This is a genomic window from Enterobacter sp. UCD-UG_FMILLET, from assembly GCF_000762975.1.
In the GTDB taxonomy this organism is placed as follows: Bacteria; Pseudomonadota; Gammaproteobacteria; order Enterobacterales; family Enterobacteriaceae; genus Enterobacter; species Enterobacter dykesii.
The window spans coordinates 1-45,089 of sequence record NZ_JRJC01000013.1 but is presented as its reverse complement, the minus strand read 5'-3'; the positions used below and the strand labels follow the sequence as shown (position 1 = coordinate 45,089).

Here is a 45,089-nt window from a genome sequence, read left to right as displayed (position 1 = left end):
GGCCTTCCTGAGCCCAGCGCTGAAGCCACTTGTAGCCGGTGGCAGGTGAAATGCCGTAGTGACGGCAGAGGTAACGGATGTTCGCCCCGTCCTGCGAGGCGAACAAAACAAACTCAGTACGTAATGACATGGTATCTCTCGCATCCCAGGGCATAAGCGACTCCATAAACGGGTTCTTATGCCTTAGTTGTAAGTGTCTACCATGTCCCCGAACAAGTGTTCACTATGTCCCCGGACCGTACACCCACGGGGAGAGGGAGAAAACATTAAAAAAGGCAACTTACGTTGCCTTTTTGCTTTTATTTTGCGTCAGTCGCCGTGCCGTTAGCATGCCAGTCAAACACGCCGAACTCGAAGCCCTTCAGGTCGCCCTTCGCGTCCCAGGAGAGTGGCCCCATGACGGTCTGGACCGTGTTCGCTTTCAGCCAGGTGGCAATCTCAGCCGGATCGGCCGACTGGTTCAGGCCCGCCTGCAGAGACTGCAGCGCCGCGTAGGTGGTCCAGACGAACGCGCCGCTTGGATCCTGTTTCTTCGCCTTGATGGCATCTACGATAGGTTTGTTCGCAGGGACCTGATCGTAGTTCTTCGGTTTGGTCACCAGCAGGCCTTCGGCTGATTCACCCGCAATGTTAGACAGGGAAACGTTCGCCACGCCTTCCGGGCCCATAAACTGGGTTTTCAGGCCCGCGGCGCGCGCCTGGCGCAGGATCTGGCCCATTTCCGGGTGGTAGCCACCGTAGTAAACGAAATCAATATTCTCTTTCTTCAGACGCGCCACCAGGGTGGAGAAGTCTTTCTCACCGGCGGTGATCCCGTCGAAGAACACCACGTCGGCATTGGCTTTCTTGAGGTTATCCTGCACTGAACGCGCCAGACCTTCACCGTACTGCTGCTTGTCATGAACGATAGCAATGCGCTTCGGCTTCACTTTTTCAACGATGTATTTCGCCGCGGTTGGGCCCTGGTCAGAGTCCAGGCCGGTGGTGCGCAGGATGAGCTTATAACCCCGCGACGTCAGCTCCGGCGCGGTTGCAGCCGGGGTGATCATCAGAATACCTTCGTCTTCGTAGATGTCAGACGCAGGCTGAGTAGAGGAAGAGCACAGGTGACCGATAACGTATTTGATCCCGTCGTTCACCACTTTGTTCGCAACCGCGACCGCTTGTTTCGGGTCACAGGCATCATCATATTTTACGATCTGCAGTTTTTCGCCTTTGATACCGCCCTTAGCATTAATGTCTGCAACCGCCTGTTCAGCGCCGGTAAACTCCTGGTCGCCGTACTGTGCTACCGGACCGGACATTGCGCCAACCACAGCCACCTTGATGTCTGCCTGTGCCATGGTGCTGAATGCCAACGCGATACATCCTGCCAGTAACGCTTTACCCTTCATGTTCATCCTGAGATTCCCCATTATTATGGTTATTACGATTGTTGTGATGTTGTTGTGCAGCGCTTTATGTCATTTATAGGTGTGCTGCCCGCGCCTTTTCAGCATACTCTGCTAAAACATACCCGATTTTTATGATTTTGGAATAGCTAATTTGAAATGAATATATGATAGGCCCGGCAGGGATTTTCGCCGGGCATATGGCTTTAACGTGTCAGCGACGCGGAGATAATGTCCAGGGCTTTACGGAACTGCGCTTCGGGGATCGTCAGCGGATACAGGAAACGAATGACGTTGCCGTAGACGCCGCAGCTCAGAAGAAGCAGCCCTTCCTGCAGCGCGCGCTCCTGCACCTGGCGGGTAAATTCCGGCGAAGGCTGACCCGTTTGCGGGTCGTTAAACTCCACCGCCACCATCGAGCCCTGGGCGCGAATGTCAGCGATATACGGGCAGTGTTCCTTCGCTTTGTTCAGCACTTCCACCAGGTGATGGCCAAGATGCGCCGAGCGCGTGCAAAGATCCTCTTCATCAATCACGTCGAGTACGGCATGCGCCGCGGCAATCGCCAGCGGGTTTCCGGCGTAGGTACCGCCCAGCCCGCCTGGTGCAGGGGCGTCCATGACCTCCGCACGGCCCGACACCGCTGAGAGCGGCATCCCGCCCGCCAGGCTTTTCGCCATGGTGATCAGATCGGGTTTCACGCAGTGGTGTTCCATCGAGAACAGCTTGCCGGTACGGGCAAAGCCGCTTTGCACCTCGTCGGCAATCAGCAAAATACCGTGGGTGTCGCACAGGGCGCGCAGCGCCTGCATAAAATCAGCTGGCGCAATGTTGAAACCGCCCTCTCCCTGAACCGGTTCGAGAATAATGGCCGCGACCTGGTCAGGTGCGATATCCGCTTTAAAGATACGTTCCAGGCTTTTCAACGCTTCCGCCGTGCTGACGCCGTGCAGTTCATTCGGATACTGCGCGTGATAAACCGAACCGGGGAACGGGCCAAAGCCGAGCTTGTACGGCGCAACTTTGCCGGTCAGCGCCATGGTCATAAAGGTGCGGCCGTGGAACGCGCCGCCAAAGGTGATAAGGCCGGGACGTTTGGTGTACGCCCGGGCAATTTTGACCGCGTTTTCGACCGCCTCAGCTCCCGTGGAGAAGAACGCGGTTTTGGCCGGACCGTCAACGGGCACGCGCTGGTTGATGCGCTCGGCAAGCGCCACATAGCCTTCATACGGCACGATCTGGTACGCCGTATGGGTAAAGGCGTGGAGTTGTTTTTCGATGGCGGAAATGACTTTGGGATGGCGATGGCCGGTATTCAGCACCGCGATCCCGGCGGCGAAGTCGATGTACTCGTTGCCTTCCACGTCCCACACCGTGGCGTTTTCAGCTTTATCGGCATAGAAGTTACACATTACGCCGATGCCGCGCGGCGTCGCCTGTAAACGCCGGTCGTTCAGTTCGTTATTTTTCACCCTGTCCCCCTGAGAAAGTCGCCTGCTTAGCGCATCAGTAAGTGTTTGCCAGGGGGAGGGAATTCGCCAGAGCGGGCGCTAAAAAAACAAAACCCCCAGACTTTCATCCAGGGGTTCTCGGTGTACTTCGCGGAAATTACGCTTCGATAGCGGCGCGAAGTTTTTTCATGGCGTTCTTTTCAAGCTGACGGACACGTTCCGCAGAAACGCCGTAGCGGTCGGCCAGCTCCTGCAGCGTGGACTTGTTGTCTTCGTCCAGCCAGCGGGCGCGGATAATATCCTGGCTACGTTCGTCGAGGCCTTCCATCGCATGGGTCAGCTTGTTCGCGGCCTGATCTTCCCAGTTATCCTCTTCGATGCCGTCAGCAAAGTTAGAGGTTTTATCCTGCAGATACAGAACCGGGGCCATCGGCTGGCTGTCAGATGCGTCGTCGTCGGAGGACATATCAAAGGTCATGTCCTGCGCGGCCATACGGGATTCCATCTCACGCACGTCTTTGCTGGTTACGCCCAGCTCGCGCGCCACCATTTCCACTTCATCCTGGTTGAACCAGCCCAGACGCTGCTTGGTTTTACGCAGGTTAAAGAACAGTTTACGCTGCGCTTTTGTCGTGGCGACCTTCACGATACGCCAGTTGCGCAGCACGTATTCGTGAATTTCTGCTTTGATCCAGTGTACGGCGAAGGAGACCAGTCGCACACCCACTTCCGGGTTGAAGCGACGTACAGCCTTCATCAGACCGATGTTACCTTCCTGAATCAAGTCCGCCTGCGGCAGGCCGTAGCCCGCATAATTACGAGCAACGTGAACAACAAAGCGCAGGTGAGACAGGATCAGCGTCTTAGCTGCTTCCAGATCGCCCTGGTAATGCAGCTTTTCAGCAAGCTCCTTTTCTTCCTCGGCCGTTAACATCGGCCAGGTGTTCGCAGCCCGGATATAAGATTCCAGGTTACCAACAGGGGCTAAAGCTAAAGTTTGCATTTCTTTGGTCATTCATTCCTCTCAATGTTTCTTCTGGTCCAGGTTGTCCCCGTCAGGCAACAACCATGCCAAAGCGTTTGAGCAACGAGATTAGCATTCACTCTTTTATCAGACAGTGATTTTATCCACAAGTTCCAGGTGCAACGGTGAATAAATTACGCACAAATTGTGACATGGAGATGATAACAGGGGAAGCGACAACAGGGACGCTTTCCCTGCAGAGCGAACTTATCGGTGCAGGGAAAGATTATATCACGCTTTTATTAGTCGGGAGTAAAGTGACGTAAATGTTGAACGGTTGCCAGCCAGGCTGCCACCCACCCAATCATCGAGCAAACCAGCAGCAGCAACAGGCACTCATCCAAACCTAAGCCACTGATATCAAACTTCGTTCCGAAAACCTGCGCCACTTCAGTGACGGCAGACGAGAGCCGCAGCACCAAAATTTCTGACAATATCAGTGAAAGAAATGCACCGGAAAAACCGAGCAGTGCGCCGCCGTAAAGGAACGGTCGAAGGATGAAGCCATCCGTCGCACCAATCAGTTTCTGCACGTTGATGGTATCGCGACGGGCAAAGATGCTCAGGCGCACGCTGTTGCCGATGACGAGGAAGACCGCCGCCACCATCAGCACGCCAATCATCGCCGCGACGCGTCCTACCAGCCCGGTCAGGGCTGAGAGACGCGCAAACCAGCTGTCGTCCATGCGCACTTCATCAATGCCCTTAATGCGCGTGATGCGATCGCGCAGGGTGTTAAGCGAATCGGTCCCCTGGAAATCCAGCTTCGGGATCACCACCGCCACGGCGGGCAGCGGGTTCTCTTCAAGCATATCCAGCGCGCCGCCAAAACCAGACCAGTTACGGAACTCGCCCAGGGCGTCTTCACGCGAGAGATAGTTGACCTTCTCCACGCCCTGCTCGGCCTGGATTTGCCCAACCACCTGCGCGGCGGCGTTATCGTCGAGGGCTTTATCCAGATAGACCGTGATTTGCGGAGATGGATAATACTGTGAGGCCGCCTGGTTGACGTTTTTATAGACCATATAGCAGACGCTTGGCAGCGTCAGGGAGATGGCGATCACCATCACCGTCAGGAACGTCGCCAGCGGTTTGCTTTTCAGGTCCTGCAGCGCGCCGTGGAAAGCGTAGCGCACCTGCTCGTTGAACACGTTGGTTTTACGGGAGGCCGGTTTTGGCGCGGCCTTCTGGCGCTTCGGCGCATTACGATTGCCATCACCACCGCCCTGCGGCTTACGGAAACGGTCAAACCGGTTTCCGAACTGCCGAATCTGGTTTATTGCATCACGCTTATTCACCGTGGCCTCCGTGCAAATGACCGTCGCTCAGGGACAGCATGCGGTACGAACGGCGGGAAATGAGCCCGATGTCGTGCGTCGCCATCAATACCGTGACCCCTACGCGGTTGAATTCCTCAAACAGACGCAAAATCCCTTCGGACAGAGCATCGTCCAGGTTACCGGTCGGTTCATCCGCCAGCAGTACGGCAGGCTTGTTCACCACCGCGCGGGCGATGCCCACGCGCTGCTGTTCACCGCCGGAGAGCTGGATCGGGAAGTTCTTCGCTTTGTCCAGCAGCCCGACCTTATCCAGCGCCGCAGAGACGCGACGGCGGATATCGTCATAGCTGGCGCCGGCAATAATCAGCGGAATGGCCACGTTATCGAAAACGGTGCGATCCATCAGCAGGTGGTGATCCTGGAAAATCATGCCGATCTGACGACGCAGGAACGGCACTTCGCGGTTTTTCAGGCGGCTGATCTCATGGCCGCCGAAAAAGATTTTCCCGGCGCTTGGCCGCTCGATCCCACAGATAAGCTTGAGCAGGGTACTTTTCCCCGCGCCGGAATGGCCGGTCAGGAATGCCATCTCGCCCGGCTGCAGGTGGAATGTCACCCCCTGCAGCGCTTGTCTCCCACCGAGATAGGCCTTGCTGACGTGTTCAAAGCGAATCATTGTTAGTCCTCTCGGGCAAATAATGCCTCAATAAAGTCGTCCGCCTTAAACGGACGCAAATCCTCAATACGCTCGCCCACACCGATGTAACGGATAGGAATGCCGAACTGGTCGGCCACGGAGAAGATCACCCCGCCTTTCGCGGTGCCGTCCAGCTTGGTCAGCGCGATCCCCGTCAGTCCTACCGCTTCAGTGAACAGCTTCGCCTGACTGATGGCGTTCTGTCCGGTGCTGGCATCAATGGTCAGCATAATTTCATGCGGTGCGTCTTCGTCCAGCTTCTTCATGACGCGAACGATTTTCTTCAACTCTTCCATCAGGTGCGATTTGTTCTGCAAACGCCCTGCGGTATCGGCAATCAGCACGTCCACGTTGCGCGCCTTCGCCGCCTGGATGGCGTCAAAGATCACGGATGCGGAATCCGCGCCGGTATGCTGGGCAATCACCGGGATGTTGTTGCGCTGGCCCCAGACCTGCAGCTGCTCAACCGCCGCCGCACGGAAGGTGTCGCCCGCCGCCAGCATCACCGATTTACCCTGCTGCTCGAACTGACGCGCCAGCTTGCCGATGGTGGTGGTTTTACCCACGCCGTTCACGCCGACCATCAGAATAACAAATGGCGTTTTGCCTTCAATATTAAGCGGTTCGTCAACTTTTGCGAGAATTTCGCCCATCTCGTCTTTCAGCAGACCGTACAGCGCTTCGGCGTCGCGCAGCTGTTTGCGGCTCGCCCCTTCGGTCAGGTTGGCGATGATTTTACGGGTGGTTTCCACGCCGACGTCCGCAATCAGCAGCTGTTCTTCCAGCTCTTCAAAGAGATCGTCGTCGATCTTCTTGCCGCGGAACAGACTGATAAATCCGGAACCTAAGTTTTCTTTGGTTTTGAGCAGGCTGCGCTTCAGGCGCGCGAAGAAACCTTCTTTGGTCGGTTTTTCCTGCTCCTGGACGATCTCTTCTTCGGCCTGCTCTTCCACCGGCACGACGATGACCGCTTCTTCCGCGGCTTCTGCCGCCAGCGCCTGGGCTTCCAGCTCTTCGTCGGTCAGCTCTGGCTCGAGTGCCGCTTCTTCTTCCACCGCCTCAACAATTTCAACGGTTTCCGCTTCCGCCTGCCACTCTTCGGCAGAGACCTCTTCCGCTTTCACCTCTTCCGGTAGCGGCAGCTCTTCGTGCTCGATAACGGCCTGTGGCGCTTCGGTAATGTCCTCAACGATAATCGGTTCTGGCTTCTCGCTCTCCTGAACCTGTTCCGTGACCTCAACCACCTCTTGTGCAAAGGTTTCAATCTCTTCTTTGCTGTGCGCCGTCTCTTCCGCGTCGACAACCGCGGCGGTTTCTACAGGCGTTTCAGGCTGTGACTGCTCTTCAACGGCTTGTTGCTCTTCGGTTTTCTGTTCTGTTTCTTGCTCTTTTTCACCGAAGCCCAGCCAGGAAAAGAAGCCACGTTTTTTTTGTTTTGCCATCTGCGACTACACTCCTCGCGGCGCTATATACATGGAAGCTAAAAAAATGATGAAATAGTCTAACACTTTACTTAATTGACATCACCGCCCGCAATCGCAGGCCAATTGTTAACAGAGCTTTCCTGAGATGAAGAAACCCAACCGCGCCCCGGCCGGTCAAATTCGTATTATCGGCGGTCAGTGGCGAGGCCGGAAATTACCGGTGCCGGACAGCCCCGGTTTACGCCCTACCACCGACCGCGTGCGCGAGACGCTATTTAACTGGCTGGCCCCGTCAATGGTAGACGCCCACTGCCTGGACTGCTTCGCCGGAAGCGGCGCATTAGGCCTGGAAGCGCTGTCGCGCTATGCCGCCAGCGCCACGCTGCTGGAGATGGAGCGCGGCGTTGCGCAGACGCTGCAGCAAAATCTGTCGACGCTGAAAGCGAGCAACGCCAAAGTCGTGAACACCAACACGCTGAGTTTTCTTGCGCAGAAAGGCACGCCGCACACCGTGGTGTTTGTCGACCCGCCGTTCCGCAAGGGGCTGCTGGAAGAGACGTTATCCCTGCTGGAGCAAAACGGCTGGCTGGCGGATGACGCGCTAATTTACGTCGAAAGCGAAGTGGAAAACGGTTTACCACCTGTTCCCGCCCACTGGGATTTGCACCGCGAAAAGGTCGCTGGTCAGGTGGCCTATCGTCTTTATCACCGTCAGGCACAAGGAGGCTCCGATGCCGGTACTGATTAACCTGGGACGTTTGCTGATGCTGGGCGTCTGGGCGTTCCTGATTCTGAATCTGGTGCACCCGTTCCCGCGCCCGATGAACATTTTCGTTAACGTGGCGCTGATTTTCACGTCGTTTATGCACGCCCTGCAGATGGTGATGCTGAAAAACGGCCTGCCGAAAGACGGCCCGCAGATGACGGGCTGGCAGCAGCTTCGCGTATTTATTTTCGGCGTGTTTGAGCTGCTGGTGTGGATGAAGAAGTTTAAGGCGCAGGTGAAGAAGTAAGGTGCGGCCTGATGGCCTCACTCTAACCCTCTCCCACAGGGAGAGGGGACCGTTCGTGCATTATTCCGTCCTGAACCCTTCAAACCGCGTCCCTTTGTAGCTCAGCGTTCCTTTCTCCCCCACCGTCAGCTGATGGTACTGCTGCGCCTCCAGGCGGAAGGTCATCTCCAGGCCGCCCGTTTCCGGCCTAAAGCTCGCTTCATAGCGCATTGCTGTGCCCGCAGGCGTCACCTGCTGCTGGCGCGAGCGGCGATCGTTGAGCGGTTTCTCGCGTTTGTTGGTCACCACCACGCGCTTTTGCATCAGCGGTGCGGCATCGTTATCCGCCTTCTCGCGGCGCTGCTGCACGAAACGGAACGAGGCGGCAATGACGATAATCGCCACCACGATAATGAAAAAAAGCGGCATCTTGCTCATTCGACAATCCCATCAGATTTTGCGGAATTCAGGATACCTTGCCTCCCCCGCCATTGCCAAACGCCCGCCCGCGTCACTACACTGGATCAGAAACTGATTATTCAGACTTAACAGATACAGGGAGTTAATATGCTTTGGTCATTTATCGCTGTCTGTTTTTCCGCATGGCTTTATGTCGATGCGTCGTACCGCGGTCCCACATGGCAGCGCTGGTTGTTTAAACCGGTCACGCTGTTGCTCCTGCTGCTGCTGGCCTGGCAAGCGCCGATGTTTAACGCCGTCAGCTATCTGGTGCTAGCCGGGCTGTGTGCATCCCTGATAGGCGATGCCTTAACCCTGCTGCCGCGCCAGCGTCTGCTCTATGCTGTGGGCGCGTTCTTCCTGTCGCATCTGCTCTATACCATCTACTTTGCCAGCCAGATGACGCTCTCCTTCTTCTGGCCGCTGCCGCTGGTGCTGCTGGTGATTGGCGCCCTGCTGATTGCGGTGATCTGGTCACGACTGGAAGAGATGCGTTTGCCGGTCTGTACGTTTATCGCCATGACGCTGGTGATGGTGTGGCTGGCAGGCGAGCTGTGGTTCTTCCGTCCGACCGCTCCGGCGATGTCCGCTTTCTTCGGCGCCGCGCTGCTGCTGATCGGGAATGTCGTCTGGCTGGGCAGCCACTATCGCCGCCGCTTCCGGGCGGATAACGCGATTGCCGCCGCGTGTTACTTTGCCGGGCATTTCCTGATTGTGCGTTCGCTGTATATCTAAATAGCGCTTGACTCTGGAGTCGACTCCAGAGTGTATGCTGCGGTTAATGAGAAAATTATCATTGCCGGAGACTGCCATGTCGACTCCAGAAATACCTAAAAAAGTACCTCAATTCTCGGCACTTAAGCTCAGCCCGGTGCCGTCGAAAGACGACTGCTGCTGCGAAGGCGCGTGCGAAACGCCAACTCAAACGCTTCCTGAAAGCGGCAACCGCTACAGCTGGGTCGTCAACGGCATGGACTGCGCGGCCTGCGCCCGCAAGGTGGAAAACGCCGTCAAACAGGTGCCGGGCGTGAGTCACGTTCAGGTGCTGTTCGCCACCGAAAAGCTGCTGGTTAGCGCCGATACCGACGTCAGCAAACAGGTTGAAGCCGCCGTCAGCCAGGCGGGCTATACCCTGCGCAGCGAAACGACGCCCGTTGAAAAAGCCTCCACCCTGAAAGAAAACCTGCCGCTCATTACCCTCATCATCATGATGGCCCTGAGCTGGGGGCTGGAGCAGATTAACCATCCGTTCGGCAATCTGGCGTTTATCGCCACCACGCTGGTCGGCCTGTTCCCGATTGCCCGTCAGGCGCTGCGCCTGATGAAAAGCGGCAGCTGGTTTGCCATCGAAACGCTGATGAGCGTGGCGGCGATCGGCGCGCTGTTCATTGGCGCGACGGCAGAAGCGGCGATGGTACTGCTGCTGTTCTTAATCGGCGAACGCCTTGAGGGCTGGGCGGCGAGCCGGGCGCGTAAAGGGGTCAGCGCGCTGATGGCGCTGAAGCCGGAAACCGCCACTCGCGTGGTAAACGGCACGCGTGAAACGGTCGCCATTAACACGCTACGCCCGGGCGACGTGATTGAGGTGGCCGCAGGGGGGCGTCTGCCTGCAGACGGCGCTCTGCTTACCGCCACCGCGAGCTTTGATGAAAGCGCCCTGACCGGGGAATCCATTCCGGTAGAGCGCGCCGCGGGGGAAAAAGTGCCTGCTGGCGCCACCAGCGTCGACCGTCTGGTGCAGCTCGCCGTGCTCTCCGAGCCGGGCGACAGCGCCATTGACCGTATCCTGAAGCTGATTGAAGAGGCAGAGGAGCGCCGCGCGCCGGTCGAACGCTTTATCGATCGCTTCAGCCGAATTTATACCCCTGCCATCATGCTGGTTGCCCTGCTGGTCACCGTCGTTCCGCCGCTGTTCTTTGGCGCGCCGTGGGAGGGCTGGATTTATAAAGGGCTGACGTTGCTGCTGATCGGCTGCCCGTGCGCGCTGGTGATTTCCACCCCGGCGGCGATTACCTCAGGTCTGGCGGCAGCGGCACGTCGCGGCGCGCTGATTAAGGGCGGCGCGGCGCTGGAACAGCTGAGCCAGGTTCAGCATATCGCCTTCGATAAAACCGGTACGTTAACCGTGGGTAAGCCGCAGGTGACCGGCGTATATCCGCAGGAAATCACTGAAAATGAGCTGCTTGCATTGGCCGCCGCCGTTGAGCAGGGGTCCACTCACCCGCTGGCGCAGGCGATTGTGCGAGAAGCGCAGTCGCGCGGGCTGGACATCCCTCCGGCAACCGCCCAGCGGGCGCTGGTGGGGTCAGGGATTGAGGCCACCGTTGACGGTAAAAAGGTGCTGATTGTCGCGGCAGGCAAGTCTTCCAGTCCAGAGGTTGAGGCGTTAGAACAGACCGGACAAACCGTCGTGACCGTTATGCAGGACGGCGTCGCGAAGGGGATACTGGCACTGCGCGATACCCTACGCGATGACGCCAAAGAAGCCGTGGCGGCGCTGCACAAGCTGGGCGTGCAGGGCGTTATACTCACCGGTGATAACCCTCGCGCGGCGGCAGCGATTGCCGGTGAGCTGGGGCTGGAGTTTAAAGCTGGACTATTGCCTGCGGATAAGGTCAGCGCGGTAACGGAGCTAAACGCTCGCGCGCCGCTGGCGATGGTCGGTGACGGGATTAACGATGCCCCAGCGATGAAAGCCTCCACCATCGGTATTGCGATGGGAAGCGGTACCGACGTGGCGCTGGAAACGGCCGACGCGGCATTGACGCACAACCGCCTGACCGGGCTGGCGCAGACCATAGCCCTGGCGCGCGCGACGCGGGCCAACATTCGTCAGAACATCGGCATTGCGCTCGGGCTGAAGGGGATTTTCCTGGTGACGACCCTGCTCGGCATGACCGGATTGTGGCTGGCGGTGCTGGCGGATACCGGAGCAACGGTGCTGGTGACGGCGAACGCGCTTCGGCTGCTGCGTCGCCGGTAAAAAAAGCCCGGTGGCGCTAACGCTTACCGGGCCTACATGTCCTGCTAACTCGTAGGTCGGGTAAGGCGAAGCCGCCACCCGACTTTTTTATAAGAAATAGCTCATCGCCAGGCCTAAAAACAGCACCAGACCGACGTAATTATTGTTCATAAACGCTTTAAAACAGGCGTCACGTTCACGCTTAGCAATCAGCTTTTGCTGGTACGCAAACAGCAGTCCCGCCACCAGCACGGACCAGTAAAACTCCCAGTTCAGCCCGTTCAGGCGACCGATCGCGACCATCAGCGCCAGTACCGCGACCTGCAGGATACCGATAATCAGCTTATCCTGACGACCAAAGAGGATGGCGGTTGATTTGATGCCAATTTTCAGGTCATCGTCGCGGTCGACCATCGCGTATTGCGTGTCATACGCCACCGCCCAGAGAATGTTCGCCAGGAACATCAGCCAGCAGCTGAGCGGTAAGGACTCACTAACCGCCGCAAACGCCATCGGAATCGACCAGCCAAACGCCGCACCCAGCACCACCTGAGGCAGGTGGGTATAGCGCTTCATAAACGGATACACCCAGGCCAACGCCAGCGCAGCAACGGAAAGCAGAATGGTCATGGTGTTTAGGGTCAACACCAGCAGGAAAGAGAGCAGCACCAGCACAATGAACAGCACGCGGGCTTCTTTCCCGGTGACCTGCCCGCTGGGTAACGGACGACCGGCAGTACGCTTAACATGACCGTCGAATTTACGATCGGCATAGTCGTTGACCACGCAGCCCGCCGCGCGCATCAGCCAGACGCCGGCAACGAACACGCCAAGGATCCACAGCGGCGGCACGCCCGGCGTGGCGAGCCACAGCGCCCACAGGGTCGGCCACAGCAGCAGTAGCGCGCCAATGGGTTTATCGGTACGCATTAAGCGGTGATACGCCAACAGCTTATTCTGCGTCAGGCTCCACTCCATTTTTTCTTCCTCTTAGTACAACGGTGATGCCGGTAAAAAAAGCTCCGTCAGAATTAACGGTTTACCGCTCAGGCGAAGGCGGGAACGACGCCCCCAGAGTTCGGCATCACGACCAATCTCAATAAAATCCCGGGTAAGCTCAGACGAGGTGAAAAGGTAACGCCCCAGCGGCGTTTTCCCCAGACGTTGCAGCGCCAGCTCTGGCCCGGAAAGGGTGGACTCGGGCACCACCGTCCGTCCGGCAAGCCACGGCTCACCATCAGCACAGAGTAAAATTTCGCGCAGCCAGTAGCGTGGCTCTTGCGGCAGCAGCGGCAGCTCGCTGGCGATCTCATCGCCAGAGACAAACCCTTCCTGAATCAGGGTTACCGTGACCGTTTTACCCTGTTGCTCAAAACGTTTCGTCATGGAATCTTCCAGCAACAGCCAGTCCAGTTGCTGCGGATCAAGCGCAGGTATTTGGTCGAAATAGCGCAGCGCACGCAGTTGCGTTAGCGCAGGGTGTGACATGCCAGACTCTCCGATACATAACGTAATGGCATTGTATCGCAGAAACACGGATTGAGGGGGGCCAAACGTTATTTAACGATCACGATCGCAACATGGGCGCAACAGCCTGGCGGCTACGAAAAAAAGTGCGCCCACTCAGGCGCACCAAACTACTAACAAATCAGCACTGTGGGGAAACGGTTACCCCTTGCCTTTTACACTGCTGATAAAGGTGGAACGGGCAGTGGTTGAACCTAAACGTTCGGCTTCATCAAGCAGTTTCAGCGCTTTATCGACATCGCCGCGCTTCACCGCCTGCTTAATGGCGTTGTTGAAGTACTCTTCGGTGTCGTTCAGTACAGGCTCAGCCTTCTTCGCCGGGGCAGGCGCTGCGGCCGCTACCGGTGCGGCTGCCGTGGCCGCTGGCGCGGTATAGGCAGGAGCAGCTGTGTTACCTACAGTGACAGGGCCGGAACCGGAAGAGCCAAACAGCGGGCCGACCAGCACGCTGGAACCGCTGTTCGTTTTCACCTTCAGCTTTAACGTTCCGTCGGTCACGTGACGAGCAATTGGGTCTGGAATATCAGGAATCGCGTTACCGGTGCCTTTTGCGTAGGCTTTAGCCGGATCGAGCAACGTGGTGGTCTTCTGAAGATCCTGCTCAGTGGTAAAGACCAGCACGTAGAGTTTTTGCTGGCCGAGCGCTGGCGTAAGGCGCATGACGCCTTCCAGACGGTCGGCGCTCATCACGCCGGGTTCCTGATATGTAAAGTATTCACTAGGGAAAAAGGCAGATGGCGTCATATTCTGATCGAGAATTAACACGTTTGGTGCAAATACGCTCGTCTGTTTATTAACTTCACTGGTCAAGGTAATGGCCAGTTCACCAATATTGGCGGGTACGCTATACGCAGCGACAGGGCCGGTAATACCCGGAACATTAAGTGACTGACCAGCCGTTGAAAGCTGGGTGGTCTGGGTTTTAGACTGATCGACAGGGGTCCAGACCAGCTGTTGCAATGCCGCTGTCGGAATGGCTGGCGCGGATGTTGTGTTTTGTGGAACGAAATTGACGTTAGCGAGCGTTACAGCAGGCGCGCTCGCCAGCAGCCCTGCGGTTAAACAAAGGGCAAGGAGAGTTTTGTTCATTTTCATTGTTATCACCTCAAAATGCACAGGTTCAGCGGTAGCCAGGCAATAGCGCGCCGTCCCAAGGATTGAGGGGCTTGCGCCCCTCAGTTTGGTCATTACGTCAGGTTAAGACGGGATTACCACCAGATTTCCATCTGGGCGCCGAAGGACCACTCGTCGTTGTCGCCGCGGCTGAAGCTTTTCGCAGTGGTATCGCTATAGGCCATGCCTGGGGTGTAACCCGCAACGGAGTTTTTACCTGAAGGCGCATAACCCCATTTCTCATCCCACTTGGCATAGGTGGCGAAGACGCGGATTGCTGGACGTGACCAGATGCTGTCGCCAGCCTGCCACTGTTGTGCCAGGGTGATTTTATACTGGTTGTTGGTTTCGCCAGTTTCCTGAGATTTGACGTTGTCGTAGCCCACTTCAAGCAGAGTGCTCATGATAGGCGTCCATTTGTACATAGGACGAACGCCTACGGTCCACCATTTCGTACCGTTGTTGTTATCCCAGTTGATATCCTGGTACATACCGACGTACATCAGGTCCCAGCTATCGCCCAGGGAGATAGCACCGTGGTCAAGTACGCGCCACAGGTGCCCGTTGTTGTTGATGCCGTAGTTGATATCGTCAGTGGTGCCAATGTTCGAACCTTGCGACAGACCTTTACCCTGAGAGGTCATAGAGTCAGTTGCATATTGCAGAACAAATTTGTTGTAGCCTTTCAGCATGCTCTGCGTGTGTTCAGCAGTGAACATCCAGCCATCTTTAGATGCGCCGTCGATCAGGTGATAATCATCACGTGGGTTTGCACGGCCGTAATCAGCCCCCAGCTCCAGGGTACCGCCCGGGTTAATTTCCATCTGGGCTAAACGCACGTCAAAGACATCGTTCGCCGTACGAGTGGTGTAGTCATAAACGCTGTTGCTGGCGAAGGATGAAGAACCGCCGGCTTCTGAAGAACGGGTTGCAGCCAGAGAGAGCTTACCAAAACCTACGTCGATGTTTTCCAGACCCGCACCAGGACCTGAAATATCCCAGTAGTAGAAGTCGATCATGTGGACGTCATGACGCTGATAGAAGCGCTTACCGGCCCAGATAGTCGAACCTGGCAGCCACTCAATCAGGTTTTTACCCTGCACGTTGGCTTCACGGAACGCCGGGTCAGTGGCCTCCCAGTCGTTCTGTTGCGCCACGGAATACGCGACGTTGGTGTCGAAGTAGAAGCTCTTATCGCCTTCTTGCCACACTTCCTGGCCCAGTTTCAGTTCCGCATAGGTTTCACATTCGTTACCCAGACGGTATTTACTTTGAGCACCGGTTGCCTGGAAGCACTGTTGTTCGCCGCCACTACCCGTCCAGCCGATACCGGAACGAGCATAACCATGGAAATCCACGGCCAGTGCCTGAGCAGACATTACGCCCGCTGCGACGGCAACTGCCAGAGGAAGTTTGCGCAGAGTAATCATCATTCTATCTCCTGAGATCATTGCTTTTCTTTGAACACTTCACCTGTCGGTTTCGTGTCTTCTTTTGGGATTGCTTAAACGCCTGGCTCTTTGTGCAACCGACGACATGCAGTGCCATCCTCACGGAACAGATGGCAACGCTCTGGCGGCAAGCCGATAGCGAATGTGGCACCCTCTTCTACCAACACCACGTCGTTCTGGCGGTAGACCAGGTTCTGACGGATGGCGGGGATCTGGATATGAATCTGTGTTTCGTGACCAAGCTGTTCGACGACCTGAACGTCACCTTCCAGGGTCACATCAGCGATGTGGCTCGGCAGCAGATGCTCAGGACGAATACCGAGGGACATGTTTGCCCCGACCTGTACGTTGGCGCTGTCGACCGGCAGCCAGACCTGCTGGCGGTTTGGCAGCTCCACCTGTACCTGTTCAATGGCTGTCGCGGTCACTTTGACGGGCAGGAAGTTCATCTTTGGCGAGCCAATAAAGCCCGCAACAAAGCGGTCTGCCGGGTAGTGGTACAGCTCCAGCGGTTTACCCACCTGCGCCACGCGACCGGCATCCAGCACCACGATTTTGTCGGCGAGGGTCATCGCTTCCACCTGATCGTGGGTGACGTAAATCATCGTGCGGCCAAGACGCTTATGCAGACGGGAGATTTCAATACGCATCTGGACGCGCAGGGCGGCATCCAGGTTAGAGAGAGGTTCATCGAGCAGGAACACGCGCGGTTCGGCCACCAGCGTACGGCCAATCGCCACACGCTGACGCTGCCCGCCGGAAAGCGCTTTCGGTTTACGCTCCAGCAGATGCGCCAGCTGTAACACTTCCGCCACCTGCGTCACGCGCCGGTTAATCACCTCTTTCTTCGCGCCGGCCAGCTTCAGGCCAAAGGACATATTTTCGGCAACGGAAAGGTGGGGATAGAGTGCATAAGACTGGAACACCATGCCTACGCCACGTTCGGCAGGCGGGATGTCGTTCATTCGGGTATCACCAATCAGCAGGTCGCCGCTGGTAATCGTTTCAAGACCGGCAATCATACGCAGCAGAGTAGATTTACCACAGCCTGATGGGCCAACAAACACCACGAATTCGCCTTCGTTGATGTCCAGATTGATGTCTTTCGACACCACAACGTCACCCCAGGCTTTCGTTACATTACGCAGCTGTACGCTCGCCATGCCCTTCTCCCTTCGTTACAACCTGTCACCGACAGAAACATTCAAGATAAGTTCACTATGGGGTATCCATTACTTTCCCGAATCCTCCACCCCCCGCCTTTTTTATGGGGGAGGAGGCGGGAGGATGAGAGAGCAGGCTCTGCGACCGCCGTAGGCGGGCTGAGGCAAAATTCGTGAAGCCGCCTGCAAAATTCGGTGGGTTTTTATGTGCGCCAGCACTCATAACTTAAATTTATGCAACGGAGATCACACAAACGGGGGGTGGGGCGTAGGGGTTGGGAGGATGGAAAGAGGATGTCAAATAAGGAGACTGAGTCACGTTGAACCACTGAAGTCATACCACGAGACATCACCAAAAAGGATGGCAGCTATGAATATCAAGACTGGCGCACGCGTTTTCGCATTGTCCGCCCTCGCAGCAATGATGGTTTCCGCACCGGCGCTCGCCAAAATTGAAGAAGGCAAACTGGTTATCTGGATTAACGGCGACAAAGGCTATAACGGCCTGGCCGAAGTGGGCAAAAAATTCGAGAAAGATACCGGCATCAAAGTGACCGTAGAACACCCGGACAAACTGGAAGAGAAGTTCCCGCAGGTTGCAGCAACCGGCGACGGCCCGGACATCATCTTCTGGGCGCATGACCGTTTCGGGGGTTACGCGCAGTCTGGCCTGCTGGCTGAAGTGACGCCGGACAAAGCTTTCCAGGACAAACTGTTCCCGTTCACCTGGGACGCCGTTCGCTATAACGGCAAGCTGATCGCATACCCTATCGCGGTTGAAGCCCTGTCTCTGATTTACAACAAAGACCTGGTACCAAACCCACCGAAAACCTGGGAAGAGATCCCGAAACTGGATAAAGAGCTGAAGGCGAAAGGTAAATCCGCGCTGATGTTCAACCTGCAAGAGCCGTACTTCACCTGGCCGCTGATTGCTGCCGACGGCGGTTACGCGTTCAAGTTTGAAAACGGCAAATATGACGTTAAAGACGTGGGCGTGGACAATGCTGGCGCGAAAGCGGGTCTGACCTTCCTGGTGGATCTGATCAAGAACAAACACATGAACGCGGATACCGACTACTCCATCGCGGAAGCGGCGTTCAACAAAGGCGAAACCGCGATGACCATCAACGGTCCGTGGGCCTGGACCAACATCGACAAGAGCAAAGTCAACTACGGCGTGACGCTGCTGCCAACCTTCAAAGGCAAGCCGTCTAAACCGTTCGTTGGCGTGCTGAGCGCGGGCATCAACGCCGCCAGCCCGAACAAAGAGCTGGCGAAAGAGTTCCTGGAAAACTACCTGCTGACCGATCAGGGTCTGGATGAAGTGAACAAGGACAAACCGCTGGGCGCCGTCGCGCTGAAATCCTTCCAGGATCAGCTGGCGAAAGACCCACGTATCGCGGCCACCATGGATAACGCCCAGAAAGGCGAAATCATGCCGAACATCCCACAGATGGCTGCGTTCTGGTACGCCACGCGCACCGCGGTTATCAACGCTGCAAGCGGTCGTCAGACTGTCGATGCCGCGCTGAAAGATGCGCAGGGTCGTATTACTAAGTAATGCCGTAGTCCCCTCTCCCTCTCCCCCAGGAGAGGGAGAAAAGATCAAACGTTGTAGAGGAAAAACCCCATGGATGTCATTAAAAAGAAACGCTGGTGGCAAAGCGACGCGCTGAAGTGGTCAGCGATAGGTCTGCTGTGTCTGCTGGTGGGTTACCTTGTTGTTTTAATGTACGTACAAGGGGAATATCTGTTTGCCATCATGACGCTGATTTTAAGCTCTGCTGGCCTGTATATTTTCGCTAATCGTAAAGCCTATGCCTGGCGCTATGTTTATCCCGGCGTGGCCGGGATGGGGCTGTTTGTCCTGTTCCCGCTGATTTGTACCATCGCCATTGCGTTTACCAACTACAGCAGCACCAACCAGCTTGCGCAGGAACGCGCGCAGCAGGTCCTGCTGGATCGCTCATATCAGGCAGGCAAGACCTTTAACTTCGGCCTGTATCCTGCCGGGAACGAGTGGAGGTTAGCGCTTACTGACGAAGCAAGCAGCAAATACTATGTCTCCGACGCGTTCAAATTTGGCGGCGAGCAGAAGCTGGCCTTAAAAGAGGCACAGGCCCTGCCAGAGGGTGAACGTGCCAACCTGCGCGTCATTACCCAGAACCGTCAGGCGCTGACCCAGCTCACCGCCGTCCTGCCAGACGAAAGCAAAGTGACCATGAGCTCGCTGCGCCAGTTCTCCGGCACGCAGCCGCTCTATACCCTGGCGGACGACGGCACGCTGACCAACAACCAGAGCGGCGTGAAATACCGTCCGAATAACGACATTGGTTTCTATCAGTCCGTTACTGCCGACGGCAAATGGGGTGATGACAAGCTCAGCCCGGGCTATACCGTCACCATCGGCTGGGACAACTTTACCCGCGTGTTTACCGACGAAGGCATTCAGAAACCGTTCTTCGCCATCTTCGTCTGGACGGTGGTCTTCTCGGTGCTGACGGTGATCCTGACCGTTGCCGTGGGCATGGTGCTGGCCTGTCTGGTCCAGTGGGAATCCCTGAAAGGTAAAGCGATTTACCGCGTGCTGCTGATCCTGCCGTATGCCGTACCGTCGTTTATCTCGATTCTGATTTTCAAAGGGCTGTTTAACCAGAGCTTCGGTGAAATCAACATGATGCTGAGCGCCCTGTTCGGCATCAAACCGGCCTGGTTCAGCGACCCGACCACCGCTCGCTCGATGATTATCATCGTAAACACCTGGCTCGGTTATCCGTACATGATGATCCTGTGCATGGGCCTGCTGAAGGCTATCCCGGACGATCTGTACGAAGCCTCGGCGATGGACGGCGCGGGCCCGTTCCAGAACTTCTTTAAAATTACGCTGCCGCTGCTCATTAAGCCGCTGACGCCGTTGATGATTGCCAGCTTCGCCTTTAACTTTAACAACTTCGTGCTGATTCAGCTGTTGACCAACGGCGGCCCGGACCGCCTTGGCACCACGACGCCAGCAGGCTATACCGACCTGCTCGTGAGCTACACCTACCGTATCGCCTTCGAAGGCGGCGGCGGCCAGGACTTCGGTCTGGCGGCAGCGATTGCCACCCTGATCTTCCTGCTGGTAGGCGCCCTAGCGATTGTGAACCTGAAAGCCACACGTATGAAATTTGACTAAGGAGGGCATCAATCATGGCAATGGTACAACCCAAATCTCAGAAGTTGCGCCTCCTGGCGACGCACTTAGGCCTGCTGATTTTCATCGCGGCGATCATGTTCCCGCTGCTGATGGTTATCGCCATCTCCCTGCGTTCGGGTAACTTCGCCACCGGGAGCCTGATCCCGGACGAAATCTCCTGGGAACACTGGAAGCTCGCGCTGGGCTTCAGCGTGGAACACGCGGATGGCCGCGTCACGCCGCCGCCGTTCCCGGTGCTGCTGTGGCTGTGGAACTCGGTGAAAATCGCAGGCATTACCGCCATTGGTATCGTGACGCTTTCCACGACCTGTGCGTACGCTTTCGCCCGTATGAAGTTCCCGGGCAAAGCCTCACTGCTGAAAGGGATGCTGATTTTCCAGATGTTCCCGGCCGTGCTGTCACTGGTGGCGCTGTATGCCCTGTTTGACCGTCTGGGCCAGTACATACCGTTTATAGGTCTGAACACCCACGGCGGCGTGATCTTCGCCTATCTTGGCGGTATCGCACTGCATGTGTGGACCATCAAAGGCTATTTCGAAACCATCGACGGCTCGCTGGAAGAAGCGGCCGCGCTGGATGGCGCAACCCCGTGGCAGGCGTTCCGCCTGGTGCTGCTGCCGCTGTCGGTGCCTATCCTGGCGGTGGTGTTTATTCTGTCGTTTATCGCTGCGATCACCGAAGTACCGGTTGCCTCACTGTTACTGCGTGATGTGAACAGCTACACCCTGGCCGTAGGTATGCAGCAATACCTCAACCCGCAAAACTACCTGTGGGGCGACTTTGCCGCGGCGGCCGTACTCTCTGCCATCCCGATTACCGTGGTGTTCCTGCTGGCACAGCGCTGGCTGGTCAACGGCCTGACGGCGGGCGGTGTGAAAGGTTAAGTTTCATTTTGTTATGCCACTGCAACCCTCAACTTTAGACGTATTGTATTGACCCAACTTGTGACTGTTGTTAGGCGGCCTCCGGGCCGCCATTTTTTTATTCGCGTTTCAGCCGCTTCGAATTACACAGCCAGAGGGTGATCACCAGCAGCAGGATCGCCGCCGAATAGATCAGCACGTCGAGCGGGGATTTATGATCGACGATGATCAGCCGCACTATCGCAGTGATCCCAATGTAGACAAAATAACGCAGCGGGAAGTGAAAGCCGGACTGAAAGTACTTCACAATCAGGGCGATAAATTCAAAGTAGAGAAAGTAGACCACCAGGCCTTCCACCAGCGCATATTTGCTGGTTTGTTCAGGGGCAAACAGCACATCCGCAAGATGCACCGTCTCTTTACCCAAAAAGACGACCAGTATCAGGCCAAGGCTCAACAGACCGAGGTTCAGCACGGTCTGGAGGATAGTTGAGATAAACTCAACGCGCGGGCGAGTCAGGGATGTCATACAGCACCTCATTCTCCAGGGCGAAGTTCCTGTATAACGCAAAAATGTGACGGGGATCTATATTTTTTGTTTATGTTTGACGCAATGGAGAGGATTCCCCTCTCCCCTTAGGGGAGAGGGTGAGAGGCATCAGCGGAAGTTAATGTTCTTATCGCTCGTCATGTCATACAGCTGGAACTTACGTCCAAGCTGTTGACCCCCGTCACGCGTCAGCGGCGTCCAGCCTACTGCCGCACGGCTGCGGGTTGGGCCTGACGAGAACAGATCCAGCGGAATCGACACGTAGACCCCTTTGGTGAAGTCCCCTTCCCCGTATTCGTCCGGCGAAACGTTGGTGATGGTGGCATAGCCGCCCACCACGACGCCGCTGTCGAAGTGTTTAGAGATATCCAGCGTACCGCCCTTATCGCCCGCCAGGTACTGACCAACGCTGGCTTTCACCAGCACGTCAGGCGCGAACGACGGCGTCCAGTAGGCGGTCAGATGGCCCGTTTTGACGCTGTAGTCGGTGAACTTCATCATGTCCTGCGCGCTGCGCCAGTCACGCTGCTTGACGTAGTTGGCATCAACCCCGAACGCCCAGTTGCTGTCGACAGGACGATAAAGCACTTCCGCCCCCGCGCCGCCGTACATGGTTTCCAGATACCCGCCGTACACCTGGCCGTAGAAGCCATTGCCGAAGTACTGGAAATAGTTGGCCTGCAGGTTATTCACGTAAGCATCGTTCTGCACGTATTCACGCACGCGAGTACGCACGCGCGGCAGCTGTGAGTCTTTTGGCGGGTTGGTGTAGTTGAACTTGTCGTAGTTATTAGCGATGTTGCCGAACAGGCTACCGGTGGTCAGCAGGTGGTCGGTAAGCCACAGATCCGCCGTCGCCATGACGCCCAGCTGATACATGTAGAAGTTTTCCGGCCCGCCGACGGACTGGTTCAGCACCGGATCGATATGGAAATCGAAGCGCGATTTGTCGATATACCAGCCCTGCTCGGTGGTCTCCGGCACGATCGGTTCTACGCGTTTTTGCACCAGCTCGGTTTCATGCCCGAGCGGTTCACCTTCCAGATGGCGCTTGAGGCTGGCAACGTCCGTTTCCGTCGTCACCTGCGGCAGGTTAAGGCGGTTTTCCGTCACGCGGATCGTGCGGATCCCCTCCGGCAGATCGTTCATTACGATCCGGTTAGCGCGTTCGATCCCTTCGCGCGAGTCGCGGTATTTCACCTGCTCGCCGGTCACGTACAGCGTATCGCCTTTCACCTGAATTTTCGGATCCGCCAGGCCGGCATTGTATTTCAGCAGCGTCAGCTGGTTTGCCACCACGGAGTGCTGCAGAATCGCATCCTGCGGCTCCGGCTGGTATGCAGGGCGCGCGTTATCATTGTAGTGTGGCCGCATATCGTTAAAGTTGGTGCGCAGCGTGAAGCCAAACATCACGGTGTTGCCGCGCTCGTAGCTGAGGTTAACGTCGGCCCAGTCGGTGACGCGATAAATGGCGCCGACGTTAAACTTGCTCTTCTGCTCAATCTTCCCGGCGAAGTCCTGCGAGTAGTCATTCCCTTCATATTCCAGCTTCAGGCGTAATGGCTGCCAGGGCGTTTGATACTCCACGCCGCCAAACAGCGATGCCGGACCGTGGAACATCTGGTCACCGTTGATGGAACCCGCTTTCTTATAGCTGTTATCGCGGTAGCAGTATTTATCGCTGTAGGAGCAAAACGGATTTTTCACGTTACCGCCAGTGCCCAGGTAGCCCCATCCCAGGCCGAGCGAGAAGTCGAACGGCCCCCAGGCTTTACTGGCCACGATGTATTCAGCATCAAACAGACCGGTACCACCGATATCTTTGGCGCCCACGGACACCTGCGGCATCCAGTAGCTCTCTTCCCACAGGCGCAGCTTGACGTCGAAGGCTTTATCTTTGTAGGTCTGGTCGCCGGAGAACGCATCAACGCTGCTGTACTGTTTCGTACGCACGTCGGTGTAGCGCAGCGTGGTTTCAAGCCACGGGAACAGCTGCACCGACGCCGAGTAGTAACGATACTGATCGTTATCACGGTAGTTAAGGCTAATTTCCCCTTCGCGCGCCATCCGCGCGGTGGGCGTTTGCAGCAAACCGACGCCGCCGAAGTCTGACTGAGACGGGCCAATGGGTGCCGGATACGTTTCTGCATGGCACGCGGCACTCACGCAGAGCGCCAGCATGCTGTAGAGATAGGTTCTTTTCATTATTCCGGTATCCGCTGAATCAGGGAGTGAAGGATATCGGCGTTAAGCCCGTCATACGCCTTCGTCCAGAAATGGTCGGCAAAACCGACAAAAATGATGCTGCCCGGCATAGGTTCGATATGCCGTTTATTCCAGTAAGCGACGGGGGCTTTTTGCGTGTGTCCGTCAGGGTAAACCACCCAGGCGTAGCTGTTATCGGCACCGCTCAGCAGGCTCTGCTCGTCGAGGTAGCTCGCCACGTCGCGACCGGGCGTAAAGGGCTTTTTACCCGGGCTGCTGATAAGCCCCATCACGGTCACCGTCGTCGGCTTCTCCGGCAGCCAGAGCGTATACTCCCCTTCAAGCGTGGGATTGCCCTTTTCCGTGACGCGCACTTCATCGGGATCAAGGTTCACGTTCTGACGGCCCGTCACCTTCAGCGCCTGCAGCTGCTGGCGAACGCTGTTAATGGCCGCCGCGTCGTCGCCATCCTCCTGCTCCGCTAACCCCGTCAGCCTGGCAAGGAGCGCCTTGTGCTGTTGTTCCGCTTCAGCGGTCTTCTGCCGTTCAGCGATCACTGCCCCCGGCCACCAGCTGTTGGCGAGCCTTGGCTGTCCGACGAGATCGAGCAGATGCTCAGCGTGGGTTAAGGTTTTGGGTTTTTCACTGTCCGGCGTGTAGACCTTCACAGTCCCTGCGGACCATGCCAGCGGCGCGGCAAGGCTGGCGATAAGCGCAACGTGGATGAGCGTTTTCATGATTTCGCCGCCTTGATCAGGGTGGTTTTCACCGGGAAGAATCCGGCACCGAGATACTGCAGGGACTGGCGGATCTGCCCTTCCTCGTCGATCCAGAAGCGGTTGTGCCAGGTGGCCTGGTCGGTGGTGACTTCTTCATCCAGCACGCGAACCTGCGTTTCGTCGCTGCCAACTTTCACGCTGTCCGTGCCGTCCCAGCGGAAGGTCGAGCGTGCCGTGGCGTAACGCACCTGCTTGTGCTCGGTCCAGCCCATCGTGCGCGTCCAGCCCGCGCCGTCGACGATCTGGTTCGGCTTGATCAGCGGATCGGCAGCAATATTATTCACCTCCAGCAGGTTGTCGCCGCCCAGCAGGGTTTTCACGATACGACCATGCTGCGTCACGATGGTGGCCTGATCCTGCGTCACCCATTTCTGCTGCCCGTTTTCATCGAAAGCGAGCACCACAAACAGCTGCGGGCCATCATTAAGCTGTATGTACTGACTAGCATAGGGCATGTTTTGAAGTTCGTCATCGGTCAGATGCACGCCCGGCGTGCCGAACATGCTTTCCCACAGTGAGTTTCCCAGCCCTTTGGTGGTGGCCGAGCACGCCTGCAGCAGCAGGCAAATCAGAATGATTGCAGGTCGCTTCACGACTCTTCTCCGAAGGGGCGAAATAACCACACCGAAGTGTGGTTATGATTAAAACACCCGCTATTACTGGGTGCTGGTTGTCGTGGTGGTCGTGGTTCCGGTATTGGAGCCATCACCGCCACCGGTTGCCGCCAGCGCGACACCCACGGCTGAACTTACGGTGCTGGTGCTGGCTGCGGTAGAACTACCCGCAGACGCAGACGTCGCAGCCGAACCTGCCGCTTCCCCGACCTGAACCGGAGCTGCATAGACAGATGTCGCCGCAAGCGCAGATATGGCAAAAATGCCATACAGTACTTTCTTCATAACAATTTCCCTTCAATGAATGAATGGAGATTTGCCCGAAAAGAATTTCAGGCGGAATCGAGTATACACAACTACTGCCGTGGGTTTGCCGTAAGGGGAAATAGGGAGAGGGTTTTCGGACTAATGGTTAAAATGGAAATGAAAGGCAAATAACATAAATATATAATAGATAAAAATCAATAATTTATAATATATCCATATTAATGGACCACTACGTATTTTCTTAAAATAAACCGCAGCAATTAACGGGTTAAGCGTCTTTTTCGGATTAAACTCAGATTCAGAATTTGAGTTAACTAACAGACATCAGGAATTATCCGATAAAAAAATGCCGGCATTAAGCCGGCACGTTTTCATGACGTTTTAATTACGCACGCCATGCTTTATAACGGTTGATCAAACCATTTGTCGAGCTGTCATGGCTGGCAATCGCTTTATCGTCACCCAGCTCTGGCAGAATACGGTTTGCCAGCTGTTTGCCCAGCTCAACGCCCCACTGGTCAAAGGTGAAGATGTTCAGGATGGCGCCCTGCGTGAAGATTTTGTGCTCGTACAGAGCGATCAGCGCACCCAGGCTGAACGGCGTGATTTCGCGCAGCAGGATGGAGTTGGTTGGGCGGTTGCCTTCGAACACTTTGAACGGCACCACGTGGTCCAGCGTGGCCGGGTCTTTACCCTGGTCACGGTATTCCTGCTCAACCACTTCGCGGGATTTACCGAACGCCAGCGCTTCGGTCTGCGCAAAGAAGTTCGACAGCAGCTTCGGATGGTGATCGGACAGCGGGTTATGGGTGATAGCCGGGGCGATGAAATCGCACGGTACCATTTTGGTGCCCTGGTGGATCAGCTGGTAGAAGGCATGCTGGCCGTTGGTGCCCGGCTCGCCCCAGATGATTGGGCCAGTCTGGTAATCCACCGCGTTGCCGTTACGGTCAACATACTTACCGTTGGATTCCATGTTGCCCTGCTGGAAGTAGGCTGCGAAGCGGTGCATGTACTGATCGTACGGCAGGATCGCTTCGGTTTCAGCGCCGAAGAAGTTGTTGTACCAGATACCGATCAGCGCCAGCAGCACCGGCAGGTTTTTCTCTGGTGCGGTCGTGGAGAAGTGTTTATCCATCGCGTGCGCGCCGGAGAGCAGCTCAACGAAGTTGTCGAAGCCCACGGACAGGATGATGGACAGGCCAATCGCAGACCACAGGGAGTAGCGGCCGCCAACCCAGTCCCAGAACTCGAACATGTTCGCGGTATCAATGCCAAACTCGCTGACCGCTTTACCGTTGGTAGACAGCGCCGCGAAGTGTTTCGCCACGTGCTTATTGTCGCCCGCGGTTTTCAGGAACCAGTCGCGCGCGCTGTGGGCGTTTGTCATGGTTTCCTGAGTGGTGAAGGTTTTGGACGCAACCAGGAACAGGGTGGTTTCCGGGTTCACGTTCTTCAGCACTTCGGCGATGTGGGTACCATCGACGTTAGACACAAAGTGCATATTGAGGTGATTTTTGTACGGGCGCAGCGCTTCGGTCACCATGAACGGACCGAGATCAGAACCGCCGATACCGATGTTCACCACGTCGGTGATTGCTTTGCCGGTGTAGCCTTTCCAGCTACCGGAGATGATCGCTTCGGAGAAGCTTTTCATCTTTTCCAGCACCGCGTTCACTTCCGGCATGACGTCTTTGCCGTCAACGATGATTGGCGTATTGCTACGGTTACGCAGGGCCACGTGCAGCACGGCACGGTCTTCGGTACGGTTGATCTTCTCGCCGGAGAACATGGATTTGATGGCGTCGGCAAGCTCGGTTTCTTTCGCCAGATCCTGCAGTTTTGCCAGCGTCTCTTCGGTAATGCGGTTTTTAGAGAAATCCACTAGCATCAGGTCGTCGAAGGTCGCGGAGAACTTAGAGAAACGATCGGCATCTTTCGCGAACAGATCCGCGATGGTGACGTCTTTCATTTCATCAAAATGTTTCTGGAGTGCCTGCCAGGCAGCGGTCTGCGTTGGGTTGATGTTTTTCATTAGCAATACTCTTCTGATTTGAGAATTGTGACTGCGGTCGATTGTAGCGCCTGCAAATAAAAATTGTGATGGTTTTTATGCCATTGCCCTGGCCTGCATCAAACACAGGTGAAAAGACCCGAAAAGTATAGCTGCTGAAGCGCCCTCCCGGGGCGGCGAAATGTCGGTCAAAAAGCCCTAAAACGGAGCATAAAATCTGGCGCTGTTATAAGTCCTGTTTCTCAGGGGTACCCCCCCATAAAAAATCCGCATAATCCCAGCATTGACAGGACCTCCCCCGCATTTTATTTATAGGGCCGTATTTTGCGCCTGCACCTGTTTTCGTTTCACTCTTGTGCCATGGTCGCTTATTCATTCCCTGACACGAGGTTGTTATGACGAGTTTTGTGGTCGCCAAATTTGGCGGCACCAGTGTGGCCGATTACGATGCCATGAACCGCAGCGCCGATGTGGTGCTGGCCGATCCGAATACCCGCCTGGTGGTGCTGTCTGCATCCGCCGGCGTGACGAACCTGCTGGTTTCTCTGTCTGAAGGACTGGAAGCGACAGAACGTTTCGTGAAGCTGGATGCACTGCGCAAAATTCAGTTCGACATCCTTGAACGTCTGCAGAACCCGAACGTCATCCGCGAGGAAGTGGAACGTCTGCTGGAAAATATTACCACTCTGGCAGAAGCGGCCTCTCTGGCCACCTCCACCGCCCTGACCGACGAACTGGTCAGCCACGGCGAGCTGATGTCCACCCTGCTGTTTGTTGAAATCATGCGCGAGCGTAACGTTCAGGCGCAGTGGTTTGACGTGCGTAAAGTAATGCGTACCAGCGATCGCTTTGGCCGCGCCGAGCCGGACGTCGAGGCGCTGGCGGAGCTGACCAATCAGCAGCTGGCACCGCGCCTGGCAGACGGCATCGTGGTCACCCAGGGCTTTATCGGCAGTGAAGCGAAAGGCCGCACCACCACGCTTGGTCGTGGCGGCAGCGACTACACCGCCGCGCTGCTGGGCGAAGCCCTGCATGCAACGCGCGTGGATATCTGGACTGACGTTCCGGGTATTTACACCACCGACCCGCGCGTCGTTTCTGCGGCTAAACGTATTGATGTGATCGCCTTTGAAGAAGCGGCTGAAATGGCCACCTTCGGCGCGAAAGTGCTGCACCCGGCAACGCTGCTGCCGGCCGTACGCAGCGATATTCCGGTCTTCGTGGGTTCGAGTAAAGATCCGAAAGCGGGCGGGACGCTGGTCTGCAAGAAAACCGAAAACCCACCGCTTTTCCGCGCCCTGGCCCTCCGCCGTCGCCAGACGCTGGTGACGCTCCACAGCCACAATATGCTGCATTCACGCGGTTTCCTGGCGGAAGTGTTTGGCATTCTGGCGCGCCACAATATCTCGGTGGATCTGATCACCACCTCTGAAGTGAGCATTGCGCTAACGCTGGACACAACCGGCTCGACCTCCACCGGCGACACGCTGCTGACGCAGTCGCTGCTGATTGAGCTGTCTGAGCTGTGCCGCGTGGAAGTGGAAGAAGACCTGGCGCTGGTTGCCATCATCGGCAACAAGCTGTCGCGCGCCTGCGGCGTGGGTAAAGAGGTGTTCGGCGTGCTCGACCCGTTCAGCATCCGCATGATCTGCTACGGGGCATCCAGCTATAACCTCTGCTTCCTGGTGCCTGCCGATCAGGCCGAGCAGGTCGTGCAGAAACTTCATCAGAATTTGTTTGAATAAAATTCGTTAGCACGATAAACAATACCTATAAGCCGGGCACAGACCCGGCTTTTTCATAACTAAACAACACGACAATACTGCAAGGAATCCACTATGTTATCCGCCGTTACTCGGCTGCTCCCGTTATGGGCGCTGCTGCTCTCCGTACTCGCGTATTACACCCCCGCCACGTTCACAGGCATTGGTCCGTGGGTCGCCACGCTGCTGATGCTGATCATGTTCGGTATGGGCGTGCATTTGAAAATCGACGATTTCAAGCGCGTGCTGTCTCGCCCTGCGCCCGTCGCAGCAGGGATTTTCCTGCATTACCTGGTGATGCCGCTTGCGGCGTGGCTGCTGGCGATGGCCTTTAAGATGCCGCCCGATCTCTCCGCCGGGATGGTGCTGGTGGGCAGCGTGGCCAGCGGTACGGCGTCCAACGTGATGATCTACCTGGCGAAAGGGGATGTGGCGCTCTCCGTCACCATCTCCTCCGTTTCCACGCTGGTGGGCGTGATTGCCACACCGCTGTTAACCCGTCTGTACGTGGACGCGCATATTCAGGTGGACGTGACGGGCATGCTGCTCAGCATTCTGCAGATTGTGGTGATCCCAATTGCGCTGGGGCTGGTCATTCACCATCTTTTCCCGCGCGTGGTGAAGGCCGTTGAGCCGTACCTGCCTGCGTTTTCGATGGTCTGTATTCTGGCGATCATCAGCGCCGTGGTGGCGGGTTCCGCATCGCACATCGCCTCCGTGGGCTTTGTGGTGATCGTCGCGGTGGTGCTGCATAACACTATTGGCCTGCTGGGCGGCTACTGGGGCGGGAAGCTGTTTGGTTTTGACGAATCTACCTGTCGCACGCTGGCAATCGAGGTGGGCATGCAGAACTCCGGCCTGGCGGCGGCGCTCGGTAAAATTTACTTCTCCCCGCTGGCGGCCCTGCCTGGCGCGCTGTTCTCCGTCTGGCATAACCTCTCCGGCTCGCTGCTGGCGGGCTACTGGTCCGACAAACCGATTGATGAACAAACGAAAAAAGATGCGGTGAAGCAGGGTTAATTTACGCGGCTTGCTTTACACTGAAGCCTCTCTATCAGGAGGCTTCAGCAATGGCTACACCACGTTTGACCCAGAAAGACATGACGGAAGCCGAGCAGCGTGAACTGAAAACGCTTCTCGACCGCGCCCGTATCGCACATGGCCGCACGCTGACCAACGCCGAAACCAATCAGGTGAAAAAAGAGTACATCGATAAGCTGATGGCGCAGCGTGACGCCGCGGCGAAAAAAGCCCGCAAGCTGAAAAAAGAGCAGGCTTATAAACCCGATGCAGAGGCGACCTTTTCCTGGTCCGCCGCAACGTCTACCCGTGGAAGGCGCTAATCAGCGCCCTTTCTTTTTGCGCCCCGGCTGGGTAAAGCGTTTTCCGTTACCCGGCTTGCCTCGCCCCTTATCTTCCGCCTGAGGTGCCTTCACCACCGGGCGCTTAATCGCCTGGGTTTTCGGTTTTGCTTTGGCCTTCGGCTTCGCTTCGGACGAAGAGTTCTCGATAAGCTTGAAGAGTTCAATCAGCTCGTCATCCGTTAAATCGCGCCACTCGCCCAGCGGGATGCCGGACAGGCTGACGTTCATGATGCGCGTGCGTTCCAGCTTCGTCACTTCATAACCGAAGTGCTCGCACATGCGGCGGATCTGGCGGTTTAAGCCCTGCACCAGCGTAATGCGGAACGCGAACGGCGCTTCTTTCTTCACCTTACACTTTTTCGTGACGGTACCGAGGATCGGCACCCCGGCGCCCATGCCGCGAATAAATTCGTCCGTAACCGGCTTATTCACCGTCACAATGTACTCTTTCTCGTGATCGTTACCGGCACGCAGAATTTTATTAACCAGATCGCCGTGGTTGGTGAGGAAAATCAGCCCCTGAGAGTCTTTATCCAGACGGCCAATCGGGAAGATACGGCTGCTGTGGTTCACGAAATCAACGATGTTGTCCCGCTCGCCGTCTTCCGTGGTGCTGACAATCCCAACCGGTTTGTTCAACGCGATAAACACCAGGTCTTCAGCATCGCGCGGTTCGATGACCTGACCATTCACTTTAACCACATCGCCAGGGACCACCTGGTCGCCGATGGTGGCGCGTTTGCCGTTAAGAAACACGTTACCTTGCTCAATATAACGGTCAGCTTCGCGACGTGAGCAGATCCCGCTCTCGCTAATGTATTTGTTTAATCGGGTTGATTGAGTTGGCAGCATAGTTTCTCCTGTGAAGGGCGAAATATACCTTAGGTTTGGGCCGAAAAAAAAGATTAGCCGACGGTAACTGAGACGGGTTTTCCAAGTTTACACAGCATCATGATCAGCGTATCAAGGGTAAACTTACTGGTTTTGAGGTTCACGACATCCGACACGCGGGGACGAGAGACGTTTAGCCTGGCGGCAGCGTCAGCCTGACGCAGTTTATTCTCCGCAATCCACGAGGAAATTTCCTGCATCAGTTGCCGCTTGATGGCAAGCAGCTGCTCAACCTCTTTCTCGGCGCAGTCGTGTAGCTGTTTAGCTTCACTTTCTTCAAAACCCAGTTCAGCAAAGATGTTCGTTTCTGAAGCCGTCACATGCCGAATTTTTGTATCAATACGTCTTCCCATTTTCATCCTCTCCGAGCATCAAGCACCGCCTGAAAACGTGCCTTTGCTATGTATTTATCATGGCCTGATGTCCGCTGCGTTTTCTTCTTAAAGCAATGCAGTACGTAAACAGCATCCTCGTAACGAGCCAAAAAGATAATTCGGTATGCACCCGTGTCACCGCGCAACCGTATTTCTGCAACGCCTTTGCCGATCTCTGAGATGGGCTTCCAGTCCGCTGCCTCTAATCCAGCCTGTAATCGGTGTAGCTGATATCCCGCATCCCGTCGGATTTCCTCCGGGAAGCCGAGCAAATCATCGAAGGCACTCCCCATCCATGCAATGGGCCTCATTGCTGGTCTTTCTGAAAGCATACCACATCCCTGTATAAAATTTTATACATTAAAGATCACATTGTCTTACTCCACAGGTCTGCATATGACCTGTGGAGTGACGTTACGTTTTCAGTGGAGTATGGTCACGCCTCAAGGAGAGGATCTGCGAGGCGCTTTCAGAGATTAATACTCATCCCGCTCGTCGTCTTCATCCGGCTGTTCCATCACGCTGTACGCCACCGCGCAGAACAACGAGTTGAGACGCTTCATATCCCCCAGCAGCCCCAGATGCAGGGAGCTGGTTTCGATGCTCTGCACGTTCTGCTGGTGCAGACGCTCAACGTGCGCGTGCGAGTAGCGGCGGTTCAGAATGCGGAAACGATGCTTGTTGCGACGCAGGCGACGCGCGCTCGGCACGTCGCTGGAGAAGAAGACCAGCATCGCCAGCTTGAGGTTGTTGACCAGCTGTTCGTGCAGCGCTTCCAGCTCCTTCAGGCCTTCAACGGAGAACGCACGACGCGCGGCCAGGGATTTGTCGGCGATCTCGCTGCCCATACGCTCAACGATATCCGAGGCCTGCTCAAGGTTAAGCGACATCTCGATAATTTCCGCCCAGCGGCGGGACTCCTCTTCCGCTAGCTCGTCCTGCGGCATACGCGCCAGATAAAGCTTGATGGCGGTATAGAGCACGTTGATATCGTCCGCCAGTCTGCGCAGTTCTTTCTCTTCACGCGGCTCGCCGTGCATCACCTTTTGCAGTCCTTCGAGCATGGTTTCCATTGCGTCACCCATGCGCAGCGTCTCGCGCGCGGCATTCGCCAGCGCCAGCGCCGGGGTATCCAGCGCGGACGTATCCAGGTGCTTCGGCTTCAGGCGCGCATCCAGCTCAGGTTCGTCCTGAATGAGACGTTCGCAGAAGCGGGCCATCGGCCCGGCAAAAGGCACCATCGCCAGGCAGCGCACCAGGTTGTAGAACACGTGGAAGTAGATCACCAGCTCCGCCTTCGGCAGCGGGAGATTGTCCATCAGGTTCGCCAGCGGGTGAACGAACGGCAGAATAATCAGGCTGCCCACCAGCTTAAACAGCAGGCTGCCGAGGGCCACGCGGCGGGCTGCGGCGTTGGCCGCGCTGTTATTGAGCATCGCCAGCAGGCCGGAGCCGAGGTTGGCCCCGATCACCAGACACAGCGCCACCGGGAAGGAGATCGCCCCTGTGGCGGTTAAGGTCGCCGTCAGAAGAACCGCCGCCAGGCTGGAGTAGCTGACGATGGCAAACACCGCGCCAATCAGAGCATCCAGCATAATGTCCCCGGTCAGGGAAGCGAAGATGACCTGCACGCCGTTGGCCTCGGTGATTGGCGTGACCGCCTGCACAATCAGCTCCAGCGCCAGCAGGATCAGCCCCAGGCCTATCCCTACGCGCCCGAGCTGTCCGGCGCGCGTCTGCTTGCGGCCGAGGAAGAAGATAACGCCGATAAAAATCAGCAGCGGCGACAGCCAGGAGAGATCGAAGGTCAGGACACGCGCCATCAGCGCGGTACCCACATCAGCTCCCAGCACAATGACCAGCGCCGGGGCCAGCGCCACCAGATCCTGCGCCACAAAGGAGGTGACAAGCAGGGTCGTGGCGTTACTGCTCTGAACCAGTGCCGTTACGCCAATGCCCGCGCAGAAGGCGAGCGGCTTCTTCTCAACGCTGCTGCTGAGAACGGTACGCAAGCGCGCGCCAAATACGCGCATCACGCCGGTACGGACGATATGGGTGCCCCATACGAGCAGGGCCACTGCAGAGAGCAGGTGTAACAGTGTCAGCACGGAAGGTTTTCCTCCTTATCGTTATTCATTTTCCTTAGATTCAGTATAAGGGTTTAAACGTAAGAAAGAGACAGGGCACCCAATGAGCGCCCTGTTTGTTGTAAGGAAAAGTGATTTTAGTCGGCGTCGTAGCCGAGATTTGGCGCCAGCCAGCGCTCCACTTCAGACACGCTCATGCCTTTGCGCAGGGCGTAATCTTCAATCTGATCCCGCTGCAGCTGCGCCACGGCGAAATACTTGCTGTCCGGATGGCTGAAGTACCAGCCGGAAACGGACGCCCCTGGCCACATGGCGAACGACTCGGTGAGCTTCATGCCGGTATGGGCTTCCACGTCCAGCAGCTTCCAGATGGTGCCTTTTTCGGTGTGCTCCGGGCAGGCCGGATAGCCCGGCGCCGGGCGAATGCCCTGGTAGTTTTCGCGGATCAGATCCTCATTGCTGAGGTTTTCATTCGCCGCGTAGCCCCAGTGCACCTTGCGCACGCGCTCGTGCAGGTACTCGGCGAAGGCTTCCGCGAGGCGGTCGGCAATCGCTTTCACCATGATTTTATTGTAATCATCGTGCTGCGCTTCGAACGCGTCCGCCAGCGCGTCTTCTTCCAGACCGCCCGTCACGGCAAAAGCGCCGATATAATCGGCCTTACCGCTTAACTTAGGTGCGACGAAATCGGCCAGGCAGTAGTTGGCAAAGCCTACTTTCTCGGTTTGCTGGCGCAGATGGCGGCTGACTGCCAGCACGTGGGTGCGGGTTTCATCGCGGTAAATTTCAACGTCGTCGCCCACGCGGTTGGCCGGAAACAGGCCCACCACGCCGCGCGGGTTAAGGGTTTTCTCCGCGCTCAGCGTGTCGAGCATGTCGTTGGCGTCTTTAAACAGGCGCTTCGCCTCCTCGCCAACCACCTCATCCTCCAGGATACGAGGATATTTGCCCGCCAGCGACCAGGTCATAAAGAACGGCGTCCAGTCGATGTAGTTGCGCAGCGTTTCGATGCTGGCGCTGACCTCCTGAACGCCCAGGCGATGCGCGACCGGTGGCGTGTAGCTCGACCAGTCAAACGCCAGATCGTTGTCGCGCGCCGCCTGAAGCGAAACTGGCGGCGTGCGCGGTTTCTTGCGCCCGTGCTGGATGCGAACGGTTTCGTACTCTTTGCGGGTGCGCTCAACAAACTCGTCGCGCTGTGTGTCGGAGAGCAGCGCGGAGACCACGCCCACCGTGCGCGAGGCGTTCTGCACGTAGACCGTCGGCCCGCTGTAGTTCTGCTCGATTTTCACCGCCGTGTGCGCTTTCGAGGTGGTCGCCCCGCCAATCAGCAGTGGAATGGTGAAGCCCTGTCGCTCCATCTCTTTTGCCACGTTGACCATTTCGTCCAGCGACGGCGTAATAAGCCCGGAGAGGCCAATCAGGTCAGCATTCACTTCGCGCGCGGTCTTGAGGATTTTGTCCGCCGGGACCATCACGCCAAGGTCGATAATTTCGTAGTTATTACACTGCAGCACTACGCCGACGATATTCTTGCCGATGTCGTGCACGTCGCCCTTCACGGTGGCGATAACCATCTTGCCGTTGCTGGAGCCTTTCTCTTTGCTGGCTTCGATGTAGGGCTCAAGATACGCTACCGCCTGCTTCATCACGCGGGCGGATTTCACCACCTGCGGCAGGAACATTTTGCCCTCGCCGAACAGATCGCCGACCACGTTCATGCCGTCCATCAGCGGACCTTCGATCACCTCAATCGGGCGGGCTGCCTGCTGGCGCGCCTCTTCGGTATCAAGCTCGATAAATTCGGTGATGCCTTTGACCAGCGAGTATTCCAGACGCTTTTTTACGTCCCAGGAACGCCACTCGGCCTGCTGAACATTTGCCGCCTCATCCGATTTGCTGCCGCGGTATTTCTCCGCCAGGTCCAGCATGCGCTCGGTGGCGTCGTCGCGACGGTTAAGGATCACGTCCTCTACGGCATCGCGCAGCTCTGCGGGCAGGTCGTCGTAAATCGCCAGTTGGCCGGCGTTAACGATCCCCATGTCCATGCCGTTGCGGATGGCGTAGTAGAGGAACACGGCGTGGATCGCCTCACGCACCGGGTCGTTACCGCGGAACGAGAACGACACGTTTGATACGCCGCCGGAGATCAGCGCGTGCGGCAGCTCGCGCTTGATGTCCTCACATGCCCCGATAAAGTCCTGAGCGTAGTTGTTGTGCTCTTCAATCCCGGTCGCGACGGCGAAGATATTCGGGTCAAAGATAATGTCTTCCGGCGGGAAGCCCACCTCTTCGGTCAAAATCTTGTACGCGCGGCGGCATATCTCAATTTTGCGCTCGCGGGTATCCGCCTGGCCCACTTCGTCGAAGGCCATGACCACCACGGCGGCACCGTAGCGGCGGACCATCTTCGCGTGGTGGATAAAGATATCAACGCCCTCTTTCATCGAGATAGAGTTGACGATGCCTTTACCCTGGATGCACTTCAGCCCTTTTTCGATGACTCCCCATTTGGACGAGTCGATCATGATCGGCACGCGGGCGATGTCCGGCTCACCGGCAATCAGGTTGAGGAAACGCACCATCGCCGCTTCGGCGTCGAGCATCCCCTCATCCATGTTGATATCGATAATCTGCGCGCCGCTTTCCACCTGCTGGCGGGCAACGTCCAGCGCTTCACTGTATTTCTCTTCTTTAATCAGGCGCTTGAACTTTGCCGAACCGGTGACGTTAGTACGCTCACCCACGTTCACAAACAGGCTGTCGTCGCCGATGGTCAACGGCTCCAGGCCGGAAAGGCGACAGGCAACCGGAAGCTCGGGCAGCTTGCGCGGCGGCAGACCGGCGACGGCGTTGCTCATGGCCGCGATGTGCTCCGGCGTGGTGCCGCAGCAGCCGCCAACGATGTTCAGGAAGCCAGACTCGGCCCACTCGCGGATTTGCGCCGCCATGGTGTCGGCATCGAGATCGTATTCACCGAACGCGTTCGGCAGACCGGCGTTCGGGTGGGCGGTGACGTAGCATTCCGCGATGCGGGAAAGTTCCTGCACGTACTGGCGCAGCTCATCAGGCCCCAGCGCGCAGTTCAGGCCAAAGGAGAGCGCTTCGGCGTGGCGCAGGGAGTTATAAAACGCTTCGGTGGTCTGACCGGACAGGGTACGGCCGGAGGCGTCGGTGATGGTGCCGGAAATCATGATCGGCAGGTCAACGCCCAGCGCCTCGAACTCCTCTTTCACCGCGTAAATCGCGGCCTTGGCGTTGAGGGTGTCGAATACGGTTTCAATCAGGATCAGATCGGAACCGCCTTCCACCAGCGCTCTGGTCGATTCCCGGTAGGCCGCAACCAGCTGATCGAATGTGATATTACGAAACGCCGGGTCGTTGACGTCCGGTGAAATCGACGCGGTGCGGTTCGTCGGGCCAAGCACCCCCGCAACGTAGCGAGGCTTGTCCGGCGTGCGGGCCGTCCACTCGTCGGCGCAGGCGCGCGCCAGCTTCGCGGCTTCCAGGTTGATTTCCGCCGACAGGGATTCCATCTGGTAATCCGCCATGGCGATGGTTGTCGAGTTGAAGGTGTTGGTTTCAACGATATCCGCACCCGCTTCGAAGTAGGCGTTGTGGATATCCTTAATGACGGACGGCTTGCTGAGCACCAGCAGGTCGTTGTTCCCTTTCAGGTCGCAGGGCCAGTCGGCAAAGCGTTCGCCGCGGAAATCGTCTTCACTCAGACGATACCCCTGGATCATGGTGCCCATGCCGCCGTCCAGCACCAGAATTCGTTCATTTAACTGCGCACGCAGTTGCTCTACTTTGCTGCTCACACTTGCTCCCGACAACGCTCAACAAGGCCAAAAGGCTGCGTTCCATACTGGCACAATCTCGTAGGGTGGAAAAGCCGCACAGCGGTAACATGAGACATGTTCACCATCACTCCTCCGATCAGTCAGGATAACGGTTGCAAATTCACCAAATAAAACGAAAATGATTTCCACGATACAGAAAAAGGAGATCGTCATGGTCGCGACCGTTCCCGCTAAACGCGGCAGAAAACCTGCTGCCACCACCGCCGCCACACAACAGGGCGGACAGGTTCAATCGCTCACGCGCGGTTTGAAGCTGCTGGAGTGGATAGCCGAGTCGCACGGCAGCGTGGCCCTGACGGAGCTGGCCCAGCAGGCTGGCCTGCCGAACTCCACGACGCATCGCCTGCTGACCACCATGCAGCAGCTGGGCTTTGTCCGCCAGGTCGGCGAGCTGGGACACTGGGCGGTGGGCGCGCATGCGTTTATCGTCGGCAGCAGCTTCCTGCAGAGCCGCAACCTGCTGGCGATTGTGCACCCGATTCTGCGCAAGCTTATGGAGGAGTCCGGCGAGACCGTAAACCTGGCGGTGCTGGACCAGAGCGACCACCAGGCGATTATCATCGACCAGGTGCAGTGCACGCAGCTGATGCGCATGTCCGCACCGATTGGCGGCAAGCTGCCGATGCATGCCTCCGGGGCGGGGAAAGCGTTTCTCTCGCAGCTAAGCGAAGAGCAGGTGACGGGGCTGCTGCACCGTAAAGGGCTGCACGCCTATACTCACGCCACGCTGGTATCGCCCGTGCATCTGAAAGAAGATCTGGCCCTGACCCGCAAGCGCGGCTATTCGTTTGATGATGAAGAACATGCCCTGGGCCTGCGCTGCCTCGCGTCCTGCATTTTTGACGAGCACCGCGAGCCGTTTGCCGCCATCTCCATCTCCGGTCCGATTTCGCGCATGACCGACGACCGCGTGACCGAGCTGGGCGCGCTGGTGATTAAGGCGGCGAAAGAGGTGACGCTGGCGTACGGTGGGATTCGTTAAGATTGAGGCGGCCTGATGCCCTCACCCCGGCCCTCTCCCACAGGGAGAGGGAGGAAACCTGATGCAAAACCGCTGTTTACGTCGGTAAGCGTACACATCTTCCACATGCCCGTTTTTGATCCGCATTTGCAGCCCGCGCCAGTAGCTGGCGCGGAACAGATCCTCATGCATTTCTTCGAATAGCGGCCCGATGCGCGGGTCAGCGCACAGCCAGTGGCGAAACTCCTCCGGAAACACATCGCCCGGCGAGACGCTGTACCACGGCTCGCCGGACAGCTCATCTTCCGGGTAGCGGGGCGGTGGTATATCGCGGAAGTTCACCTCGGTCATGTAGCAAATTTCATCGTAATCGTAGAATACCACCCGCCCGTGACGGGTGACGCCGAAGTTTTTAAACAGCATGTCGCCCGGGAAAATATTGGCGGCGGCAAGCTGGCGAATCGCGTTGCCGTATTCTTCAATGGCATCCCGCAGTGCCTGACCTTCGGACTGCTCAAGCCAGATATTTAGCGGCACCATGCGGCGTTCGATGTAGAGATGGCTAATCACGATTTTATCACCCAGATCGGTGATTTTCGCGGGCGCTTCCTGCATTAACAGCGCCATGAGCGCCGGGTCGATCTGCTGTTTATCCAGCACAAAGTTTTCGAACTCCTGGGTATCCGCCATGCGCCCGACGCGATCGTGCTCTTTCACCAGCTGATAGCAGGCGCGAACGTGCGCGGCGGTCATCTCTTTCTGCGGCGCGAATCTGTCTTTAATCACCTTAAAGACCCGGTCGAAACCCGGCAGCGTAAACACCAGCATCACCATGCCGCGAATACCGGGCGCTTCGATAAACTGCTCATCGGCGGCAGTGACATAGCGCAGGTACTCCCGGTAGCTTTCCGTTTTGGCGTGCTTCTGGCAACCAATCGCCATATACAGCTCGGCGGTGGTTTTGCCCGGCAGGATCTCACGCAGCCACTCCACCAGGGCGGCAGGCAGCGGAGCGTATACCATGAAATAGGAGCGGGCGAAGCCAAACACAATGCTGGCCTCGGCGCTGGTGGTCAGGCAGGTATCGACAAACAGTTCCCCGTCGTCGGTACGGTGAATGGGCAGCAGAAACGGCACAATGGCAGTCGGCGTAACCAGTTTGCCCACCAGCCAGGCGGCTTTATTGCGGTAGAAAAGCTCGTTGGCCACCTGCAAATGGCTATGGCTGAGCACCTCCGCGCCGAAGGTTTCGTTGAGATGCGCGTGGATATAACCGATATCCCGGGTTTTATTCTCCCAGGGCAGTCGCAGCGGCAGATCCGTTAGCACGCGGTGCAGGAGCTTTTCCCATCCTCGATCGGGAAAGAAATCTTTCGCCAGCGGACGGGGAATGGTTCGAAAGCGTCGCTCGGGCTGGGAGCTGAAGATAAATAACCGCTCAGGAGATAGTGAGCGGTGGTCAAATAACCGGCAATAGACGGAGTTGAAAAAGCTCTCCGCAATCTCGAAGCGCGGGTAATCGGGTAACAAATGGGTGTAGTGCTCCTTCACGCGCAGTAAAAATTCCGCGTCCGGGCTTTTACCGTCGGTAATACAGCGCAGCTGCTCCACCACCAGACCAACGTGGTGGTCATAGAGATGGATACGCTGCTTCATGGCCTGCTGAACCGCATGCCAGTCTGCATGTTCGAAGCGCTGCTGCGCGCCGGATGTTACTTCAAGAAAACGACCATACTGGGCATCGAAGCCCTGCAAAATAGTTTGGGCAATCAGCAATTCCAGGCCACGCGACATATATTCCCCCTCACCCCAACCCTCTCCCCGAGAGGGGAGAGGGGGAAAAGATTAGAACTGTGCTTCTTCCGTTGAACCCGTTAAGGCGGTGACGGAGGAGGTGCCGCCCTGAATGATGGTCGTCACGTTATCGAAGTAGCCAGTTCCCACCTCCTGCTGGTGAGACACAAAGGTATAACCGTCTTTACCCGCCGCAAACTCCGGCTGCTGCACCTTCTCAACGTAGTGTTTCATGCCCTCACCCTGCGCATAGGCGTGCGCCAGGTCGAACATGTTGAACCACATGCTGTGGATGCCTGCCAGGGTAATGAACTGGTATTTGTAGCCCATGTCGGACAGCTGCTGCTGGAAGCTGGCGATGGTTTTGTCATCCAGCTTTTTCTGCCAGTTAAATGACGGCGAGCAGTTGTAGGCCAGCAGTTTGCCCGGGTATTTCGCGTGGATGGCGTCGGCAAAGCGTTTTGCCAGCGCCAGATCCGGCGTAGACGTTTCACACCAGACCAGGTCCGCGTACGGCGCGTACGCCAGACCGCGGCTAATTGCCTGCTCGATACCCGCGTGGGTACGATAGAAGCCTTCACTGGTGCGCTCGCCGGTGATGAACTCGCTGTCGTACGGGTCGCAGTCAGAGGTGATCAGGTCCGCCGCGTCCGCATCGGTACGGGCAATCACCAGCGTCGGCACGCCGAGCACGTCAGCAGCCAGACGCGCGGCAACCAGCTTCTGTACGGCTTCCTGTGTAGGAACCAGCACCTTACCGCCCATGTGTCCGCATTTTTTCACTGACGCCAGCTGGTCTTCGAAGTGAACGGCCGCTGCACCGGCCTCAATCATCGATTTCATCAGCTCGAAGGCGTTCAGCACGCCGCCGAAGCCCGCTTCCGCATCCGCGACGATCGGCAGGAAATAGTCAATAAAGCGCGGATCGTTGGGTTCGATACCGGCGGCCCACTGGATCTGATCCGCTCGACGGAAGGTATTGTTGATCCGATCCACCACCGACGGCACGGAGTTCGCCGGATAGAGCGACTGATCCGGGTACATGCTGGACGCCAGGTTAGCATCCGCCGCAACCTGCCAGCCGGAGAGGTAGATAGCTTCAATACCGGCCTTCGCCTGCTGCAGCGCCTGACCGCCGGTCAGCGCACCGAGGCTGTTGATGTAGCCCTTTTTAGAGCCACCGTGCAGCAGCTTCCACATTTTCGCCGCACCGTTCTGTGCCAGCGTGCATTCCGGATTGACCGAGCCGCGTAATTTCACCACTTCCTCCGCGCTGTAAGGACGGCGGATGCCTTCCCAGCGAGGCTGTGTCCACTCTTTCTTCAACTCTTCGATTTGTTGGGTACGGGTTTTCATGTGCAGATGCTCCATATTGTTATGTGGTGAGTTACGCCAGGAAGCGGTAGCCCGGCAGGGTCAGGAAGTCGATTAAGTCATCTGATGTGGTGATTTGCTCCATCAGGCGCGCAGCGTCGTCAAAACGCCCGCTGCTGAAGCGGTGTTCGCCCAGCTCGTCCTGGATCACCCGCATCTCTTCGGCCAGCATCTGGCGGAACAGGGATTTGGTCACCGGCTTGCCGTTGCTGAGCGTTTTTTGATGGTGGATCCACTGCCAGATGGAGGTACGTGAGATCTCCGCCGTCGCGGCATCTTCCATCAGTCCATAGATAGGCACACAGCCGTTGCCGGAGATCCACGCTTCGATGTACTGGACCGCGACGCGAATATTGGCACGCATGCCCTCTTCCGTACGCTCGCCCGCGCACGGAGCCAGCAGCTGTTCTTCAGCCGTTGGGGCATCGTCTTCACGCGTGACAAACAGCTGGTTTTTGTTGTCGCCGAGAACGCGGTTGAAAACCTCCATCGCCGTATCGGCAAGGCCAGGATGGGCAATCCACGTGCCGTCGTGACCGTTACGGGCTTCAAGCTCTTTGTCGGCCTTCACCTTGTTGAGCACCTGATTGTTGCGCTCTGCGTCTTTGCTCGGGATAAATGCCGCCATGCCGCCCATCGCAAAGGCGCCGCGCTTGTGACAGGTTTTGATCAGCAGACGCGAGTAGGCACTCAGGAACGGTTTATCCATGGTCACAACCTGGCGATCCGGCAGTACGCGGTCGGGGTAGTTTTTCAGGGTTTTGATGTAGCTGAAAATATAGTCCCAGCGTCCACAGTTCAGGCCGACAATGTGGTCGCGCAGGGCGTGCAGAATTTCATTCATCTGGAACACGGCTGGCAGCGTTTCAATCAGCAGCGTGGCCTTGATGGTACCGCGCGGCAGGTTGAAACGATCTTCCGCGTAGCTGAACACTTCGCTCCACCAGGCCGCTTCCTGCCAGGCCTGCGTTTTTGGCAGATAGAAATAGGGACCGCTGCCTTTAGCCAGGAGGGCTTTGTAGTTGTGGAAGAAATAAAGTGCGAAATCAAACAGGCTGCCCGGAATGGCTTCCCCACGCCAGGTGACATGTTTTTCAGGCAGGTGCAGACCGCGTACGCGACAGATCAGCACCGCCGGGTTCGGTTTGAGCTGGTAAATTTTGCCGGCTTCGTTGGTATAGCTGATGGTGCCGTTCACGGCGTCGCGCAGGTTGATCTGCCCGTCGATAACTTTGTTCCAGTCTGGCGCCAGTGAATCTTCAAAATCGGCCATGAAGACCTTAACGTTGGCATTCATGGCGTTGATCACCATTTTGCGCTCTACCGGACCAGTGATCTCAACGCGACGATCCTGTAAATCTTCAGGGATGCCGCGGATTTTCCACTCGCCACGTCGAATGGAAGCGGTTTCCGAAATGAATCCAGGCAACTTGCCATCGTCAATTTCCTGCTGCTGATGAATACGTGCCGCCAGCAGCTTATTGCGCTGTGGCGTAAAGCGGGTCACCAGTTCAGTCAGAAATTCTACCGCTTCCGCCGTCAAAACCTGCTGTTCTTGCTCGCCATACGGCTGGGTAAAGGCCAGTTCATCGACCGTCGTTGCCTGTTGAGTCATTACTCTGCTCCTCATCAAAGATCCAAAATGCCGCCCCCGATGCGAACGAAAGATCGTTGGGTAGTTTTCGCTCAGCAGAATTAAGACTATCTATATTTTTTCCAAAATCAAAAACAATTTCCATTTTAATTGCTAATTGCAATTAATTTATTGATTTTATTGAGATTAAAGTTTTATCGAATGGTGAGTGACATTTCGGAAATAAAAAAGGCACCCGAAGGTGCCTGATTTGAATAGCTGAAACGCTTTAGGATCGTTTAGGGCAGAAGATTACTCCAGCGTCGGATTCATGTGTCGCAGATCGTATGGCGTGATCTGGTAGACGTAATAGTTGAGCCAGTTAGTGAAAAGCAAATTCCCGTGACTGCGCCAGGTTGCTCTCGGTTTGTTCTGCGGATCGTCTTTCGGGAAATAGTTGTACGGTACATCCGGATTAAGACCCGCTTCGACATCACGGAAATACTCTGACGCGAGAGTATGCGGATCGTATTCAGGATGCCCGGTCACAAAAGCAATGCGTTTATCCTTGCTGGCAAACAGGTAAGCATCCCCGTCTTCCGTTTCGGCCAGGATCTCCAGATCGGTGTAATCACGAATCAGCTGGGCAGGGAAATCGGCGTAGCGAGAATGCGGGGCCAGGAAGGAGTCATCGAAACCGCGCGTCAGCAACGCATGCGGTTGAAGAATGTGGTGTTCGTATACGCCGGAGAGCTTTTCAGTACGGGTTTGCTTGGGGATGCCATAAAGAATATTCAGCGCGGCTTGTACCGCCCAACAGACAAACAATGTGGAGGTAACGTGATCTTTTGCCCACTCCAGAACCTGTTTGATCTGCGGCCAGTAAGCGACATCGTTAAATTCCACCAGACCGAGCGGCGCGCCGGTCACAATCAGCCCGTCGAAGTTTTCCCCCTGAATGTCATCAAAGTTGCAGTAGAAGTTATTCAGGTGCTCAGCAGGCGTGTTACGCGACTCGCGGGCATCGATTCGCAGCAGCTGAATATCGACCTGCAGCGGGGAGTTCGACAGAAGACGCAGGAACTGGTTTTCTGTTTCGATCTTTTTTGGCATCAGATTGAGAATAAGCACCTTCAGCGGGCGAATTTCCTGACCTGTCGCACGCGAAGCCGTCATGACGAAGACGTTTTCTTCACGCAAGAAATTGACGGCTGGTAGCTCGTCCTGCACCCGAATCGGCATAACTTTATATCCTCACAGCATACGTATAAACGTTTAGACATCCAGACAGCTAACGATACCCAGAAACGATTGGAAAGTCGAGTCTGCATGTCCAAGGTGAGAAAGTTTCAGGAACAGGGGGAGGAGAAAAACAAAAGCAAAAAACCCCGCACCTTACGGTACGGGGTTCTTCTGATTGATGCCTGGCAGTTCCCTACTCTCACATGGGGAGACCCCACACTACCATCGGCGCTACGGCGTTTCACTTCTGAGTTCGGCATGGGGTCAGGTGGGACCACCGCGCTAAAGCCGCCAGGCAAATTCTGTTAATCTGTATCAAAGCTGAAATTTGATTGTCTGTCTCTTCGCCAAAACACCTTCGGCGTTGTAAGGTTAAGCCTC

The 45,089-nt window shown here is 56.7% G+C and carries 39 protein-coding genes and 1 rRNA gene; 11 read left to right on the top strand and 29 right to left on the bottom strand.

The features are described from left to right. From LA04_RS23390 to ftsY, 7 genes are all read right to left on the bottom strand, one after another. Window positions 1-154, bottom strand: a 154-nt coding sequence (locus LA04_RS23390; protein ID WP_442854764.1) for a helix-turn-helix domain-containing protein, incomplete at its 3' end; no start/stop codon positions are given. A gap of 145 nt (window positions 155-299) precedes the next feature. Then, window positions 300-1,400, bottom strand: coding sequence for a branched chain amino acid ABC transporter substrate-binding protein LivJ (gene livJ / locus LA04_RS06490; RefSeq protein WP_148103336.1), 1,101 nt, complete (start codon window positions 1,398-1,400; stop codon window positions 300-302). Window positions 1,401-1,597: 197 nt separating this feature from the next. Beyond that, window positions 1,598-2,863, bottom strand: coding sequence for a 4-aminobutyrate--2-oxoglutarate transaminase (locus LA04_RS06485; protein ID WP_029741816.1), 1,266 nt, complete (start codon window positions 2,861-2,863; stop codon window positions 1,598-1,600). 136 nt (window positions 2,864-2,999) lie between these two features. Beyond that, window positions 3,000-3,857: an RNA polymerase sigma factor RpoH gene (gene rpoH, locus LA04_RS06480; RefSeq protein WP_024906692.1), complete on the bottom strand. Its 858-nt coding sequence runs from the start codon at window positions 3,855-3,857 to the stop codon at window positions 3,000-3,002. 251 nt (window positions 3,858-4,108) lie between these two features. Continuing rightward, window positions 4,109-5,164: a permease-like cell division protein FtsX gene (gene ftsX / locus LA04_RS06470; protein WP_047650914.1), complete on the bottom strand. Its 1,056-nt coding sequence runs from the start codon at window positions 5,162-5,164 to the stop codon at window positions 4,109-4,111. Then, window positions 5,157-5,822, bottom strand: a complete 666-nt coding sequence (ftsE, locus tag LA04_RS06465) for a cell division ATP-binding protein FtsE (protein WP_047650913.1) — start codon at window positions 5,820-5,822, stop codon at window positions 5,157-5,159. Before ftsE ends, ftsX begins: the two co-directional genes overlap by 8 nt. Before the next feature lie 2 nt (window positions 5,823-5,824). Next, window positions 5,825-7,285, bottom strand: a complete 1,461-nt coding sequence (gene ftsY, locus LA04_RS06460) for a signal recognition particle-docking protein FtsY (RefSeq protein WP_047650912.1) — start codon at window positions 7,283-7,285, stop codon at window positions 5,825-5,827. A gap of 127 nt (window positions 7,286-7,412) precedes the next feature. Between ftsY and rsmD the strand changes: the two genes are divergently transcribed. Together rsmD and LA04_RS06450 are read left to right on the top strand one after the other, a co-directional pair. Further along, entirely contained in the window at window positions 7,413-8,015 is a 603-nt protein-coding gene (gene rsmD / locus LA04_RS06455; RefSeq protein ID WP_047650911.1) for a 16S rRNA (guanine(966)-N(2))-methyltransferase, read from the top strand. After that, window positions 7,999-8,280, top strand: coding sequence for a DUF1145 family protein (locus LA04_RS06450; RefSeq protein WP_010436509.1), 282 nt, complete (start codon window positions 7,999-8,001; stop codon window positions 8,278-8,280). The genes rsmD and LA04_RS06450 overlap by 17 nt, the downstream gene beginning before the upstream one ends. 60 nt (window positions 8,281-8,340) lie before the next feature. Here LA04_RS06450 and LA04_RS06445 read toward each other — a convergent pair whose 3' ends face one another. Continuing rightward, window positions 8,341-8,697, bottom strand: coding sequence for a DUF2500 domain-containing protein (locus LA04_RS06445; RefSeq protein WP_047650910.1), 357 nt, complete (start codon window positions 8,695-8,697; stop codon window positions 8,341-8,343). 129 nt (window positions 8,698-8,826) lie between these two features. Between LA04_RS06445 and LA04_RS06440 the strand changes: the two genes are divergently transcribed. Beyond that, window positions 8,827-9,453: a lysoplasmalogenase gene (locus tag LA04_RS06440; RefSeq protein WP_024906687.1), complete on the top strand. Its 627-nt coding sequence runs from the start codon at window positions 8,827-8,829 to the stop codon at window positions 9,451-9,453. A 76-nt stretch (window positions 9,454-9,529) separates the two neighbouring features. Continuing rightward, window positions 9,530-11,701 (top strand): Zn(II)/Cd(II)/Pb(II) translocating P-type ATPase ZntA, encoded by a 2,172-nt coding sequence (gene zntA / locus LA04_RS06435; RefSeq protein WP_047650909.1) that lies wholly within the window; start codon window positions 9,530-9,532, stop codon window positions 11,699-11,701. An 87-nt stretch (window positions 11,702-11,788) separates the two neighbouring features. On the opposite strand, the gene ubiA is transcribed toward zntA, so the two are convergent. From ubiA to malK, 5 genes are all read right to left on the bottom strand, one after another. Further along, window positions 11,789-12,658 (bottom strand): 4-hydroxybenzoate octaprenyltransferase, encoded by an 870-nt coding sequence (gene ubiA, locus LA04_RS06430; protein ID WP_047650908.1) that lies wholly within the window; start codon window positions 12,656-12,658, stop codon window positions 11,789-11,791. A 12-nt stretch (window positions 12,659-12,670) separates the two neighbouring features. Continuing rightward, entirely contained in the window at window positions 12,671-13,168 is a 498-nt protein-coding gene (gene ubiC / locus LA04_RS06425; RefSeq protein WP_023334136.1) for a chorismate lyase, read from the bottom strand. A gap of 180 nt (window positions 13,169-13,348) precedes the next feature. After that, window positions 13,349-14,302 (bottom strand): maltose operon protein MalM, encoded by a 954-nt coding sequence (gene malM / locus LA04_RS06420; RefSeq protein WP_047650907.1) that lies wholly within the window; start codon window positions 14,300-14,302, stop codon window positions 13,349-13,351. A 113-nt stretch (window positions 14,303-14,415) separates the two neighbouring features. After that, window positions 14,416-15,753, bottom strand: coding sequence for a maltoporin (locus LA04_RS06415; RefSeq protein ID WP_152594352.1), 1,338 nt, complete (start codon window positions 15,751-15,753; stop codon window positions 14,416-14,418). Window positions 15,754-15,824: 71 nt separating this feature from the next. Beyond that, window positions 15,825-16,934 (bottom strand): maltose/maltodextrin ABC transporter ATP-binding protein MalK, encoded by a 1,110-nt coding sequence (gene malK, locus LA04_RS06410; RefSeq protein ID WP_047650905.1) that lies wholly within the window; start codon window positions 16,932-16,934, stop codon window positions 15,825-15,827. 370 nt (window positions 16,935-17,304) lie between these two features. On the opposite strand from malK, the gene malE reads away from it, so the two are divergent. From malE to malG, 3 genes are all read left to right on the top strand, one after another. Further along, window positions 17,305-18,495 carry a maltose/maltodextrin ABC transporter substrate-binding protein MalE gene (gene malE / locus LA04_RS06405; protein WP_033144384.1) on the top strand — a complete coding sequence of 397 codons (1,191 nt, stop codon included), beginning with the start codon at window positions 17,305-17,307 and terminating at the stop codon, window positions 18,493-18,495. A 69-nt stretch (window positions 18,496-18,564) separates the two neighbouring features. Beyond that, window positions 18,565-20,109, top strand: a complete 1,545-nt coding sequence (gene malF / locus LA04_RS06400) for a maltose ABC transporter permease MalF (protein WP_047650904.1) — start codon at window positions 18,565-18,567, stop codon at window positions 20,107-20,109. Between the two features lie 14 nt (window positions 20,110-20,123). Beyond that, window positions 20,124-21,014, top strand: a complete 891-nt coding sequence (gene malG, locus LA04_RS06395; protein WP_047650903.1) for a maltose ABC transporter permease MalG — start codon at window positions 20,124-20,126, stop codon at window positions 21,012-21,014. A gap of 97 nt (window positions 21,015-21,111) precedes the next feature. Here the strand turns inward: malG and psiE are convergent, their stop codons facing one another. The 6 genes from psiE to pgi all read right to left on the bottom strand — a co-directional run bounded on the left by psiE (window position 21,112) and on the right by pgi (window position 27,443). Then, window positions 21,112-21,522: a phosphate-starvation-inducible protein PsiE gene (gene psiE, locus LA04_RS06390; protein ID WP_000202963.1), complete on the bottom strand. Its 411-nt coding sequence runs from the start codon at window positions 21,520-21,522 to the stop codon at window positions 21,112-21,114. A gap of 129 nt (window positions 21,523-21,651) precedes the next feature. Then, on the bottom strand, window positions 21,652-23,748 hold the full coding sequence (locus tag LA04_RS06385; RefSeq protein WP_047650902.1) for a YjbH domain-containing protein: 2,097 nt from the start codon (window positions 23,746-23,748) through the stop codon (window positions 21,652-21,654). Continuing rightward, complete coding sequence (locus LA04_RS06380) at window positions 23,748-24,485, bottom strand: capsule biosynthesis GfcC family protein (protein ID WP_023309999.1); 738 nt, start codon at window positions 24,483-24,485, stop codon at window positions 23,748-23,750. The genes LA04_RS06385 and LA04_RS06380 overlap by 1 nt, the downstream gene beginning before the upstream one ends. Then, the gene (locus LA04_RS06375) at window positions 24,482-25,120 is read right to left on the bottom strand and encodes a YjbF family lipoprotein (RefSeq protein WP_047650901.1); all 639 of its coding nucleotides are present in this window, start codon (window positions 25,118-25,120) and stop codon (window positions 24,482-24,484) included. The genes LA04_RS06380 and LA04_RS06375 overlap by 4 nt, the downstream gene beginning before the upstream one ends. A 63-nt stretch (window positions 25,121-25,183) precedes the next feature. After that, window positions 25,184-25,426, bottom strand: coding sequence for an exopolysaccharide production protein YjbE (gene yjbE / locus LA04_RS06370; protein ID WP_013095034.1), 243 nt, complete (start codon window positions 25,424-25,426; stop codon window positions 25,184-25,186). Between the two features lie 367 nt (window positions 25,427-25,793). Beyond that, the gene (gene pgi / locus LA04_RS06365; protein WP_047650900.1) at window positions 25,794-27,443 is read right to left on the bottom strand and encodes a glucose-6-phosphate isomerase; all 1,650 of its coding nucleotides are present in this window, start codon (window positions 27,441-27,443) and stop codon (window positions 25,794-25,796) included. Window positions 27,444-27,817: 374 nt separating this feature from the next. Here pgi and lysC point away from each other — a divergent pair, with 374 nt between their 5' ends. From lysC to LA04_RS06350, 3 genes are all read left to right on the top strand, one after another. Then, on the top strand, window positions 27,818-29,167 hold the full coding sequence (gene lysC / locus LA04_RS06360; protein ID WP_047650899.1) for a lysine-sensitive aspartokinase 3: 1,350 nt from the start codon (window positions 27,818-27,820) through the stop codon (window positions 29,165-29,167). 93 nt (window positions 29,168-29,260) lie between these two features. After that, window positions 29,261-30,205, top strand: a complete 945-nt coding sequence (gene panS / locus LA04_RS06355; RefSeq protein ID WP_047650898.1) for a ketopantoate/pantoate/pantothenate transporter PanS — start codon at window positions 29,261-29,263, stop codon at window positions 30,203-30,205. A gap of 50 nt (window positions 30,206-30,255) precedes the next feature. Next, complete coding sequence (locus tag LA04_RS06350) at window positions 30,256-30,528, top strand: DUF3811 domain-containing protein (RefSeq protein ID WP_047650897.1); 273 nt, start codon at window positions 30,256-30,258, stop codon at window positions 30,526-30,528. On the opposite strand, the gene rluF is transcribed toward LA04_RS06350, so the two are convergent. From rluF to metH, 5 genes are all read right to left on the bottom strand, one after another. Then, on the bottom strand, window positions 30,529-31,401 hold the full coding sequence (gene rluF / locus LA04_RS06345) for a 23S rRNA pseudouridine(2604) synthase RluF (RefSeq protein ID WP_023309993.1): 873 nt from the start codon (window positions 31,399-31,401) through the stop codon (window positions 30,529-30,531). 53 nt (window positions 31,402-31,454) lie between these two features. Further along, complete coding sequence (locus LA04_RS06340; protein WP_047650917.1) at window positions 31,455-31,793, bottom strand: helix-turn-helix domain-containing protein; 339 nt, start codon at window positions 31,791-31,793, stop codon at window positions 31,455-31,457. Window positions 31,794-31,795: 2 nt separating this feature from the next. After that, window positions 31,796-32,146: a type II toxin-antitoxin system RelE/ParE family toxin gene (locus LA04_RS06335; RefSeq protein ID WP_047650896.1), complete on the bottom strand. Its 351-nt coding sequence runs from the start codon at window positions 32,144-32,146 to the stop codon at window positions 31,796-31,798. Window positions 32,147-32,290: 144 nt separating this feature from the next. Beyond that, window positions 32,291-33,922, bottom strand: coding sequence for a Na/Pi cotransporter family protein (locus tag LA04_RS06330; protein WP_047650895.1), 1,632 nt, complete (start codon window positions 33,920-33,922; stop codon window positions 32,291-32,293). A gap of 116 nt (window positions 33,923-34,038) precedes the next feature. Next, window positions 34,039-37,722, bottom strand: a complete 3,684-nt coding sequence (gene metH, locus LA04_RS06325) for a methionine synthase (protein WP_047650894.1) — start codon at window positions 37,720-37,722, stop codon at window positions 34,039-34,041. A gap of 193 nt (window positions 37,723-37,915) precedes the next feature. Here metH and iclR point away from each other — a divergent pair, with 193 nt between their 5' ends. Further along, a complete protein-coding gene (iclR, locus tag LA04_RS06320) occupies window positions 37,916-38,746 on the top strand; it encodes a glyoxylate bypass operon transcriptional repressor IclR (protein WP_126331118.1) in 831 nt (276 codons plus the stop codon). A gap of 21 nt (window positions 38,747-38,767) precedes the next feature. On the opposite strand, the gene aceK is transcribed toward iclR, so the two are convergent. The 5 genes from aceK to rrf form a co-directional block, all read right to left on the bottom strand. Then, complete coding sequence (gene aceK / locus LA04_RS06315; RefSeq protein ID WP_047650892.1) at window positions 38,768-40,519, bottom strand: bifunctional isocitrate dehydrogenase kinase/phosphatase; 1,752 nt, start codon at window positions 40,517-40,519, stop codon at window positions 38,768-38,770. 51 nt (window positions 40,520-40,570) lie between these two features. Further along, the gene (gene aceA / locus LA04_RS06310; RefSeq protein WP_023334117.1) at window positions 40,571-41,875 is read right to left on the bottom strand and encodes an isocitrate lyase; all 1,305 of its coding nucleotides are present in this window, start codon (window positions 41,873-41,875) and stop codon (window positions 40,571-40,573) included. 31 nt (window positions 41,876-41,906) lie between these two features. Then, window positions 41,907-43,508 carry a malate synthase A gene (gene aceB / locus LA04_RS06305; protein ID WP_047650891.1) on the bottom strand — a complete coding sequence of 534 codons (1,602 nt, stop codon included), beginning with the start codon at window positions 43,506-43,508 and terminating at the stop codon, window positions 41,907-41,909. 270 nt (window positions 43,509-43,778) lie between these two features. Next, window positions 43,779-44,708 carry a homoserine O-acetyltransferase MetA gene (gene metA / locus LA04_RS06300; RefSeq protein ID WP_047650890.1) on the bottom strand — a complete coding sequence of 310 codons (930 nt, stop codon included), beginning with the start codon at window positions 44,706-44,708 and terminating at the stop codon, window positions 43,779-43,781. 180 nt (window positions 44,709-44,888) lie between these two features. Next, window positions 44,889-45,004, bottom strand: a 5S ribosomal RNA gene (gene rrf, locus LA04_RS06295). Window positions 45,005-45,089: the final 85 nt, after the last annotated feature.

Coding starts and splice junctions, on each gene's coding strand:
- livJ (WP_148103336.1), bottom strand. CDS start 1,400: ATGAACATGAAGGGTAAAGCGTTACTGGCAGGATGTATCGCGTTGGCA.
- rpoH (WP_024906692.1), bottom strand. CDS start 3,857: ATGACCAAAGAAATGCAAACTTTAGCTTTAGCCCCTGTTGGTAACCTG.
- ftsE (WP_047650913.1), bottom strand. CDS start 5,822: ATGATTCGCTTTGAACACGTCAGCAAGGCCTATCTCGGTGGGAGACAA.
- ftsY (WP_047650912.1), bottom strand. CDS start 7,285: ATGGCAAAACAAAAAAAACGTGGCTTCTTTTCCTGGCTGGGCTTCGGT.
- rsmD (WP_047650911.1), top strand. CDS start 7,413: ATGAAGAAACCCAACCGCGCCCCGGCCGGTCAAATTCGTATTATCGGC.
- LA04_RS06450 (WP_010436509.1), top strand. CDS start 7,999: ATGCCGGTACTGATTAACCTGGGACGTTTGCTGATGCTGGGCGTCTGG.
- LA04_RS06445 (WP_047650910.1), bottom strand. CDS start 8,697: ATGAGCAAGATGCCGCTTTTTTTCATTATCGTGGTGGCGATTATCGTC.
- LA04_RS06440 (WP_024906687.1), top strand. CDS start 8,827: ATGCTTTGGTCATTTATCGCTGTCTGTTTTTCCGCATGGCTTTATGTC.
- zntA (WP_047650909.1), top strand. CDS start 9,530: ATGTCGACTCCAGAAATACCTAAAAAAGTACCTCAATTCTCGGCACTT.
- ubiA (WP_047650908.1), bottom strand. CDS start 12,658: ATGGAGTGGAGCCTGACGCAGAATAAGCTGTTGGCGTATCACCGCTTA.
- ubiC (WP_023334136.1), bottom strand. CDS start 13,168: ATGTCACACCCTGCGCTAACGCAACTGCGTGCGCTGCGCTATTTCGAC.
- malM (WP_047650907.1), bottom strand. CDS start 14,302: ATGAAAATGAACAAAACTCTCCTTGCCCTTTGTTTAACCGCAGGGCTG.
- LA04_RS06415 (WP_152594352.1), bottom strand. CDS start 15,753: ATGATGATTACTCTGCGCAAACTTCCTCTGGCAGTTGCCGTCGCAGCG.
- malK (WP_047650905.1), bottom strand. CDS start 16,934: ATGGCGAGCGTACAGCTGCGTAATGTAACGAAAGCCTGGGGTGACGTT.
- malE (WP_033144384.1), top strand. CDS start 17,305: ATGAATATCAAGACTGGCGCACGCGTTTTCGCATTGTCCGCCCTCGCA.
- malF (WP_047650904.1), top strand. CDS start 18,565: ATGGATGTCATTAAAAAGAAACGCTGGTGGCAAAGCGACGCGCTGAAG.
- malG (WP_047650903.1), top strand. CDS start 20,124: ATGGCAATGGTACAACCCAAATCTCAGAAGTTGCGCCTCCTGGCGACG.
- psiE (WP_000202963.1), bottom strand. CDS start 21,522: ATGACATCCCTGACTCGCCCGCGCGTTGAGTTTATCTCAACTATCCTC.
- LA04_RS06385 (WP_047650902.1), bottom strand. CDS start 23,748: ATGAAAAGAACCTATCTCTACAGCATGCTGGCGCTCTGCGTGAGTGCC.
- LA04_RS06380 (WP_023309999.1), bottom strand. CDS start 24,485: ATGAAAACGCTCATCCACGTTGCGCTTATCGCCAGCCTTGCCGCGCCG.
- yjbE (WP_013095034.1), bottom strand. CDS start 25,426: ATGAAGAAAGTACTGTATGGCATTTTTGCCATATCTGCGCTTGCGGCG.
- pgi (WP_047650900.1), bottom strand. CDS start 27,443: ATGAAAAACATCAACCCAACGCAGACCGCTGCCTGGCAGGCACTCCAG.
- lysC (WP_047650899.1), top strand. CDS start 27,818: ATGACGAGTTTTGTGGTCGCCAAATTTGGCGGCACCAGTGTGGCCGAT.
- panS (WP_047650898.1), top strand. CDS start 29,261: ATGTTATCCGCCGTTACTCGGCTGCTCCCGTTATGGGCGCTGCTGCTC.
- LA04_RS06350 (WP_047650897.1), top strand. CDS start 30,256: ATGGCTACACCACGTTTGACCCAGAAAGACATGACGGAAGCCGAGCAG.
- rluF (WP_023309993.1), bottom strand. CDS start 31,401: ATGCTGCCAACTCAATCAACCCGATTAAACAAATACATTAGCGAGAGC.
- LA04_RS06340 (WP_047650917.1), bottom strand. CDS start 31,793: ATGGGAAGACGTATTGATACAAAAATTCGGCATGTGACGGCTTCAGAA.
- LA04_RS06335 (WP_047650896.1), bottom strand. CDS start 32,146: ATGCTTTCAGAAAGACCAGCAATGAGGCCCATTGCATGGATGGGGAGT.
- iclR (WP_126331118.1), top strand. CDS start 37,916: ATGGTCGCGACCGTTCCCGCTAAACGCGGCAGAAAACCTGCTGCCACC.
- aceK (WP_047650892.1), bottom strand. CDS start 40,519: ATGTCGCGTGGCCTGGAATTGCTGATTGCCCAAACTATTTTGCAGGGC.
- aceA (WP_023334117.1), bottom strand. CDS start 41,875: ATGAAAACCCGTACCCAACAAATCGAAGAGTTGAAGAAAGAGTGGACA.
- aceB (WP_047650891.1), bottom strand. CDS start 43,508: ATGACTCAACAGGCAACGACGGTCGATGAACTGGCCTTTACCCAGCCG.
- metA (WP_047650890.1), bottom strand. CDS start 44,708: ATGCCGATTCGGGTGCAGGACGAGCTACCAGCCGTCAATTTCTTGCGT.